Raw genomic sequence first — 57,671 nt, 5'->3', positions numbered from 1 at the left:
CGGGCCGTCGCCGACAGCACCATCCGGGTGGACGTCGACCTGCTCGACGAGCTGATGCTGCTGGTCGGTGAGCTGGTGCTCACCCGCAACCAGATCGTCCAGTACGTCGGGCGCTCCAACGACACCGACCTGGTGCGCGCCTCGCAGCGGCTCAACCTCATCGCCAGCGAGCTGCAGGAGGGCGTCATGAAGACGCGCATGCAGCCGATCGACCACATCTGGTCGAAGCTGCCGCGCGTCGTCCGGGACCTGGGCCTGCAGCTGCAGAAGAACATCCGCCTGGAGATGGAGGGCCGCGACACCGAGCTGGACAAGACCCTGCTCGAGGCGGTCAAGGACCCGCTGACCCACCTGGTCCGCAACTCCGTCGACCACGGCATCGAGGACGCCGACGCGCGGATCCGGGTCGGCAAGCCGACCGAGGGCGTGCTCACCCTGCGCGCGCGGCACGAGAGCGGCCAGGTCGTCGTCGAGGTCGCCGACGACGGTGCCGGGATCGACCCGGTCCGGCTCGGCGCCAAGGCCGTCGAGCGCGGGCTGGTCACCCCCGAGGCCCTCAACCGCATGGGCCCGCAGGACGTCCTGCAGATGATCTTCCTGCCCGGGTTCTCCACCGCCGCGCAGGTCACCAACGTCTCCGGTCGCGGCGTCGGCATGGACGTCGTCAAGACCAACATCGAGTCCATCGGCGGCACCATCGAGATCGAGTCCGCCCCCGGCAAGGGCACCTGCACGAGGCTGCGCATCCCGCTGACCCTGGCCATCGTCCCGGCGCTGACCGTCGAGTGCGCCGGCGACCGCTACGCCATCCCGCAGATCAGCCTGCAGGAGCTGGTCTCGCTCGACGCCGAGAAGGCGGCCAACGCCGTCGAGGAGGTCGGCGGTGCGCCGGTCTACCGGCTGCGCGGCGAACTGCTCCCGCTGGTCCGGCTGACCGACGTCCTGGGCCTGACCTCCGACCGGCACGACGGGCACGTGGTCATCGCGGTGCTGCGCTCGGAGGGCCGCCGCTTCGGGTTGGTCGTCGACCGGGTCATCAACACCGAGGAGATCGTGGTCAAGGCCGTCGGCGGCCAGCTCAAGGCGATCGGCCTCTACTCGGGCGCGACCGTCCTCGGCGACGGCACCGTGGCCCTGATCCTCGACGTGCAGGCCCTGGCGCGCAGGGCGCTGCGCACCGAGAGCAGCGACCGCCAGGAGTCCCGCGCGGCGGCGCTGCAGTCCGCGGCGACCGACGCCGAGCGGCAGCGGATGCTGCTGGCCGCCATCGGCGGGGGGCGCCGGGTCGCCATCCCGCTGGACACCGTCACCCGCCTCGAGCAGGTGCGCACCGAGTCGGTCGAGAAGGTCGGCAACCGGGAGGTCGTGCAGTACCGCGGCGCGATCCTGCCGATCGTCCGGCTGGACCGGCACCTGGGCGCCTACGGCGACAGCGAGCGCGAGGTGCTCGAGGTGATCGTCTACTCCGACCACGGCCGCAGCGTGGCCATCGTGGTGGAGGAGATCCTCGACATCGTCGACGGCGAGGCCGCCGTCCGCAGCGACATCGACGACATGGGGCTGCTGGGCTCGGCCGTGCTCGGCGACAAGGTCACCGAGCTGCTCGACGTCCGCGCCGCGATCCTCGCCGCCGACCCGGCGTTCTACTCGGCGCACCCCACCACCCCCGGCTCCCTGTCCGCGGCGCCGCACGGCGCCTCCCTCCTGGAGGTCTCCCTGTGACCACTGCCGAGGCCCCCGCCATCGGCGGCCAGCTGGCCACCTTCTGGCTCGACGGCGACCTCTACGGCGTCGAGGTGGCGCACGTGCAGGAGGTGCTCAAGAGCCAGGGCCTGACCCGGGTGCCGCTGGCACCCACCGCCGTCGCCGGGCTGATCAACCTGCGCGGCCAGGTGGTGACCGCGATCGAGCTGCGCGAGCGGCTCGGCCGGCCGCCGCGTCCCGAGGGCACCGACGCCGTCGTCATCGTCGTCCGGCTGCACGGTGAGGCGGTCAGCCTGCTCGTGGACGCCATCGCCGACGTCGTGGACGTCGACCCGGCCGACTTCGAGGCGCCGCCGGACACGCTGGACGGCGCGGGCCGCGACCTGATCCGCGGCGCGTTCAAGCTCGACGGGCAGCTGCTGCTGGCGCTGGACGTGCAGAAGGCCGTCAGCGCTTAGCAGTCCGGCTCCGTCCAGAGGCTCACCGCTGGCCCCGTCCAGAGGCTCGTCCCGAGCTTGCGAGGGATGAGGAGGACGGGGTCCTTCCACGGTGAGGAGGACGGGGTCCTCCGATCGGGCGTGGCCGGACTTCCCCGGCGGCCACGCTCCTCCCCCCGACCCCCGGTCGGGCGGCCCCTCTCTCCGGAGGGTCGCCCGCCGGGGGTCGCGGCACTCCGGGGCAGGACGCCGCTCACGCTGGGTGATCGACGCAACACAGTGCAGCGCGGCGCACGACGACCCACCCGATGGGGGTCCGGCCATCGAGTGACGCCGACGTGGCGCGCAGTGTCGATCACGGTCAGTCTGGACCGACCTCACCTCGGGGGACGTCGACTGGGAGGCCTGCCGTGCCCTACTCGCTGGTCAGTGCCGCCACGCTCGGCTTCGACCTGGTCCGGCTGCCGGCCGGCCGCGCAGTCGCCGACGCCCTGCTCGCCGGGCTCGCCGCCGACGCCCCGGCGCTGGAGCAGCTGGCCGCGGTCCACCCGGCCGCGGGTCGCGACCGCGAGCAGCGCGCCGCGCTCGCCGTCCGTGCGCGCAAGGCCCGCGAGCTGGCCGCCGCCGTCCCGCACCTGCGCACCGCCGCCGACGGCCTCCCCGGTGCCGACCGGGCCGCCGTCCTGGTCGCCCAGCTCGAGCGCAGCACCATCGGGGACGCCGCCGCGGTCGAGCGGGTGCTCCGCGAGGACGTCCTCGGTCCCGAGCACCCCGCCGTCGGGCTGGTCGACGAGGCGGTCCGCGCCGCCGCCGCCGACGTCCTCGCCGACGCGGCCGTGGGCGCCTGGGCCGCCGCGGTGCTGCCGCCGCTGGTCGCCCGCCGGCTCACCGGCCCCTTCGCCGTCGCCACCGCCACCGGCGTGCCCACCACCCCCGAGCTCGACCTCGGACCCGCCACCGGCGAGCTCTCGGAGCTGCTGACCGGCCTGCGCGCGCTGGACGACGCCGGCCGGGGCCGCTGGATGGCCGCCGTCGACGCCTCCCGCGCCGAGCGCCGTCCGTGGGCGACCGCGATGCACGAGGCGTCCTGGGGCGCGCACGTCTCCGGCCGCACCCGCACGCTCGCCACCGCGCAGCTGCTCGCCGTCCGGGCCTTCCTCGACGCCGGCTTCGACACCGCGGCCGCCGCGTCCGGTGCCTGGAACGCCGTCGCCGGCTGCGTGCAGGGCATCGTCATGGGCGACCTGCTCGGCAGCGACGCCCTGGCGGTGCTGCGTTCACCCCGGCCCTCCGGGTCGCACCGCGGCCAGGAGCCGTCCGCCTCCTAGGGCGAGCCCGCCCGGGCGAGCGCCGACCCGGCCAGCCGCCGACCGTTGATCATGGGGTCGTCGCAGGCGACACGCGCCGACACGCCGCGAGAGGCCGCGCCGGCCCCGTGATCAACGGAGGGGGGACGGCTCAGCCCTGGTCCTCCCCGGGATCGGGGAAGCGGCCGCCGGCGGGGATCTCGGTGCCGGCCTCGACCTCGGCCCGGCGGCCGACCAGCGTGACCTCCCCGTCGCCACCGACCGCGGCGCGCTCGCCGACCACCACGCCGTCGTCGAGCACCGCCCGGGTCACCGTGGCGCCGGCCCGCACCCGCGCCCCGGGCAGCAGCACCGAGTCGACGACGGTCGCGCCGGCCTCCACGACGACACCGGGGGACAGGACCGACCCGTGGACGTTGCCGAGCACCCGGGTGCCGCCGGAGATGAGGCTGTTGTCCACCGCCGAGTCCAGCAGCACCCTCGCCGCGCTGTGCCGGCCGCCGCGGGTGTGCACCGGCCAGCGCTCGTCGTCGAGGTCCAGCGGCGGATCGGCGGACAGGAACTCCTGGTGGGACCGCCAGTAGGACTCCACGGTGCCCACGTCGCGCCAGTAGCCGTCGAACGGGTGCGCGCGGGCCAGGCCGTCGCGGGTCTGCGTCGGCAGCAGGTGGGTGCCGAGGTCCTCGAGCCCCTCCTCGCCGTGCTCCGCGGCGAGGGCCTCCAGCCGGTCCAGCGTGGGGCCGGGGGAGAAGACGAAGACCTCGTTGGTCGCCGTGGTGGTGCGCGGCCGGTCGGGCTTGTAGGCGTAGTCGGCCACCTTCCCGCCGCTGCCGACCTCGACGATGCCGTAGCGCGGTGCGTCGTCCTCGGCGACCTCGGTGGTGACCATGGTGACCTCCGCGCCCGAGCCGAGGTGCCCGTCGACGACGTCGCGGTAGTCCAGCTTGTAGACGGCGTCGGCGCTGAGCACCACGAGCGCGTCGGGGGCGACGTCGCGGACCAGCGGGGCGTAGCGCCACAGCGAGTTCGCCGTCCCGGACACCCAGCCGGCGCGGTCGGTGCCCTGGTAGGGCGGCAGCACGAGCAGCCCGCCGTCGGTGCGGTCGAGGTCCCACGGCCGGCCGTTGGCCAGGTGCTGCGACAGCGACGTGGGGTGGAACTGCACCGAGACCCAGACGTCGGACAGGTGCGAGTGCTGGCAGTTGCTCAACGGGAAGTCGATCAGCCGGTAGACGCCGGCGAAGGGGACGGCCGGCTTGGCGCGCTGCTCGGTCAGCAGTTCCAGGCGCCCGCCGGCGCCGCCGGCCAGGACGAGGACGAGGACCCGGGGGAGAGGCATGGCCCCCGGCTACCCGCGGTGACGCCGTTCACCCGCGGCAGCACCCCCTGACGCTGCTGCGCGGGGCCGCTGGACGACCGCGGCCGGGACCCGACGTCGCCCCGGACCGTGGTCGCCTCCCGCTGTCCGGGGACGTGTCGACACGTGCCGGGAGATCGTCGGCGGGAGCACCGGGATCGACGGGAGATGTCCTGCACGATCCGTGCGGATCGGCTCAAGGAGTGCAGGCGAGCGGCCGACAACACCCCTGACAGGCACCGACAGCGGACGGCCGCCGGGACCCGGCGGACCGCCGGCTGCACCCCGATCCCGGCCCCCGGGCGGGTGCCGACCCACAACGCCAGCTGGCCCTGGCCGGCACCCCGCACGGGGAGACGGAGGACGCATGGACCCGATCCGGGTGTTGGTCGTCGACGACTCGGTGGTCGTCCGCAAGATCGTCACCGACGTCCTCTCGGAGGACCCGGCGATCGACGTCGTCGGCACCGCCGTGAACGGCCGCATCGCCGTCGGCAAGGTGGAGCAGCTCAAGCCCGACCTGGTCACGATGGACATCGAGATGCCGGAGATGAACGGCATCGAGGCGGTCCGCGCCATCCGCGCCCTGCGCAGCCGCGTGCCGATCATCATGTTCAGCACGCTCACCGAGCGCGGTGCCTCGGCGACCCTCGACGCCCTCTCCGCCGGCGCGAACGACTACGTCACCAAGCCGGCCAACGTCGGCAGCGTGGCGCAGTCCATGGAGAGCGTCCGCCAGCAGCTGATCCCCAAGATCAAGGCGCTCACCGGGCGCCCGGTCACCACCGGCCCCGTCCGGGCCGCCGCACCCGCGCCGGCCCCGGTCCGGCCGCCGGCCCCCCGCGTCGGTGCGGTCAAGCAGCCCGCCGTCCTGGTCATCGGCTCGTCCACCGGTGGCCCGGAGGCCCTGGCGAAGGTGCTGCCGGCCCTGCCGGCGTCGCTGCCGGTCCCGGTGCTGCTCGTGCAGCACATGCCCCCGGTCTTCACCCGCCAGTTCGCCCAGCGGCTGGACCGCCTCTGCGCGCTCACCGTGGTCGAGGCCGTCGACGGCGCCCCGCTGGCGCCGGGCACCGTTCACCTCGCCCCGGGCGACCACCACCTGACCGTCCGCCGGACCGGCCGCGGCCTGTCCACCGGGCTCGACCAGGCGCCCCCGGAGAACTTCTGCCGCCCCGCCGTCGACCCGCTGTTCCGCTCCGCGGTCGAGGCGTTCGACGGTGCCGTGCTGGGTGTCGTGCTCACCGGCATGGGCTCCGACGGGCGCATCGGCGCCGGCCGCATCCGCGAGACCGGAGGGGCTGTCGTCGTCCAGGACCAGGCGACGTCGGTGGTCTGGGGGATGCCGGGCGCCGTCGCCACCGCCGGGTTCGCCGACGAGGTGCTGCCGCTCGACCGGGTCGCCGAGGCGATCGGCCGGCGGCTCGCCGGCCCGCGCGCCGCCACCGCCGGCCCGACCACGCCAGCCGCCGTCGGAGGACGACGATGACCCTCACCACGACCAGCTTCGACTGGGTCCGCCAGCTGGTGCACCGGGAGAGCGCGATCGTGCTCGCCCCGGGCAAGGAGTACCTGGTCGAGGCGCGGCTGCTGCCGATCGCCCGGTCCATGGGGCTGCCCGACGTCGGCCAGCTGGTCGACTCGGTCCGCACCCGGCCCAGCCCCGAGTCCACCCGCAGGATCGTCGAGGCCCTCACCACGAACGAGACCTCCTGGTTCCGGGACGGCGACCCGTTCACCGCCCTCACCTCGACGGTGCTGCCCTCGCTGCTGTCGGGCCGCGGGCCGGCCGAGCGGCTGCAGATCTGGTCGGCGGCCTGCTCCAGCGGGCAGGAGCCCTACACGATCGCCATGCTGCTCGAGGACGCGATGCCCAACGCCTCGACCCGCGTGGCCATCACCGCGACCGACCTCTCCCGCGAGATGGTCGAGCGCACCCGGGCCGGCAGGTTCAGCCAGCTCGAGGTCAACCGGGGGCTGCCCGCCGCGATGCTGGTGCGGCACTTCACCCGCGCGGGCACCGAGTGGCAGGTCTCCCCGTCGCTGCGCCGCATGGTGACCGCGAGCGAGTGCAACCTGGCCGCTCCGCTGCCGCGCATGGGCCCGTTCGACGTGGTCTACCTGCGCAACGTCCTCATCTACTTCGACCTGCCCACCAAGCAGGCGATCCTCCGCCGGGTGCGTGCGCTCATGCGCCCCGACGGCTGGCTCTTCCTCGGCGCCGCGGAGACCACCCTCGGCGTCGACGACTCCTGGGAGCGGGTCGTCATCGGCCGCAGCTCCGCCTACCGCCCGCTGAAGGGGAACTGACGTGCGTGCACTGGTGATCGACGACTCCCGCGCCATGCGGCGGATCGTGAGCTCGGCGCTGGAGGGTTTCGGCTACGAGACCCGTCAGGCCGGTCACGGGCGGGAGGCGCTCGACGTGCTGCAGGAGGGCTACGCGCCCGACCTGTGCACGATCGACTGGAACATGCCGGTGATGGACGGGCTGCAGTTCGTCTCCGCCGTCCGGGCCAACCCGGCGTGGCGCGCCCTCACGCTGATGATGGTGACCTCGGAGAGCGAGCAGGGGCAGATCGTCCGGGCGCTCGCCGCCGGCGCGCACGAGTACGTGATCAAGCCGTTCACCGCCGACGCGCTCCGCGACAAGCTCGCGCTGCTCGGCATGCTCCCCGAGGAGGCCGTCCTGTGACGCTCGCACCCGATGTCGCCGGGCGCCTGGCCATCCCCTCGCTCATCGACGAGGCCACCGTCGAGGCGATCGCCGGCGAGGCGTGGATCGCCCTCGTCGGGGAGGACGAGGTGCTCGTCCCGCTCCCCGGCGACCTGCCCGAGGACACGCTGTCCGCGTGGGTCGACGTCGTCGGGCCGTGGACCGGCAGCGTCGTCCTCACCACCGGCCGGCAGACCGCTGCCGAGCTGACCCGGGCGCTGCTCGCCGAGGCGGCGCCCGAGCTCCTCGACCACGAGGACGTCGCCGACGCGTTCGGCGAGATCGCCAACGTCGTCGGCGGCAACGTCAAGGCCGCGCTCCCCGGCCCCTCGACCCTCGGTCTCCCCGAGGTCGGCCCGGCGCCCGCCGTCCGCAACCCCGAGGACGTCTGCCGCATCGAGGTCCTCTGGCGCGGCCAGCCCCTGGTCGTGTCCGTCCAGGGCGCACTGCCCTCCCTGCCCGTCCCGCACGACCAGCACCAGCACCCGCACCAGAACGGAGCGTCACAGTGAAGATCCTCGTCGCCGACGACAGCCGCGTGATGCGGCAGATCGTCATCCGCACCCTGCGCCAGGCCGGCTACGACGACCACGACATCGTCGAGGCCGAGGACGGCCGCGACGCCTACGACAAGGTCCACGCCGAGAACCCGGACCTGGTCCTGTCCGACTGGAACATGCCGAACATGAGCGGGCTCGAGTGCCTGCAGGCCCTGCGCTCGGCGGGATCGGCCGTGCCGTTCGGCTTCGTCACCTCCGAGGGCTCCGCGGAGATGCGGGACAAGGCGAGCGCCGCGGGCGCGCTGTTCCTCATCGCCAAGCCGTTCACCGAGGAGACCTTCCGCGAGAACCTGGACGGGGTGATCGCGTGAGCGCGCCGCTGACCGTCGTCCTGCCGGACGCCAAGGCCGTCAAGGACATGCTCGCCGGCCTGGTCGGCAAGCCCGTCGGCGTCATGCCGGGCGCGCCGGTGACCCCGACGCCGAAGTCACCGGTCTCGGTGGCCGTCTACGTGGACCCGTCGATGGACGTCAACGCGCTGTGCGTGATGGACCTCGGCGCGTCCGCCTACACCGGCGCCGCCCTCGCGCTGCTGCCCCCCGGCGGCGCGCAGGACGCCGTCGAGGAGGACGGCGAGCTGACCGCGATGCTCACCGAGGCGCTGCACGAGGTGGTCAACGTGCTCTCGGCGCTGTTCAACGTGCCGGGTGCCCCGCACTCGAAGCTCTACAAGCTCTACGCCCCCGGTGACGACCTGCCCGGTGACATCGCCTGCTCGCTGGCCGACTTCAACCGGCTCGACCTCGCGATCGACGTCCCCGGCTACGGCAAGGGCGGGCTCTCCCTGGTGATCCCCTCCAGGGCCTGACCGCGCCCGCCCTGACCCCCGCCGACACACCAGACGCCCCGGGACGGCGCCGGAGACCACCCTCCCGCCGTCCCGGGCGCACGACGACGACAGCCCCGGGGCTCACCGCCCTGGGGCTGTCGTGTTCCACGCCCCCTGCGGGCGGGAGGACCCCGTCCTCCTCATCCCTCGCGGGCTCGGGACGAGCCTCTGGACGGGGCCGGCGGCGAGCCTCGGGACGGGGCCGGCGGAGGGCGGGGTCCTCTCTCAGGACAGCGCGGGCGCGCGGTCGTCGGTGCTCGTGGGCAGGCAGGCCCAGACGTGCTTGCACCCCTCGTCGACGTACCAGCCGTGGGCCACCGACAGCCGGGCGACCAGGTAGAGCCCCATCCCGCCGTGCGCGGGGTCGCGGTCGACCGCCGGGCTGGGCATGGTGTCGGGGTCGCGGTCGCTGACGTCGAGCAGCCAGCCGCCGCTGCCGGCGATGACCGTGGCGACGACGGGACACAGCCCGTGCCGCAGCGCGTTGGACGCCAGCTCGTCGAAGGCGAGGATCAGCCGCTCGGCGGCGGTGTCCTCGTCGTCCCGGGGGAAGCCCACCCCGTCCAGGCGGGCACGCAGCACGGCACGGGCCGCCGGCAGCTCCGCGACGGCCTGCAGGTCCCAGCGCCACACCTCGCCCCGGCCGTCCGGTAGCGGGCGCAACGGCCACGCGAGTCGACCCACTGCCCTCTCCCCGTCCGTCGCCTTCTCCGACGCTGTTCGGGGTTCCCACCCGGCTCTGCCCGTAACCGTGCCGCCGGGGTTTCCGACCCCTCGGGGTGATGCGCCTCTCGCCGTCGCCGGTCAGTCGGCAGGGTGCACGCAGATCGCCACCAGGGCGACGTCGTCCTGGGGCGTCGCGGGCAGCATCCGGGCCAGCAGCGCGTCGGCCAGCTCCTCCAGCGGCAGGCCGGTCAGGGCGGCCAGGTGCCGGCGCAGCCGGGCCACCCCCGTGTCGACGTCGCAGTCCCGCCGCTCCACCAGCCCGTCGGTGTACAGCAGCACCACCGCGCCCGGTCGCAGCGGCACCGTGGACTCCCGCCGCACCGCCGTCGCGTCCACGCCCAGCAGCAGGTCGCCGAGCCCGTCGGCGAGCACGGTGACCGTTCCGTCGGGGTCGGCGACCAGCGGCGGCGGGTGCCCGGCGCTGGCCCAGCGCAGCAGCGTGCCACCGTGCTCGAGCCGGGCGATGGCCGCGGTGGCCAGCGTGCCCGTGTGCATGGCGTCCATCGCGGCGTCCAGGCCGCGCAGCACCTCGGCCGGCCCGGCGCCGCTGTAGTGCGCGATGCCCCGCAGCAGCCCGCGCAGCTGGCCCATCTCGGCCGCCGCGGCGGTGTCGTGCCCGGCGACGTCCCCGATCACCACGACCGGGTCGCCCTCCGGGTGCAGGAAGGCGTCGTACCAGTCGCCGCCGACGCGGGCCGCCTCCGCCGCGGGCACGTAGCGGGTCGCCACCTGCGCGCCCGCGATGGTCGGCGGGTCGGTGAGCAGGCTGCGCTGCAGCTCCTCGGCGAGCTTGGCCTGCTGGCTCTGCCGGTGCACCCGGTCGACGGTGCGCCCGGCCTGCGCGGCCACCTCCCGGGCGGTGCGCAGGTCGTCGTCGTCCAGCGTGCGGCCGGGGTCGAGGTACAGGGTGAGGACCCCGACCGCGCGGCCGTCGGCGGTCAGCGGCAGGACGAGGGCGGTGGCCGGGCCGAGGACCTCCAGCAGGTCGCGAGCGGGACCGGGCGGCATCAGCGCGAGGACGGCGGCCACCGGCTCCTGCGCCTCGCTGCCGGACCGCAGCGCACGGGCGACGGGGGAGGCCGGCGGCAGGGTGTCCAGGCGCACCTGGGCGTAGTGGTCGAGCAGCGGGCGCCGGGCCGGGTCGGCGTGCCAGGAGCCGACGTCGCGGGCCCGGCCCTCCCGGTCGACGACGGTGACCACGCAGCCGTCGGCGAGCGCGGGGACGACCAGCCGGGCCAGGCTGCCCAGGGCCGACGTGCTGTCCAGGGCGCTGGAGAGCTCCCCGGCCACCGCCGCGAGCAGTGCCGTCCGGGCGCCGGCCCGCTCGGCGGCGCGGCGGGCCGACTCGGCTTCGTCCTGGGCGAGCCGGCGTGCGGTCACGTCGACGAAGACGAAGGCGGCGCCGTCGGCCGTCGGCCAGGCGTGCAGCGCCGACCAGCCCGCGCCGCCGCCGGGTTCGAGGACCTCCAGGGAGACCGGCGCGCCGGAGGTCAGGGCCGCGTGGCAGGCGGAGGTGACGGCGGCGGCGGTGCCGGCGGCGAGGACGTCGGTCACCGGCCGGCCGAGCACGTCGGGGGCAGGGCGGTCCAGCAGCAGCTCGAGCTTGGTGTTCACCAGCACGACCCGTCCGGCGGGGTCCAGGCAGCCCAGCGGGGCGGGCATCGCGGCCAGCACGCCGTCGGCGACGCCGGCAACCCGGTCGAACGGCCGGGGCTGCGGCCGGGGCTGCGGCAACGATCCCGGGGTCACCACGGTGAGCACCCCTCTCGGCGGGCTGACCCCGGCCCCGACCTCGGAGCCCGACCCCCCGCCGCACCGCGGGCGGGGAGGCCGCTCGGATCGTGGCAGCGCGCGGGCGCGCTGCCAAGGCGCACCGGTGTGGCGCGCTCGGGTCCGCGTCCGCCCGCGGGAGCTCGGTCCTCCACGGGCACAGCGTCGGGCCCGGACCGCCTCGCCGGCAGAGCCCGACTGCCCGGGTGTGCGCCTAGCTGCGCGCGGCGGCCTCGCGGACGGTGGCCGCGATCGCCTCGACGCCCTGCGAGGCCCACAGGATCGAGTAGTGGTTGGTGTCGGGGACCTCGCGCGCGGTGATGCCGCTGCGCTCCAGGCCCAGCCCGGCCAGCCGCTCCTCGTCGTAGAGGCCCGGCGTCTGGTCGAGCAGCCCGCGGGTGGCCCACAGCAGGGTGGCCGGCACCGGCAGGTCGCCGGTGGCCTCGAGCAGCCGCTCGTTGAGCAGCACGTCGCCGCCGTCCACCCGGACCGCCTCCGGCACGCACGCGCTGCGCAGCGCCGGCGGCTCGCCGACCAGGTCGCGCGCCAGGTAGGCCGCCACCGAGGGGACGTCGACCCAGGGGCCGACCGCCGGGTGCTGCGCCCAGAACGCCCGCACCGCGGCGAGGTCGGGGAAGGTCATCGACAGCCGGTCCAGGGACGGACCGAGGACGGCGGAGAGGATGGCGTCGAGGTCGGCGCCCGGCGGCGTCGGGAACGACAGGCCGCCGTCGACCAGCACCACGCCGTGCACCCGGTCGCGGGCCGTCCCGGCGGCGGCGAGGGCGGAGACGAAGGCGCCCATCGAGTGCCCGACGAGCACCGCGGCGTCGGCTCCGGCGTCGTCGTCCGCCCCGAGGGAGTCCAGGAGGGCGGCGACGTCGGCCGCGTGCGCCTCGATGCCGTACGGGCCCGGCAGGCCGGCCGACCCGGCCCGGCCGCGCAGGTCCGGGGCGACCACCTCGAACTCGCCGGCCAGCGCGCCGGCCACCCGCGCCCAGGCCATCGCGTTGGCGGTGATGCCGTGGACCAGGACGGCGATGGGGGCCCCGGGGGCGCCGGCGGCCCAGTGCAGCGCGGCGAGCTCACCACCCTCCACCGGGACGGAGATCAGTTCGGGGTCGCGGACGGCGTCGCTCACGCCGTCCACCCTGCCCGGACGGGGCGCGGGTCGCAGCCCGTGCCACGGTTGCCCCTGCCGGGTGCTGCGGGGTCGTGGCGATCAGCCGTCGACCACCACGAGATCGCCGCACCCGACGGGACCGAGGGCCGTTCCCCGACGGGAGCCGGCCGTCCTACCGTCGGCGTGCGCGGGGGACGGCACCGGAGGGGACCCGTGTCCGGGACGACGCAGACGCTGCAGCACCACACCGCGACCCTCCCCGGGGGACTGCGGGTGCACACGGTCGAGCAGGGGGACCCCGGCGGGCCCGCGGTCGTGCTGGTGCACGGCTGGCCGGACTCCTGGTTCTCCTGGAGCCGGGTCCTCGCCGACCTGGACCCGCGGCTGCGCGCCGTCGCCTACAGCCAGCGCGGGTTCGGCGAGTCCGACCACCCGGCCGGCGGGTACGCCCTCGACCGGTTCGCCGACGACCTCCTGGGCCTGTGCGACGCGCTCGGGCTGGAACGGGCGCACCTGGTGGGCCACTCCTTCGGCAGCTTCGTCGTCCGCCGGGTGGCCGAGGAGCACCCCGACCGGGTGGACCGGATGGTGCTCATCGGTTCGGCCGACCGGATGGGCGACGTCCTGGTCGAGGAGGTGCGGGCGGCGATCGCCGACCTGCCCGAGCAGGTCCCCGACGACTTCGCGCGGGAGTTCGCCGCCAGCACGGTGCACCGCGAGGTGGCGCCGGACTTCTTCGACGCGCTCGTCGCCGAGAGTCGCAAGGCACCCGGGTCGGTCTACCGGGGGTCCTGGGAGGGGCTGGTCCGCGTCGACGACCGCGACCGGCTCCGGGCGGTCACCGCGCCCACGCTGCTGCTGTGGGGCGACTCCGACGCGCTGTTCGACCGCGGCCAGCAGGACCGCCTCCTGGCCGCGCTCCCCGACGCCCGGCTGCGGGTCTACGAGGACACCGGGCACTGCCCGAACTGGGAGCGCCCGGAGGACGTCGCGGCCGACCTGAACGCCTTCCTCCTGCCCGCCTGAACCCGGCCCCTCCCGGGCACGCGGCCCCCTCCCGGGCACCGCCCCGAGCCCGCCAGGGGTGGGGAGGAGGGGGTCCTCCTCCGAAGGGCGCGCAGGACGGGGGTCCTCGTTCAGTCGGGGTGGCTGAGCAGGTAGCGGCCGAAGTGCGGGACGGTGAAGGCGATCTGGCCGCGCTCGGCGGAGTAGACGAGCCCCTTCTTGATCAGCGAGTCCCGCGCGGGGGACAGGGACGCCGGCCTGCGGCCGAGCGAGACGGCGACCTCCGAGGTCGACACGGCCGCGCCTGCCGGTCCGCCCAGCTCGGCCATCGCGTGCATGTACTCCCGCTCCGCCGGGGTGGCCCGGTCGTAGCGCGACCCGAAGAAGCCGACCGCGAGCTCGGCCTCGGCGACCGGCGCGGCCATCGCGACGTCCGCGGCGGTGATGGGGGAGGCGGCGGCGACGTCCCAGGTGACCTTGCCGTACGCCTGCACGAAGTACGGGTAGCCGTCGGCCGCCGCGTACAGCGCGTCGAGCGCCTCGGGCTCGAAGCTGACCTCCTCCCGCTCGGCCGGCGCGAGCAGCGCCCGGTCGGCGGCGGGGCGGTCCAGCCGGTCGATCCGCAGGTAGCGGAACAGCCGCTCGGAGTAGCTCTTCGACGCCGACAGCACCGCCGGCAGGTGCGGCAGCCCCGCGCCGACGACGATGAGCGGCGCCCCCTGCTGCGACAGCTCGTGGCAGGCGGCGCAGATGGCCGAGACGTCGTCGCTCTGCACGTCCTGCATCTCGTCGATGAACAGCGCCACGCCCTTGCCGACGTCGGCGGCCAGCCCGGCGGCGTCACTGAGCAGCTCGACCAGGTCGATCTCCATGTCGCCGGAGTCGGCCCGGCCGCTGGTGACCGGAACGTCGATGCCCGGCTGCCAACGGTCGCGCACCTTCGCGTCGGCCGTCTGCCGCAGCGCGAACGCCTTGAGCACCCCGAGGACGGCGTCCATCGACTCCTGGTCGGGGTGGCGCAGTTCGCGCAGCGCCATGTGCAGCGCGGAGGACACCGGCCGGCGCAGCGACTGGTCCGGCCGCGCCTCGATCTTGCCGGTGCCCCAGCCGCGGCTGATCGCTGCCGAGCGCAGCTGGTTGAGCAGCACCGTCTTCCCCACGCCGCGCAGCCCGGTGAGTACCAGCGACCGCTCCGGGCGACCGTGCGCGATCCGCTCCAGGACGACGTCGAAGGCCGACAGCTCGCCGTCACGCCCGGCCAGCTCGGGCGGGCGCTGTCCGGCGCCGGGGGCGTACGGGTTCCGCACGGGGTCCATGTCGAGCACCGTATGGCCTCGTCTAGCGCCCGGTGTTAGACGTCGGTAGAAGCGCCTAGGGCGTGTCGCCCAGCGCGGCCAGGTGCGCGGCGAGCACCTCCCGGGTCCGGGCGGGCGGCAGCGCCGACGGACGGGTCACGGCGTGCACGGCCAGCCCGTCCACGACGGCGTGCAGCCGCTCGCCCTCCAGGTCGACGTCGAGGTCGGCGCGCGCGACCCCCTCGTCGACGAGGGCGCGCACCACCTGGGTGCAGAACGCGTGCAGCTCGGCGGCCGACCGGTCGCGCAGCTCGGCCAGGGCCGGGTCGACCAGGGCCCGCGCGGTGAGGGCCAGCCACACCTCGGTCTCGGCCCGCCGCTCCTCGTCCAGCGGGAGCGTCTCCTCGAGCACCCGCAGCAGCCGGGCGGCGGGCGGGCCGCCGGCCGCGGCAGCCGCCTGGCCGCGAGCCCGCGCACGCTCCACCACGAGGGTCATCGCGAAGTGCAGCAGCTCGTCCTGGGTGGCGAACCAGTGCCGCAGTGCACCCATCGACGTGCCGGCCTCGCGAGCCACGGCGCGGACGGACGCCGCCGCGACGCCGTCCCGGCGGATGACCCGCCAGACGGCCTCGGCCAGCTCCCGGCGCCGCCGCTCGGCGTCCACCAGCTTGGGCACGGAGGGTTTGTAGCACAGGCGTGCTACTTTGGCGTTCGGCAGCACACTCGTGCTGCCAGCACCCGGGGAGGTGCCGTGGAGCCCGCTCTGCTGCTGTCGCTGGCCGCGCTGGCGCTGGTCGACAGCACGAGCATCGGCACGCTGGTCCTGCCGCTGTGGCTGATGCTGGCGCCCGGCCGGGTCCGGGTGGACCGGGTGCTGCTCTTCCTCGGCTCGGTCGCCGGCGCCTACCTGCTGCTGGGGGCAGCGCTCGCCCTGGGCGCCGCACAGCTGCTCGACCCGGTGTCGGCCGCCCTGGAGAGCGCCGCCGGCCGGATCGTGCCGCTGGTCGCCGGGGTGGTGCTGGTCGTCCTCGGCGTCACCGTGGAGCCCTGGACCCAGGCGGGCAAGGAGCGGCGCCGGGCGGCCCGTGCCGCCCGCGGTCCCGGGCGGCTGGCGCGCTGGCGGGACCGGGTGCGCGGGGACGCGGACGGCGGCGGCGGAGCGGTCGTGGGCCTGGCGGTCGTCGCCGTGGGGGTCGAGGCCGCGTCGATGGTCCCCTACCTCGCCGCCATCGCCCTGCTGGCGACGTCCGGGCTCGGCCCGGTGCCGACGGTCGCCGTGCTGGCCGGCTACTGCCTGGTCATGGTCCTGCCCGCGCTGGTGCTGCTCGCGCTGCGTGCGGCGCTGCACGACCGGCTCACCCCCGCTCTGGCGCGGGTGGAGGCGTGGCTGTCCCGCACCTCCGGCGAGGCCGTGGCCTGGGTGCTGTTCCTGCTCGGCCTGTACCTGGTCGCCGGCGCCTTCCCGCTCAGCTGATCCCGGGTCAGGCGGCGGGTGGCCCGTCGTCCGCGCGGGAGGGGAGCGCACAGGCGGCAGTCCCGCCGGGCAGCCGCATCCGGTTGGCCGCCACCAGCCGGTAGACCCGGTCGGCCGGCCCGCGGACCACGGGCAGCTCCAGCAGCCGGCCGAGCACTGCCCACCCGGCGCCGGCCGCGCGAAGAGCGGCGGCGACCGCGCGGGCCCCGCCGACGACGTCCCCCGTGCGGGGCACCCACAGCACCTCCTGCTGTGCGCGCTCGGCGGTGGTGCCGACGGCGGCGAGGTCGGCGCCCTGCCAGGGGACGACGGCGCAGCCGGCGGGCAGCACCCGCCGGGCGACGGCGGCCGATCGGGTGCAGAACCCGCAGTCGCCGTCGTAGACCAGGGCCGGTCGCTGCACGGTTCCACCTCTCGTCCCGGGACGCGTCCTGCGTCGATCATGGGCTCGTTCCCGGGAACACGCGCCGACGCGCCGGGACCGGCGGCAACGACCCCATGACCACGGCCGACAGGGCCTGGTCGAGGTCCGTCCCGACGTGTCCGCCCCCGCGCCTGCAGAACGGGGGAGCCGCCGGCGCACAGGGTCCTCGCAGCCGCCGTCGCTAGCGTGGGCCCGGTGTTGAGGTTCCTGGTCAAGGTCGTCCTCCTGGCCGGCGTCTTCTACGGCGTCGCCTACCTGCTGAACGGCATCGAGGTGATCCCGAACCCGAACGGGCCGCTCGGCGAGCCCGGCACCTACCTGTGGATCGCGCTGGTCTTCGCGGTGGTCAACGCGGTCGTCGGGCCGGTCCTGCGGCTGCTGTCGTTCCCGTTCGTGCTGGTCACCCTGGGGTTGTTCCTGCTCGTCGTGAACGCCGCGCTGCTCGGCATCACCGCCGCGATCACCGACCGGCTGCAGGTCGACGGCTTCGGCACCGCGATCGTCGGCGGGCTGCTGCTGGCCATCGGCGGCTGGATCGCCGACCAGCTCACCGAGCGGCGCTGACCGGCGGCCGCGTCGCTGTGACGGGAGGCACCCGGCCGGGCTAGCGTCAGCGGATGACCCGCACCACCGGCACGGTTCCGGAGATCCCGGGCCCGGCCTCCGCGGACGACGGCACGCCCGCCGCCGCGACCGAGCTCGCCGCCCTCGAGGCGGCCACCCACGACAAGCACCTGCTGCTCGAGCGAGCGGCCCGCGCCGCTCTCGAGCGCGACGCCGGTCTGCCCCCCGGCTGCGGCGCCGACGACGTCCCCGCGCTGCTGCGCCGCTACTACTGGAGCGAGCCGGCCGCCGAGGTCCTCGACCAGGACCCGGCCGACCTCGCCGCGCTGGTGCTGCGCCACCTGCGGCTGGCCGAGGTGCGTCCCCAGGGGGCGGCCACCGTCGACGTCCAGGAGCTGCCCGCCCGCGGCGGCGCCGGTCGCCGGTCGCTGGTCCTGGTGGTCACCGACGACATGCCCTTCCTCGTGGACTCGGTCACCGCCGAGGTGGTCCGGCAGGGCTTCCGCATCGACCACGTCGTCCACCCGGTGCTGGTGGTCCGCCGCGACGTGACCGGCCGGATCCGCGCCTTCTGCGACAGCGCCGAGCCCGGCGCGTGCGGCGCCGACGCGCTGGCCGAGTCCTGGATGGCCGTCGTCCTCGACGGGCCGCTGGACGACGAGGCGACCGGCGACCTGGTCGCCGGTCTGCGCACCGTCCTGGCCGACGTCCGGGCCGTCGACGAGGACGCCGCCCGGATGCGGACCCGCGCCCTGGATCTCGCCGACCGGCTCGACCGGGCGCCCGCGAGCGGGTCCGCGGACCCGGCCGACGACCCCGCGGAGGCGGCGGCGCTGCTGCGCTGGCTCACCGACGGCAACTTCGTGCTCCTGGGCGCGAGGGACGTCGACCTGGTGCGCGCCCGCGGTCGCACGACGGCCCGCCCGGTCGCCGGCAGCGGGCTGGGCGTGCTGCGCAGCGACGCCGACACCGCCAGCACCCCCGAGGGCACCCCGGGCTCGACGCTGCTCGCGGTGACCAAGGCCGACGCCCGCTCGACCGTGCACCGCCGCACCTGGCTGGACCAGGTGACGGTCACCCTGCCCGGCGCGGACGGCGACTCGGCCCGCCAGCACCGGCTGGTCGGCCTGTTCCCGTCGGCCGCCGCCGCGCACACCGTCCGCGAGGTCCCGTTGGTGCGCCGCCGGGCGGCCGAGGTGGTGGAGCGCTCGGGGGTCCCCGCCGACAGCCACACCGGCAAGGAGCTGCTCGACGTCCTGGAGACCTACCCCCGCGACGAGCTGTTCCAGGTCGGCACCGACGAGCTGCTGCCGGTCGCGCTGGCCGTGCTGCACCTGCAGGAGCGCCGGCAGACCCGGCTGTTCCTGCGCCGGGACCCCGGCGACCGGTTCTGGTCGGCGATCGTCTACCTGCCCCGCGACCGGTACACCACCGAGGTCCGGCTGGCCGTGCAGCAGCTGCTGCTGGAGCGCCTGGGCGGCACCAGCATCCAGTACTCCGCGCGGGTCACCGAGTCGGTGCTGGCGCGGCTGCACTTCGTCGTCCGCCCGCCGGTGGCGCGGGGCGGGCGGGCCACGCTGCCCGAGGTCGACGTGCCGGCGCTGCAGGACGCGCTGGCCGCCGTCGTGCGGAGCTGGACCGACGAGCTGGCCGACGCGCTCAAGGCGCGGTACGGCGCGGACGCCGAGCGCCGGTTCGCCCGGGTCGCCGACGCCTTCCCCGCCGTCTACCAGGAGGACTTCCCGGCCACGACCGCCGTCGAGGACCTCGAGCGGCTCGACGGGCTCACCGAGGGCGAGCTCGGCCTGGTGCTGCGCCGGCCGAGCGGGGCGTCGGCGTCCGAGCCGCGCCTGGCGGTCTACCGGGTGGGGGAGCGGCTGCTGCTCTCCGACGTGCTGCCGATGCTGCAGCACCTCGGCGTCGACGTCGTCGACGAGCGGCCCTACGAGATCGACCGGATCGGCGCCCCGCTGGCCTGGATCTACGACTTCGGGCTGACCGCACCGGCCGGCGACCTGCCCTTCCCCGGCTCGCTGCCCGAGCGGTTCACCGAGGCGCTGTCGGCCGTCTGGCGCGGCGACGCCGAGGACGACGGCCTCGGCGCGCTGGTGCTGCTGGCGGGGCTGAACTGGCGTCAGGTGACCGTCGTCCGCGCCTACGTGCAGTGGCTGCGGCAGGCCGGGCTGCCCTTCGGCCAGCGGTACGTGGAGACGACGCTGGCCGCCCACCCCGACGTCGTCGCCCGGCTGGTGGCGCTGTTCGAGACCCGCTTCTCCCCGGGGCGGGACGGCGGGCGGGCCCGGCGCACCGACGAGCTGGTCACCTCGCTGCGGCAGGCGATCGGCGCGGTGGAGTCGCTGGACGCCGACCGGGTGCTGACCGCGATGCTCGCCGCCGTCCTGGCCACCCAGCGGACGACGTACTACGCGGGCGGTCCGCTGGCGCTGAAGCTGCACCCGGCCGAGGTGCCCGACGTCCCCGAGCCGCGCCCGGCCCGCGAGGTGTGGGTCAGCTCGCCGCGGGTCATGGGCGTGCACCTGCGCTTCGGGGCGGTCGCGCGCGGCGGGCTGCGCTGGTCCGACCGGCACGAGGACCTGCGCACCGAGGTGCTCGGCCTGGTCAAGGCGCAGATGGTGAAGAACACCGTCATCGTGCCGACCGGCGCCAAGGGCGGGTTCGTCGTCCGGAAGCCGCCACCGGAGAGCGCGGGCCGCGACGCGTGGCTCGCCGAGGGGCAGGCCTGCTACCGGCTGTTCATCGGCGCGCTGCTGTCCCTGACGGACAACCTGGCCGACGGCCAGGTCTTGCCGCCCGAGCGGGTGGTCCGGCACGACGGCGACGACACCTACCTCGTCGTCGCCGCCGACAAGGGGACGGCGACCTTCTCCGACCTGGCCAACGCGGTGGCCCTGGAGCGCGGCTTCTGGCTGGGCGACGCCTTCGCCTCCGGCGGGTCGGTCGGCTACGACCACAAGGCCATGGGCATCACCGCCCGCGGCGCCTGGGAGTCGGTGACCCGGCACTTCCGCGAGCTGGACCTGGACGTGCAGAGCCAGGACTTCACCGTGGTCGGCGTCGGTGACATGTCCGGCGACGTCTTCGGCAACGGGATGCTGCTGTCCGAGCACATCCGGCTGGTGGCCGCCTTCGACCACCGGCACGTCTTCGTCGACCCCACACCGGACGCGGCCACCTCCTTCGCCGAGCGGCGCCGGCTGTTCGACCTGCCGCGCTCCTCGTGGGCCGACTACGACCCCGCGCTGATCAGCCCGGGCGGCGGGGTGTGGCCGCGGACGGCGAAGGCCATCCCGGTCAGCGAGCCGATGCGCACCGCCCTCGGCCTGGCCGGCGACGTGGACTCGCTCTCCCCGGTCGAGCTCATCCGCGCCGTGCTGCTGGCGCCGGTGGACCTGCTGTTCAACGGCGGCATCGGGACCTACGTCAAGGCCTCCACCGAGAGCGCGCTGGACGTGGGGGACAAGGCCAACGACGCCGTCCGGGTCGACGGCCGCGACCTGCGGGTGCGTGTGGTGGGGGAGGGCGGCAACCTCGGCCTCACCCAGCGCGGGCGGGTGGAGTACGCGCTGACCGGCGGGCGGGTGAACACCGACGCCATCGACAACTCCGCCGGCGTGGACACCTCCGACCACGAGGTCAACATCAAGATCGCGCTGGACCGGGTGGTCGAGGCCGGCGAGCTGGACGCCGAGGGGCGCGCGGCGCTGCTCGGCGAGATGACCGACGAGGTCGCCGCGGCCGTCCTCAACGACAACCACGCGCAGAACGCGACGCTGGCCGTCGAGACGACGTCCGCGCGCAGTCTGCTCGACGCGCACCAGCGCTTCCTGCGGGCGCTGGAGCGCTCCGGCCGGCTGGTGCGCAGCGTCGAGTTCCTCCCCGACGACCGCCAGCTGGCCGAGCGGCGGCGCGACGGGCAGGCGCTGACGGGCCCGGAGCTGTCGGTGCTGCTCGCCTACGCCAAGCTGGGGACCGGGGACGCCGTGCTGGCCTCCGGCCTGCCCGACGACCCGGCGCTGGAGGGGCTGCTCGTCGGCTACTTCCCCGCCGAGCTGCGCCGTCGCTTCCCCGCGGCGGTCAGCGGGCACCCGCTGCGGCGGGAGATCGTCGCCACCGCGCTGACCAACCGCGCGGTCAACGTCGCCGGCGTGACCGGGCTGTTCCGGCTGGCCGAGGAGACCGGCGTGCCGCTGGCCGGGGTGGTGCGGGCGCACGCGGTGGCCCGGGCGGTGTTCGAGGTGGACCGGCTCTGGGACGCCGTCCGCCCGCTGGACAACCGCGTACCGGCGACCACCCAGGTGGAGCTGCGGACCGAGGCCACCCGGCTGGCCGAGCGGGCCGCGCGCTGGCTGCTGCGGCTCCCCGAGCTGGCCGCGGAGGAGGCCGCACCGCTGGGCGACGTGACCGACCGGTTCGCCGCGCCGGTCGCCGCGGTGCGCGCCGGGCTGCCGTCGTGGCTGCTGGGCGCCGAGGCGGCCGCCCACGCCGACCGCACCGACCGGCTGCGGCGCGCGGGGGTGCCCGAGACGCTGGCCGCGGAGGTGGCCGCCGCACCCCTGCTGCCGGCCGCGCTGGACCTGGCGCTCGTCGCCGAGCGCACCGGCGCGCCCATCGAGCTGGCCGGCCGGGTGCACCAGGCGGTGGCCGAGCGGCTGGCGCTGGTGCCGCTGCGCGAGCTCGTGGTGGCGCTGCCCCGCGACCGCCGCTGGCCGGCGATGGCCCGCGCCTCGCTGCGCGACGACCTGACCGGCGAGCAGGCCGCGCTCACCGCCGAGGTGCTCAGCGGACGGACGGGCGCCTCCGGGGACGCCGGGGAGCTCGTGGAGCGCTGGGTGGCCGGCTGGGACGGCACGCAGCAGCGGGCGGCGGCCCAGCTGGTCGACATCGCCGCGGGGGACCGGCAGGAGCTGGCCGAGCTGCTGGTCGCCGTCCGGACCCTGCGCGGCCTGCGCCGCCCCGGCTGAGCGGAGGACCCTCCTGCAGAGGCCCACCCCTCGCTGTCGCTCGGGGCGGGCCCCTGCAGGGGGGCCGGCTCCGCCGGGACCGATGAGTTCGCGGGTTGGCGGCGGTCGGCCCTGCGTGACGGACGGATGGCAGGCGGTCGCTGCGGAGCGGGCAGCGTTGGTGGCGGACCTGGAGTGGATCGGCGTGGGCGCCTGGCGGACGCCGTCGCTGTGTGACGGGCTCAGCGTCGAGGAGGTCGTCGCGCACCTGACCGCGGGGGCGAGCTCGGGCTCGATCCGCTGGCTGGCCGGCCTCGCCCGGTGCCGGTTCGACGTCGACCGGATGGTCGACGTGCGGCTGCGCGAGCAGCTCGGCGGCACGCCCGACGAGACGCTCCGGCGGTTCCGGGGAGTCGTCGACAGCAGGACGGCACCGAGCGGGCACGTCGACGCGTGGCTGGGGGAGGTCGTCGTGCACGGCGAGGACGTCCGCCGTCCGCTGGGCATCTCACACGCGTACGCGCCGGCGGCCCTGGAGCGCGTGGCGCGCTTCTTCGCCGCCCGCGACTTCACGGTCCCGTCGAAGCGGCGGTCGGCCGGTCTGCGGCTCGAGGCATCCGACGGGCCCTTCGCCGTGGGGGAGGGGCCGCTGGTGCGGGGGCGGACAGTGGACCTGGTGCTCGCCATGGCCGGCCGGCCCGTCGCACTCGACCACCTCGAGGGTCCGGGGCTACCGACGTTCGCGGCCCGGGTGGTGGACCCGTCGGGTCGAGCGCCGACTACGGCTGTCTAGCGTCGGTCCGAGAGAACCGCAGACGCCGGTCGAGACCGGGTCGATCGCGGCATCTGCCATTCTCTAGCCGGAGCTCTAGACAGGGTGAGACGGCGTCAGAGTGGCGGACGGCGCTCGCCGAAGCGGGTCGCCTGCTCGAAGGCGTGCCCGACCTCCAGCACCCGCCGGTCGGCCCGCGGCGGGGCGACCACCTGCAGGCCCACCGGCAGCCCGTCCGGGGTGAACCCGCCCGGCACCGAGAGCGCGGGGCAGCCGGTCGGCGTGATGAGCGTGCAGGAGCGCATCCAGGCCAGGTAGTCCGCCAGCGGCTCCCCGTCGATCTCGGTGGGGTACTCGGCCTCCACCGGGAAGGGCAGGACCTGTGTCGTCGGCGCCAGCAGGACGTCGTAGCGGTCGAAGAAGGCCACGACGCGTTCGTAGAGGGCCGTGTGGGCCATCTCTGCGCGGGCGAGGTCGGCGCCGGTGAGCTCCGCGCCCAGCGCGGCGTTCCAGCGGATCGACTCTTTGAGCCGGTCCGGGTGCCGCCGGGCCAGGTCGCTGAAGGTCGTGTCGAACACCCAGGCCCGCAACGTGCCGAAGACGTCGTCGGCGCCGGCGAGGTCGGGGCAGTCGGCCTCGACGGTGGCGCCGAGCTCCTCGAACACCGCCACGCTCTCCGCCAGCACCGCCGTGACGGCCGGGTCCACCCGCACCCGCCCGCCCAGGTCCGGCGCCCAGGCCACGCGCAGCCCGTCGAGGCGCTCGGGCAGCGGCGCGGCGAAGGGGGCGCCGGGGTCGTCGAGGGAGATCGGCACGCGACGGTCCGGCCCGGCGATCGCCGAGAGCACCAGCGCGACGTCGGCCACCGTGCGTCCCATCGGGCCCTGCACCGACAGCTGCGACCAGGCCATCGCGGCCGGCCAGGTCGGCACCCGCCCCGGCGTGGGCCGCAGCCCGACGACGTTGCAGAACGCCGCCGGGTTGCGCAGCGAGCCGCCGAAGTCGCTGCCCTCGGCCACCGGCACGAGACCTGCGGCCAGCGCCGCGGCCGCGCCCCCGCTCGACCCGCCGGCCGACAGCCCGTGCCGGTACGGGTTGTGGGTGACGCCGAACAGCGGGTTGAAGGTGTGCGAGCCGGCCGCGAACTCCGGCACGTTGGTCTTGCCGATGCGCACCGTCCCGGCCGCGCGCAGCCGGGCGACCACCAGCTCGTCGTCCGCCGGCACCGTGTCGGCGAGCGGTGAGCCCCAGGTGGTGCGCATGCCGCCGGTGGCGTGGGTGTCCTTGTGCGCCACCGGCAGCCCGTGGAGGGGGCCGACCTCCTCGCCGGCGGCCAGCGCGGCGTCGGCGGCGTCGGCGGCGGCGCGGGCGCCCTCGGCGTCCAGCGTGACCACCGCGTTGACCTGGCCGTCGAGCCGCTCGATGCGCTCCAGGCAGGCGTCGGTCAGCTCACGGGCGGACAGCTGCCGGGAGCGGATCAGCGCCGCCAGCTCGGTCGCCGGTCGCAGGCACAGCTCGTCGGTGGAAGTCGTCACCCGGGAACTCTGTCATGCATCGCGGGTCCTCCTCGTGCTGTGCGTGGCCTGCAGGACCCGCGGAGCACGAGGAGCGCCGGCGATCCGGCCGGGAGATCAGGCCGGTTCCGGCGGGACGACGTCCGGGACCTCGTTGGGGCCGGCCTCGACCGGGCGCGGGCGGTCCTGGCGGTGCAGGCGGACGGCGACCAGCGCGACGTCGTCCTCGGGCCGGCCGTCGACCAGCCGTTCGAGCACCTCGTCCAGCAGCTGCTGGAGCGGCAGGTGGGACACCTCGGCCAGCGCATCCCGCAGCCGCACCAGTCCGGCGTCCAGGTCGGCGTCGCGCCGCTCGACGAGCCCGTCGGTGAACAGCAGGACGGTGGACCCGCGGTCGAGGGTCACCACCGACTCCTGGCGCTCGACCTCGTGGTCGACACCCAGCAGCAGGTCGCCCCTCCAGGCGGCCAGCTCGGCCACGCTGCCGTCGGGGTTGATGACCAGCGGCGGCAGGTGCCCGGCGTTCGCCCAGCGCATCCGGGTGATGCCGCGCCGGCGCTCGTCGTCGGTCTGCTCGAAGCGGGCCACCGCAGCCGTGGCCAGCACGTGGGTCTGCAGCACCGCCATCGAGGCGTCCAGCCCGCGGAGCACCTCGACCGGCGACGCATCGCTGTAGGTGGCGATGCCGCGCAGCAGGCCGCGCAGCTGCCCCATGGCCGCGGCAGCCTCGGTGTCGTGCCCGACGACGTCGCCGATGACCAGCATCGTCGATCCGCTGGGCTGCAGGAACGCGTCGTACCAGTCGCCGCCGACCCGAGCCGCCTCGACGGCGGGCAGGTAGCGGACGGCGATCTCGGCGTGATCGGGCTCCGGCGGCTCGGTGAGCAGGCTGCGCTGCAGTCCCTCGGCCAGCTGCTGCTGCTGCGCGTAGAGCCGGGTGTTGTCCAGGGCCAGGCCGGCGCGGTCGGCGACGTCCTGCGCGGTGGCGAGGTCCTCCCGCGACAGCATGTCGCCGCGACCGAAGTAGAGGGTCAGCACGCCCAGGGTGCGTCCCCGCCCGCGCAGCGGCAGGCAGACCGCCGCGCCCGGTGCCAGGGCCGTCAGCAGGTCCCGCGCCTCGCCGTCGTTCAGCAGGGCGACCACGTCGTCGGCGTTCGCCCGCACCGCCTCACCGGCCAGGAGCGCCCGCGTCACGGGCGAGGTGGCCGGCATCGCGTCCAGCCGGACGGCGGCGTAGCGCTCGACCAGCGCGCGCGATGACGGCTCCGCGTGCCACCAGCCGACGTCGCGCGGGCGTCCGTCGGCGTCGACCACGGTGACGATGCCCCACTGCGCCAGTCCGGGGACCACCAGCCGGGGGAGGCGGCTGGTGGCGGCCTGCGCGTCCAGGGTCCCGGCCAGCTCGGCGCTGACCTGCGCGAGCACCGCCAGCCGCTGCGCCGAGCGCTCGGCGTGCTCGCGCGCCAGCTTCCGCTCGGTCACCTCGATGAAGTAGACCGACAGGCCCTCGGGGGTCGGCCAGACGCGCAGCTCGTACCAGCCGTTCAGCGGCGCCGGGTAGTGCGCGTCGAAGTTGACCGGCTGCCCGGTCCGGACCGCGCCGCGGTAGTTGTCCTCGAACTCGCTGTTCACCGTCGCCGGGAACGCCGTCCAGATGACCTCGCCGAGCAGCTCCTCGCGGCTGCGGCCGAGCAGCCGCTCGGCCTCGGCGTTGACGTGCGTGAAGCGCCACTCGTGGTCGAGCGAGTAGAAGCCGGCCGGCATCGCCTCGAGCACCCGCGTCACCCGGACGTCGCCGGTGCGGTCCTCGGTGGTGTCGTACGCGGCGCCGAGCACGCGGACGGTGGTCCCGTCCGGGCCGGCCAGCGCGCGACCGCGGGCCTGCACCCAGCGGGTCCCGCCGTCCGGGCGGACGACGCGGTACTCCGCCTCGAAGTCGCCCACGAGGTCGATGCAGGCGCGCAGCGCCTCGCTGACGCGGGGCAGGTCGTCGGGGTGCAGGCGCCGGTTGAAGGCGGTCATGGTGCCGTCGAAGTCCGCGGCGGTGTACCCGAACATCGTCATCAGCGGGTCGTCCCACACCAGCTCGCCGGACCGCAGGTCCAGGTCGAAGGTGCCCACCCCGCCGGCGTCCATCGCCAGCCGCCACCGCAGGTGCTGGCGCTCGTACTCGCCGGTCAGCGCGGCGTACTCCAGCTCGGTCACCACCGAGGCGGCGAGCTGCTGCAGCGTCGCGGCGTCGGTCTCCGACCACTCCCGCGGCAGCGGGTCGAACACGCACAGCGTCCCGACGACGTGGCCGTCCCCGTCGGTCAGCGGGGCGCCGAGGTAGGCGACGACCTGCCCGCCGGTCACCTGCGGCAGCCGGCCGACCCGCTCGTCGGCCCGGGCGTCGGGGATGGCGAGCACGTCGGTGCCGGCCGCGGCCAGCGTGCAGGGCGTGTCGGCGAGGTCGGTCTCCCGCGTGGCGGCACCCGGTGGCAGCCCCGCGACGCCGGCGACCGACTGCACGTCGCCGAGCAGCGAGATCTGGCCGGCCTGCGCGCCGAGCAGCCGCGCGGCCAGCTCCACCAGCCGGTCGACGGCCGGCGAGCCGTTCTGCGCGCTGCGGAGGCGACGGGCGGCGCGGGTGCGCACCGGGTCGCCGCGCAGCACCTCGGCCGCCGACTCGAGGTCTGACGTGCGCACGGCGCCACCCAGCCGCGGGGATCCCTCCACCGGTACCTCTCCGTTGTCGACGCCCCGTGCCGGGGTGGTCAGAACCCGCCGGCGGCCACGACTGCTCGAGCTGCGCGCGTCCCCGCAGTTATGCCACGTGCTGTCCGTTGGGCGCAACGATCCTGACGCAGATCACCTCGGCGGCGACGGTGCGTGCCGGGTCGGGCCGGCATGCTCCCCGGGGACGACGAGGGTCAGCGCGGTGCCGCCGGGGTGTTCCACGTGGAACCCGGCCTGGCGCAGCAGTGCCCGCAGCCGGACGACGTCCCCCGGCTCTCCGGTCGTGGTGGCGAGCAGCCGTGCGACGCGGCCCTTGTGCGCCTTGTTGGAGTGGCTGACCACCGCCCGCGTGCCGTCCGGGCGCTCGCTCAGCACCTCGAGGGTCACCGCGCCGGGCACCGGTGCGAGCGCAGTGTAGGCGCCGCTGCGCAGGTCGACCACCAGCTCGTCGACGGCCGCCAGCAGCGGTCCCAGCGTCGGGCGCCACAGGGCGCGCAGCGTCGGCCGGCCGGGCAGGGCGGAGCCGGCCGACAGCCGGTAGGCCGGGATCCGGTCGGTGCCGCGCACCACGCCGAACAGCGCGGACCCGACCGCCAGCCGCCGGTCGGCCCGGGCGCGCTGGGCACGGGTCAGCGAGCGCACGTCGAGGGCGTCGTAGAGGACCCCGGTGTAGCGCTCCAGGGCCGGCATCGTCGGGGCGCCGAGCAGCTCGGCGTTGCGCGCCACCTCGTCGTCCTGCGCCGGCGACAGGCCCAGTGCGGCCCGCGCGGCGGGGAGGTCCCCGGCGAGCTCGACCAGCGCCTCGGCCAGGCCGGCGCGGACGCCGGTCAGCTCGGGCCAGCAGAGCGCGGCGAGGTCCAGCGGGCCGCCGTCCCCACCGGGGGCCTTGGTCTCCGACGGCGGCAGCAGGACGAGCACGACGGGCCACGGTACGTGTCCACAGGCGGCGTGTCGGGTCCCGGTCGCGCACTTCGCCGGGCCGCACCGGGGGTGGCGGGGACCAGACTCTGATCCCTGCCGCCTCCGAGCCCCGGAGGACCGTCGCGGACAGGGACCGGCCACCGGGGCGCCCGGGCGGCGGGCACCCCGGCCGGCACAGAGGCGTGCCGGCGCCGACGAGAGGATCGTCCGTGGCAGGCAACAAGGCAGTCATGTACATGGGGCCCGGCAAGGTCGAGGTCGCGGACCTGGACTACCCCGGGTTGGAACTCAAGGAGGGTCCGGGGGTCAACCCGGCCAACGTCGGCCGCAAGACCCCGCACGGGGTCATCCTGAAGACGGTCAGCACCAACATCTGCGGCAGCGACCAGCACATGGTCCGCGGGCGGACGACCGCGCCCGAGGGCCTGGTCCTCGGCCACGAGATCACCGGCGAGATCATCGAGAAGGGCGCCGACGTCGAGTTCCTCGAGGTCGGCGACATCGTCAGCGTGCCCTTCAACATCGCCTGCGGCCGCTGTCGCAACTGCAAGGAGGGCAAGACCGGCATCTGCCTGAACGTCAACCCCGACCGCCCCGGCTCGGCCTACGGCTACGTCGACATGGGCGGTTGGACCGGCGGCCAGGCCGAGTACGTGATGGTCCCGTACGCGGACTGGAACTGCCTCAGGTTCCCGGACCGGGACCAGGCGCTGGAGAAGATCCGCGACCTGACGATGCTGTCGGACATCTTCCCGACCGGCTACCACGGCTGCGTCACCGCCGGGGTGGGCACCGGCTCGACGGTCTACATCGCCGGGGCCGGCCCGGTGGGGCTGGCGGCCGCGGCCTCGGCGCAGCTGCTCGGCGCCGCCGTCGTCATCGTCGGTGACCTCAACGCCGACCGGCTGGCCCAGGCCCGCAGCTTCGGCTGCGAGACCGTCGACGTCTCCCAGGGCGACCCCAAGGACCAGATCGAGCAGATCCTCGGCGAGCCCGAGGTCGACTGCGGCGTCGACGCGGTCGGCTTCGAGGCCCGCGGCCACGGGAAGGACGCCGAGCGGGAGGCGCCGGCCACGGTGCTCAACTCGCTGATGGACATCACCCGGGCCGGCGGCGCGCTCGGCATCCCGGGCCTCTACGTGACCGGGGACCCGGGCGCGGCCGACGAGGCGGCGAAGACGGGGTCGCTGTCCATCCGGCTGGGCCTGGGCTGGGCGAAGTCGCACGCGTTCACCACCGGTCAGTGCCCGGTCATGCGCTACAACCGCCAGCTGATGATGGCGATCCTCCACGACCGGGTGCAGATCGCGAAGGCGGTGAACGCCGAGGTGATCCCGCTGGAGGACGCGCCGCGGGGATACCAGGAATTCGACCAGGGCGCGGCGAAGAAGTACATCCTCGACCCGAACGGGATGATCCCCGCCGCCTGAGGGACCCCGTCCTCCTCACCGTGGGAGGACCCCGTCCTCCCCACCCTCCGCGAGCTCAGGGCGGGACCCGGGACGGGGCCGCGGTGAGCCTCGGGACGGGGCCACGTCGAGCGGCGCCTCAGGTCCAGTACAGGAGCTGGGCCTGGGGCAGCCGCTCGGCCAGTGCGGCCTCGAACCAGCCGCGCAGCTCGGCCATCGTCTCCCTCCGGTAGACGTGCTTGACCGAGCCGTACTTCCCGCGCTTGGTGGTGCGGCGGGCCTCGTCCATGTCGAGCTTCGTGCGCGGGTACCAGTCCAGCAGCGTCTCCTTGCTGCCGGGCGTGAACCGGTGCGTGATGCACTCGACGGTGAGGTCGGCGCCGGCCGGCAGCGCGGCGGCCACGGCGTCGAGCAGGGCGCCGTACTCCTCCCGCCACCCCCCGACCGGCATGATCGGCGCGATGGTCAGGCCGACCGGGTAGCCGGCGGCGGCGACGGCGGCCGCGGCGGCGACCCGCCCCGGCACGGGGGACGTCGCCCCCTCGAACCGGCGGGCCACCGAGGCCGCGTTGACCGAGAACCGCAGCCGGGTGCGCCCACCGTGCGGCAGGTCCAGCAGGCCGGTGACGTCGTCGAACTTGGTGGTGGCCCGCAGCTGCACCGGCCCGGGCCAGTCGTGCGTGCCGAAGTGCGTGATGGCCGCGGCCAGTCCGCCGGTGAGGTGCTCGATCGCCAGCGGGTCGGTGTAGCAGGAGGCCTCGAACGTCGTCCCCTCGCCGCCGCGCTCCAGCGTGCCGGAGGTGACCGTGCCGCGGCCGACGTGACCGTCCAGGCCGGTGAGCACCTCGTCGAGGTCGGCGAACACGCGGGTGATCGGCGGGCCGGACAGCGAGCCCGCGAGGTAGCAGTACTGGCAGTGCGCGGGGCAGCCCTCGGCCAGGTCGACGCGCCAGTCGGCGGACGGCGGGATGGGCTGCAGCCTGCGCTTGGACGGCGGCGGGACGACGACGGCGAGGGTGTCCTTGGCGCGCATGAACGCCGCGCGGTCGCCGTCCCCGCGCAGGTTGGGCAGCCGGTCGCCGGGCAGCAGCTCGACGTCGGACACCCCGGCGGCCTCGAGCCGGGCCAGGATGCGCTGTCCGTGCGGCCGCTCCGCGGCCGAGCGGGTGACCAGGACGCGCGACGGCGTCCAGAGGCGGGTGGGCGGGGGAGTGGACCGGGTGGGCGAGGGAGCGCCGGGGGCGAGGGGTGCGAGCTGCGCGGTCATCGCCGGGTACAACACCGGCGGCGGCCCGCTGATGCCCTCGTCAGCGGCTCGTCGCGGTCCCCTCGTCGCCGTCCGCGGAGGTGTCGGCCGGGTTCGGGAGGTGCCCGCTCGCTGTCCCCACGTCCCCACCCGAGGCCCTGCGGTGGCCCGCCCGGGCCGGGCCGCTGACCGTGGGCGCAGGCTGGGTGCCCTCGCTGGGATCCGCGGCGGCCGCGCCGTTCGGGGCCCGGAGTGCGCGCACCGCCGCGTCGTCGCCGGGCTGTCGGGGGAGCCACGGCCGTGGTCGACGGCGTGCTCGGCGGCTGACGCTCGAGAGTCAGTCGCGGAGCTCGACCACCACGGGGGCGTGGTCGCTGGCGCCCTTGCCCTTGCGTTCCTGCCGGTCTATCAGGGCATTCGTCACCCGGGCGGCCAGCGCGGGGGAACCGAGGACGAAGTCGATCCGCATGCCCTCACGGCGGGCGAAGCGCAGCTGCGTGTAGTCCCAGTAGGTGTAGACCCCCGGGCCGGGGGTGTGCGGCCGGACGACGTCGGCGTACCCGGCGTCGACGATCGCGCGGAAGGCCGCGCGCTCGGGCTCGGAGACGTGCGTGGAGTGCGCGAAGACCCGCACGTCCCACACGTCGTCGTCCTGCGGGGCGATGTTCCAGTCGCCGACGAGGGCGACCTGCGCGCCGGCGTCCGCGGCCAGCCAGCCGCCGGCCGCCGTCCGCAGCGCCTCGAGCCACCGCAGCTTGTACTCGTAGTGCGGGTCGGTGAGCGTGCGCCCGTTGGGGACGTACAGGCTCCACACCCGCACCCCGGCGCAGGTGGCGCCCAGGGCGCGGGCCTCGACCGCCGGCTCGGGGCTGCCGAAGCCGGGCTGGCCGGGGAAGCCCACCTCGACGTCCTCGAGGCCGACGCGGGACAGCAGCGCCACCCCGTTCCACTGCGAGTGGCCCACGTGCGCGACCTGGTACCCGAGGTCGGTGAACCGGGACTCGGGGAACTGGTCGTCCCGGCACTTCGTCTCCTGGAGAGCCAGGACGTCGACGTCGGAGCGCTGCAGCCACGCGACGACGCGGTCGGCACGGGTGCGGATCGAGTTGACGTTCCAGGTGGCGATGCGCACGGGGACCGACCATACGGAGGTCCTCCGCGGGCGGCGTCCCGGCTCCGGGTACCCGGTGGGGGTGGGCCCGCCCACCGGCGGGGTACCCGGATGGGTGTTCGCACAGGTGGTCGGCCGGAACGCCGCAACGCCGGAACGCCGGTACGCCGGCGCGGTCGGTGGGATCATGGGCCGCGGGTCGGTCGAGGACAGCGAGGAGACCACGTGAGCGAGCACGAGTGGGACGTGACGCGTCCCATCGGCCCGTCGCGGCCCCTGCCCCCGCCGCCGGAGGGCCCGCGGTCCCGGGCCCGCGGACGCGGCTTCACCGCGACGCTGGGCCTGACCGTGCTGAACGCCGTCCTCCCGGGGACGGCGTTCCTCGCGGCCGGGCGACACCGGCTCGGCGGCCTGGTCCTCGTGGCCTTCCTCGCACTCGTCGGCGGGGCCGCCTGGCTGGCCACCGTGGGACAGCGGACCGCGGCGCGGGTCGCGGTCGACCCGACCGCGCTGACCTGGGTCCTCGGCGGTGTCCTCGTCCTCGGGTTGCTCTGGATCGCCGTCGTCGTGGCGGGCTACCGGGTGCTGCTGCCACCCCGGACCTCCCGCGGCAAGCACCTGCTCGGCGGCCTCCTCGTCGCCGCGCTGGTCGCCGGCATCGCGTACCCGGTGGTCACCATCGGCCAGGTGGCGTTGGCCCAGCAGGGGCTCATCGACGGCCTCTTCGCCGACCGCGAGTCGGCGACGGTGGACGACGGCGACCACCCCGACCCCTTCGGCGACCAGGAGCGGGTCAACGTGCTCCTGCTCGGTGGGGACGGCGGGGAGGGGCGCGAGGGCGTGCGCACCGACACGGTCATCGTGGCCAGCATCGACACCGAGACCGGCGACACAACCTTGTTCAGCCTGCCGCGCAACCTGCAGGACCTGCCCTTCCCCTCGGACAGCCCGCTGGCCGAGGTCTACCCGGACGGCTTCGAGGGCGCCAACGAGGCCGACAGCCTGCTCAACGCCGTCTACCGCACCGGGCCGGCCTGGTACCCCGACATCCTCGGGCGCACCGACGACCCGGGCGCGGACTTCCTCAAGCTCGGCGTCGGCGAGGCGCTGGGCCTGGACATCGACTACTTCGTGCTGGTCAACCTCGACGGCTTCGCCCGGTTGGTCGACGCCCTCGGCGGCATCACCGTGAACGTCAACTACTACGTGCCGATCAACGGCATCTCCGGCCAGGAACTGCCGGACGACTACATCGAGCCGGGACCGGCCCAGCACATGGACGGCTGGACGGCGCTGCAGTTCGCCCGCGGCCGCTACGGGCTGACCGACTACGACCGGATGGACCGACAGCGCTGCACGATCGGCGCGATCATCGACGCCGCCGACCCGGTCACCCTGCTGCGGCGCTACCAGGAGCTCGCCACGACCACGCAGGACATCGTGAGCACCGACATCCCGCGCTCGGCCCTCGACGACTTCGTCGATCTCGGGTTCCTGGTCAAGGACGCCGAGGTGCGCAGCGTCGTCTTCGACAACACCGTGATCGACCCGGCGTACCCCGACTACGACCGGATGCGCGCGATCGTCGACGACGCCATCACCCCCGCCCCGGCGGGCGACGACGCCGCGGAGGGCACCCCCACGCCGACCCCCACCCCGACTCCCGGCTCGGCGACGCCGGCGCCCGGCGAACCCGCGGACGACCCCGTGGCGGCGACCGACGTGGCCGACGCCTGCGCCTACGACCCCGTCCGGGCCGCCGAGGCGCGCGCCGCCGGCGAGCCGCCGAACCGGGCCGACTGAAGGAGGACCACCCTTCCCCCCACGCCTCGCAGGCCCGGCGCGGGCCCCTGGAGGGTGGCCGTTCCAGCACGTCAGCCGGCTCGGGGCGGGCCCGGGACGGGGTCGCCTAGGGTCGGCCGCATGACCTCACCCGCGGGGGACCGCCGCGAGCGTCTCGTCGCCCTGCTCGTGGCCGGCGTCGCCGTCGTCCTGCTGGTGTCGTCGGTGACGTGGTTCGCCGGCGACCGGACCGTCGTCGGGGTCGCCCAGGTGTTCCTCGGCGCGGTCCTCGCGGCGGTGGCGGCCTTCCTGTACCGGCGCGCGCGGCACCGCTGACCAGCGCGCCCGAGCCCGACCGCGGGCCCTCCCGTTGCGCGCCCGGGTGGCCCGCACCACGCTGGAGCACTCCTGGAGGCGGACCGAGCGGAGGTCGGGCGTGAAGCTGGACAAGCAGGAACTGCTGCGAGTGCTGCACACCGAGGGCGACAACGACACTGCCGACAGGGTCGCTGCCCAGCTGCCCGACGAGATCGACACCGACCGGGACGGCGACGCGCTGGAGGCCGCGGGCCTGGACCGCACGCAGCTGATGGCCAAGCTCGCCGGCGGCGGCTTCGGCGGGACGATCGCCCCCTGACGTCGTCCCGGCCGCTCAGCGGCCGCGGAGCCCGGCGCCCAGTTCGACGGCGTGGTCGAGGAACGTCGCGACGACGGCGACGTCGACCTCCTCGGGAGCGCTGAGGTCGAGCGTGCGCACCTGCTTGCCGGTGCCGGACAACCGGCCCTCGGGATCGGGCAGCCGGGCGCCGTGCTCGAACACCAGCTGCACCCGGTCCGCCGTCGGGAAGACCGCGCAGACGAAACCGGCCACCGGGTCGCGGTAGTTGATCGAGTGCCAACCGCGACGCACCCGCTCCTCCAGCTGCGGGTGCGCCTCGAGCAGCGCGGTGCGCAGCCGCTGGGCGGTGGCCGCGACCGCCTCGGGGTGCTCGCTCAGCAGGTCGTCGGCCTCGGGGTCCGTGGGCACGCGGTCAGCCTGGCACCGGGCACCGACATCCCGCTGCGGGTGCCGGTGCCCGGGGGCCGGGGTCCTCCCTCAGCCGACGAACGGGCGCTCGCGCGCCAGTTCCTCCTTGGCGACCCCGCGGATGTGCACCGCGTCCGGGCCGTCGACGATCCGCAGCGTGCGGGCGCTGGCGTAGAAGCGCGCCAGCACGGTGTCGTTGCTGACCCCGGCGCCTCCGTGCAGCTGGATCGCGCGGTCGATGACGGCGAGCGCCACCCGCGGCGCGGCCACCTTGATCGCGGAGATCTCGGTCTTGGCGCCCTTGGCGCCGTACCTGTCGATCAGGTCGGCCGTCTGGAGCACGTAGAGCCGCGCCTGGTCGATCTCCATCCGGGAGAGCGCGATGCTCTCGCGCACCGTCCCCTGCTCGGCCAGCGGGCGGCCGAAGGCCACGCGTGCCTTGGCCCGTTCGACCATCAGCGCGAGCGCCCGCTCCGCCATGCCGATCGCGCGCATGCAGTGGTGGATGCGGCCGGGGCCGAGCCGGGCCTGGGCGATCATGAAGCCGTCACCCTCGCCGGCCAGGATGTTCGACGCCGGCACGCGCACGTCGGTGAACCGCAGCTCGGAGTGGCCGTGCTGGTCCTGGTAGCCGAAGACCGGCAGGTGCCGGACGATCTCGAAGCCCGGGGTGTCCCGGGGGACGAGCACCATCGACTGCTGGCGGTGCGGCGGCCCGTCCGGGTCGGTCTTGCCCATCACGATGAAGATCTGGCAGCGCTCGTCGGCGGTGCCGGTGATCCACCACTTGCGCCCGTTGATGACGTACTCGTCGCCGTCGCGGACGATCGAGGTCTGGACGTTCCGGGCGTCGGACGACGCCACGTCGGGCTCGGTCATCGCGAAGCCCGACCGGATCTCGCCGTCGAGCAGCGGGTCCAGCCAGCGCTCCTTCTGCTCGGGCGTGCCGAACAGCATGAGGGTCTCCATGTTGCCGGTGTCCGGGGCCCCGCAGTTGGTGACCTCGGGCGCGATCACCGGCGACCAGCCCATGATCTCGGCGACGGAGGCGTACTCCAGGTTGGTCATCCCGCCCAGCTCGTGGTGGAAGAGGTTCCACAGGCCGCGCTTGCGCGCCTCGACCTTCAGGTCCTCCAGCACCGGCGGGTGCTCGTGGTTGTCGTGACCGCGTTCGGCGCGCCACGCGTCGTAGACCGGCTCGGCGGGGAAGACCTGCTCACGCATGAAGTCCCACATCCGGCCGCAGACGTCCTCGGCTCGGGCGGAGAGGGCGAAGTCCATGAGCGCAACGTAGAGCCTGGCGGGACGACCGTCTCGTCAGGGGTCGGCTCCCCGGCCGGCCGACCAGGACGGCGGGTCGTCGTCCTGCCCGTCCGCGGTGGACGGCAGGCAGTGGCTGATCACGATCGGGCAGCCGAGCAGCACCACCAGGGCCATCACGCCGAAGGCGGCCGGGCCGACCAGGAAGGGCACGGCCACCGCCACCAGCGCACCGAGCACCAGGACCCAGAGCGCCCCGTGGCCGGGGCGCTGGGTGCGCACACCGGGGCCGGCGGTGAGCCGGGCGGCCAGGTCGGGGTCGGTCCGGGCGAGGTCCTCGCCCAGGGCGCGCAGCACGGCGTCGTCGTCCACGGCACGGCCTCCGGTTGCGGCACGTGCGGCGCCCCGGGGCTCGGGCGCGGCCGGGGCGCGGTCGGCGTCGTCCCCCGGACGCGCCCCGCGACCAGCCTCCGCCGTCGGCGGCCGTGCCGCCAGCCCCTCGGGCGCGCATCCGGTCCGGACGCGCCGGAGGCCGGGCCCCGTGCGGGACCCGGCCTCGGGCGACGTGCTGGAACGGCCCCGCAGGGTCTACGCCGGCCCCGTCCGGAGGCTCGTCCCGAGCGTGCGAGGGATGAGGACGGGAGCAAGGACCCCCTTGCCCCCCACCGCTCGCAAGCTCGCGGCGGGACCCTGCAAGGGGGCCGTCTCAGACGCGCGTACCGCGGTGGGTGACGGCGTTGCGCACCGGGCCCAGCGCGATGGCCAGACCCACGATCGCGGTGAGGAGGTGCAGGACGTTGTCAGCGGCGTTGATGCTGAGGAAGTCCCACGGCTCGCCGATCGCGATCAGCCCGTAGACGAACGCGGCGCCGTAGCCGACGGCCAGCAGCCAGCCGTACGTGCGGGCGCCGGCCAGGGTGCGAGCCAACAGCAGGCCGGCCACACCGATGACGATGTGGACGACGTTGTGCATGCCGTTGATCTCGAAGCCCAGCAGCGTCTGGTTGGTGTCGTGGGCGAAGAAGTCCCCGAATCCCGTGACGAAGAAGCCCACGACTCCGACCAGGAGGTAGATCGCGCCGAAGGCGAGCCCCAGCATCTGGGGCCAGGTCATGGCTCCGCGGCCGGTGCCGGTGTTGCCGGATGTTGCGGACATGGGGGTCCTCCCGATGTGCCTTGCGTGGTCCGCCCTGTCTTGGACGGTCCGGGTCCGGATTACCCCTGGCGGACGGCCGGTAACGGTCGTCCCCTGATCGGGGGACGACCGTTGCCCGACCGTTACCTGCGGGGGCGTGGGCCCGTCACCAGGGAGTTCGCCGGACGGCGGCCGCGCGGTCCACCCCCGCCGGGTCGTCCACCCTGGAGGGTGGTCGAGGGCCGCCGGACCCCGGGTCAGCGCGGGGTGGGCCTCGGCCGGCGGACGACGAACGGGCCGATGGCGAGCAGGTCCACCGGCGCCGACCCGAAGCACTCGAGCGCGTCGCGCGGGTCGTCGACCATCGGCCGCCCGGCGGTGTTCAGGCTGGTGTTGACCACCACCGGGATGCCGGTGCGCCGCTCGAAGGCCGAGATCATGCTGTGCACCAGCGGCTCGGTCCCGCGGTCGATGGTCTGGATGCGCGCCGTCCCGTCGACGTGGGTGACCGTCGGGATGCGGTCCTTCCACTCGGGGGCGACGTCGTGCACGAAGAGCATGTACGGCGAGGGGATCGGACCCCGGCTGAAGATCTCGGGGGCCCGCTCCAGCAGCACCATCGGCGCCACCGGGCGGAACTGCTCCCGGCCCTTGACGTCGTTCATCCGCTCCAGGTTGGCCTCGAACCCGGGGTGGGCCAGCAGCGAGCGGTGGCCCAGCGCGCGCGGGCCGAACTCCGACCGGCCCTGGAACCAGGCGACGATGCCGTTGTCGGCCAGCACCTCGGCCACGGCCTCGGCGACGTCGTCCGGACGCTCGTAGTCGATCGCCGCCGTCTCCAGCCACCGCTCGATCTCGTCGTCGCTCCAGCCCCGGCCGAGCGCGGCGCCGGGCATCGGCTCGGTGCGCTCGCCCAGCTCCGCGGCCACGTGCAGGGCCGCGCCCAGCGCCGTCCCGGCGTCCCCGGCGGCGGGCTGCACCCAGACCTCCTCGAACGGGCTCTCGGCGAGGATCCGCGTGTTGGCCACGCAGTTGAGCGCCGTGCCGCCGGCCATGGTGAGCGTCTTCTCGCCGGTCTGCTCGTGCACCCAGCGGGCGAGGTCGACGAGCACCTCCTCCAGCCGGGTCTGCACGCTGGCGGCGAGGTCGGCGTGGGCCTCGGTCCAGGGCTCGTCCTTGCCCAGCCGCGGGGCGAACTCGGTGAAGTCGATCCTCTCGGTGCGGAACCCGCCGTCGTCCGTGGCCCGGATCAGCTCCGACAGCTCGCCGAGGAACCGCGGCTTGCCGTAGGAGGCCATCGCCATGACCTTGAACTCGTCGGAGCTGCGCAGGAAGCCCAGGTGGTCGGTGAGCTCCTCGTACACCAGGCCCAGCGAGTGCGGCAGCGCCTGGCCGGCGAGCACCTCCAGCTGGCCGTCGACGTACCGGCCGGCCAGGTGGCTGTGCGCCTCGCCGCGGCCGTCGAGGACGAGGACGGCGTTGTCCCGCTGTGGCGCGGCCTTGCCGGCCGATGCGGCGTGCGCGACGTGGTGCTTGACGAAGTGGACCGTGGCCGGGTCGAGCCCCGGCAGCGCGTGCGCCAGGAAGCCCGGGGCCATCTCGGCGTACCTCTTGCGCATGGTGTCGCCGTCGTCGAACAGGCCGGACTCCTCCGGGGTGCCCATCAGCGCGGGGTCGAAGGAGTAGGCGACCGCGTCCAGTTCCTCGGGCCGGATCCCGGCCTCCCTCAGGCACCAGGCCGCCGACAGCTCGGGCAGCTCCCAGGCGCTCCACGGCAGGGGGCGCTTGCCGTGCTTGCGCCGGCTGAACCGCTCCTCCTCGGCCGCGGCCACGACCCTGCCGTCGACGACCAGGGCCGCCGACGGGTCGTGGTAGATGGCGTTGATGCCCAGGACCTTCACCCGTGTACTCCTTCCGCCGGGCACGCGGGTCGCCCGGTCTCCGTGGTGATCATCGAGCCGGTGCCTGCTCTTCGCAGGGCGAAGGGGTCCCGGGTCGCCGGACCGGGGGTCAGTCGCGGCGCTCGAGCAGGTCGTTGTCCAGGACGGCGGCCAGCGCCAGCGTCTTGTAGCCGACCTCCTCGAACAGGACGACGACCCGGTCGTCCTCGACCCGCATGACCACGCCGGGGCCCCACTCGGTGTGCTGCACCGGGGTCTGCGGGGGGAACGGCGTCTCGTCGCCGTCGGGCTGCTCCTGGGACAGGCCGGCGTCGCAGTTGTCGCAGTTCCCGCACGGCTGCTCCAGCTGCTCGCCGAAGTAGCCGAGCAGGAACTGCCGCCGGCACGCGGTGGTGTCGGCGTAGCCGCGCATCATCTCCACCCGGCTCTGGTCGACCTGCTCGTGGTGCTCGGCCAGCTCGCGGGCGGCGGCCGCGGCGTCGCCGGGGCTCGGTGCGCCCTCCACGGGGTGGACGGCGCCCTCCTCGTCGAGCACGACCGCCGACACCTGTTCCAGCAGGTTGAGGTCGCGGGCCAGCGGGGTGGCGGGCCGGCCGGTCTGCTCGCGCAGCTGCCGCACGTCGACGCCGTCCTCGATGCCGGCGGCCTCTGCGGCGGCGACCAGGCCGGCGACCTGCTGCAGCTCCTGCTCCGGCGGGATGCCGGCGGCGAAGAACCTGCGCAGGCCCAGGTCCTCCTGGCGGTACACGAGCAGGGCGAGCGCGGGCTGACCGTCACGGCCGGCGCGGCCGATCTCCTGGTAGTAGCTGTCGACGGAGTCGGCGGGTTCGGCGTGGACGACGAAGCGGGTGTCGGGCTTGTCGATGCCCATGCCGAAGGCGGTCGTGGCGACGACGACGTCCAGCTCGTCGTCCATGAACGCGCGCTGGGTGTCCTCGCGCTCGGACTTCTTCAGCCCGGCGTGGTAGGGGCGCACCCGCAGCCCGCGCTCGGCGAGCTCGGCGGCGATGCCCTCGGTGCCCTTGCGGGTGGCGCTGTAGACGATCCCGGGGAGCCGCCCCTCGCCGACCAGGCCGGTGACCCGGTCCAGCACGGCCTGGTCCTTGCCGTGGGCGTCGGCGTGCTGCTCGACCTCCAGCCGGATCTCCGGCCGGTCGAACCCGGCCACGACGACCCGGGCGTCGCGCATGCCCAGGCGCTCGAGGATCTCCGCGCGCACCGGGGGCGCGGCGGTGGCGGTGAGGGCGAGCACCGTCGGGTGGCCGAGCTGCTCGATGACCCCGCCGAGGCGCAGGTAGTCGGGGCGGAAGTCGTGACCCCAGGCGGAGACGCAGTGGGCCTCGTCGACGACGAACAGCGCGGGGTGCGCCTTCGCGATGGCCTCCACGACCTCGGGCTTGGTCAACTGCTCGGGAGCGAGGAAGAGGTGGCGGACCGTCCCGTCCGCGAGTCCTCCGAGCGCGGCGCGCTGGTCGCCGGCCGAGAGCGCGGAGTTCAGCTGAGCGGCCCGGCCGTCGAGTCCGTCGAGCTCGTCGAGCCGGCCGACCTGGTCGCGCTGCAGCGCGATGAGGGGGGAGACGACGAGCACCGGACCGTCGACCAGCTGCCCGGCGATCTGGTAGACGGCGGACTTCCCGGCGCCCGAGGGCAGCACCGCCAGGGTGTCCCGGCCGCTGACCACGGACTCCATCGCCTCCTCCTGACCCGGCCGGAAGTCCTCGTAGCCGAGCAGCTCGCGCGCGGTCTCCCGGATGCGGCGGGTGCGGACGGAGGGGGACGCCCCTGCGGGGTCCTGCTTCTTGCGGAGCACCGGCACCGGCTGCCCGAGGTCGCCGATCGGCAAACGGGACGCTGGTGGCACGGCACCCCGAGCGACCCGTCCCGGGGGTGGGCGGTGTGCGACCACGCACGAGGCGGTGGCGGTCACCTCGGCCGGCTGAGCCAGTCCCGCTCGATCTGCTGCGCGGTCGCCGGGTTGCCCAGGAGGAAGCCCTGGACCTGGGGGCACCCCAGCTCCCGGAGGCGCTGGAGCTGCTCCTCCGTCTCCACGCCCTCGGCGGTGACGGTGGCGCCCAGGTGCTGGGCGAGCGCGAGCACGGCAGAGACGATCGCGTCGGTCGGGCGGTCGTCGGGCAGCCGCGCGATGAAGGAGCGGTCGAGTTTGAACGCCTGTGGCGTCCGCTCGCGCAGCGCCGCGAAGCTGGAGTAGCCGGTGCCGAAGTCGTCCACGGCCAGCATGACGCCCGCGGCGGTGAAGCGTTCCAGGGCTGCCCGCGCCCCGGGCTCCACCGCGCAGGACTCCGTCATCTCCAGCTCGAGGGCGTCCGCGGGCAGCCCGACGCGGTCGAGCAGCGCGAGCACGCGGGGGGCGAAGTCCGCGGGGAGCAGCTGACGGGTCGAGACGTTGACCGCCACGCGGGGGGTCGGGCCCGGGCCGAAGACCCGTCGCCACTGCACGGCCTGGGTGCAGGCCTGCTCGAGCACCTGCATGCCGAGGTCGTGGATCAGCCCGGTCTCCTCGGCCAGGGCGATGAACTCCGTCGCCGGCACGTCCCCGCGCTCGGCGTCGTGCCACCGGGCGAGCGTCTCCACGGCCACGAGCCGGCCGTCGGTCACCCGCACGATCGGCTGGTAGGCGACGGTCACCGCTCCGGCTGCGACCGCGCGGCGCAGCGCGGCGCGCAGCCCCAGCCGGTCCCGGGTGTGCTGGCGCAGGGGTTCGTTGAACACCTCGTAGCGGTGGCCTCCGGTCGCCTTGGCCCGCTGCAGGGCCAGGTCCGCCGCCCGGAGGACCTCCTCGGCGTGCCCGCTCTCCTCCGACCCGGTCAGGCCCTCCCGCTCCGCGCGCAGCCGCGGCCGGGCCAGCCCCTCGGCGTCGGCGACCGCGACCCCGACGCTGACCGTGACGACGACCTCCCGGCCGTCGACGGCGTACGGCTCGGCCAGCGCGGCGAGCAGCCGCTCGGCGACCCCGGCTGCCTCCTCGACGCCGGTCACGCCGTCGAGCAGGACGGCCATCTCGTCCCCGCCGAGCCGGCTGACCAGGTCGCCCGGCCGCACGGCCCTCTCCAGCCGGCGCGCGACCGCCACGAGCAGCTCGTCGCCGGCGTCGTGCCCGAGCTGGTCGTTGACCGCCTTGAAGCCGTCCAGGTCGCAGTAGAGGACCGCGAACCTGGCGTCCGGTCTGCGCTCGGCCCGGTGCGCCGCGGCGTCCAGGCGGTCCATGAGCAGGACCCGGTTGGCCAGCCCGGTGAGCGAGTCGTGCACCGCCGCGTGCTCGGCGGCCGCGATGCTGGCCTGCCGGCCGGTGACCAGCGCGCCGAGGGTCAACCCGGCCAGGGTGAGGGTCACCAGGCCGAGCTGCAGCCGCAGCGGGCTCTCCACGACGTCCCGACCGACCAGTGCCACGGCGAGGGTGTTGGCGACGAGGACGGCGAACGCCACCCGGGGCAGCCCACCACGGACGGCGATCCAGATGAGCGGCACGTACACGAGGTAGGCCAGGTCCAGCCCGCCGACCGCCGGCTCGCCGTAGGCCAGGTACACGGTGGCGAGCAGCAGGACGGTCTGCCCGACGAGCTCCAGCGGCTGGTCCAGCACGCGGTCGGCGAGCCGGCCCAGCCACCGCGGCCGGACCCGGCCCGGCCAGGACGGGCGCTCGTCCCCCCGTCCGACCGGGACCGGGTCGGTGAGCGCCGGCCGGTCGCGCCAGAGCGCGGGCACCCGCCGGCTGGCCACGAGCAGCGCGGGCGTCAGCACCCCGACGCCCGTGGCCCGGCCGGACCAGAAGCCGAGGACGCCGCGGAACAACTCGTCCCAGGTCAGCAGCCCGGTGACGATGTACTGCAGGACCTGGGCGACCGCGACGACCAGCGGCCCGGCGACGGCGGCCAGCCCCAGCAGCCAGACGACGTCACGCTGACCCGGGAGGCGGGGGTCGATCCGCAGCCGCCGGAGCAGGAGCCAGGCCACGGCCGTGTAGACGGCGGTGCTGACCACGCCCCCGAGCCAGACGCTGACCCAGCTGACGTCCGGACCGCTGACCACCAGTCCGTGCAGGGGGTCGGTCAGCACGAGGAGCGGGGCGTAGCGCAGCCCGAACACGAGCAGCAGGACGAAGCTCAGCCCGGTCGGGGGGTACCACAGCGACACCTCCTGGCGTGCCTGGAAGACGCTGGCGATGACGTCCAGCCCCAACCAGAGCCCCAGGTACACCACCGAGACGATCAGCGGGCCCCACCACCGGCGCATCCGGCCCTCCTCTCCCGACGGGCGGTCGGGCGCCGGCTGCACTCCCACCTCGTCCCAGGTCCGGGTGTCCTACCCCGCTGCAGCCGGTCCACCGGCGGCCGAGGGGCCTGATCGCGGCGTGGTCCCCGAGCACGCGAGGGATCCGGGGGGGAGTCCTCCAGCCCCGCGTGCCGGAGGTGCGGGGGACGGCGGCCTCCCTGCAGGGTCCCGCCGCGAGCCTGGTGACGTGCTGGAACGGCGGCCCTCCTGCAGGGTCCCGCCGTGAGCCTGCGAGCGGTGGGGGCAGGGGTGGCCCCGTCCCGGGTCCCGCCCTGAGCCTGCGAAGGGTGGGGAGGACGGGGTCCTTTCTCTAGCCTGCTCCGGTGACGACCGCCTACCGGATCGCCGAGGCCGCAATTCTGCTCGGCGTCAGCGACGACACGGTGCGCCGCTGGATCGACAGCGGCCGGCTGCCCGCCTCCCGCGACGGGGGCGGCCCTGCGCACGTCGACGGTGCCGACCTGGCCCGGCTGGCCACGCAGCTGCACGAGGCCCCCGAGCCCGGCACCACCCGCGGCTCCTCGGCCCGCAACCGGCTGACCGGCATCGTCACCCGCGTCGTCCGCGACACCGTGATGGCGCAGGTGGAGATCCAGGCCGGGCCGTTCCGGCTGGTCTCGCTGATGTCGCGCGAGGCAGCCGACGAGCTCGGCCTGGACGTCGGCGTGCGGGCGGTGGCCACGGTCAAGGCCACCCAGGTCAGCGTCGACGTCCCCTGACGGCGGCCCCCTCCCAGGGCCCGCCCCGACCGGAGCGAGGGGGTGGGGGGCGAGGGGGCCCTCCTCCAGTCCTCGACAGCGAGCACCACCTCGGTCGACCTCACCGGGACGACGACCGCCGAGCCCGGTGACAGCCCGAGGTCCTCCACCGCCTCCTCGGTGACCGACGCGGTCTTCTCCTGACCGCCGACGGCGACCTCGACCGTCGCCGTCACCGACCCGGGCGTGACCGCGGTGACCGTGCCGGACGGCTGGTTGCGGTGGGCGGGCGCGTCGAGGCCCTCGGGTCGGCGACGAGAGGCCGACCGTACGACTGCGCGGACCCCCCACGCACCGTGGACGCCGCGGATCCGGAGCCATCTCGGTTATGGTCCCGCAGGCGCGGATCGGCTGGTCCGCCCGGCAGGGAGGAGTCCCGATGCGGATCCGGAGCTCGGTGGTGCTGGTGGCGGTGGCCGTGGGCGCGTTGAGCGCCTGCGGCGGAGGGGACGACGGCGTGGCCGCGACCACCACGACGGCGACGTCCGACGACGGCGGGCTCGGCGGCACGCTGACCGTCTTCGCCGCCGCCTCGCTCACCGACGTCTTCACCGACCTCGGTGAGCGGCTCGAGGCCGACCACCCCGGCCTGGACGTGCGGTTCACCTTCGCCGGCAGCTCGGCGCTGGCCGCCCAGGTCACCCAGGGCGCCCCGGCCGACGTCTTCGCCAGCGCCAACCGGTCGCAGATGGCCGTGGTCACCGACGCCGGGCTGGCTGACGGCGAGCCGCAGGTCTTCGCCGCCAACGTGCTGCAGATCGCCGTCCCGGCGGGCAACCCGGCCGGTGTCACGGGGCTCGCCGACCTCGCCCGGGAGGAGCTCGCGCTCGCGGTCTGCGCTCCGCAGGTGCCGTGCGGCGCGGCTGCCGAGGACGTCTTCGCCGCGGCCGGCGTGGAGGCGGCGCCCGACACGCTCGAGGAGGACGTGCGGGCCGCGCTGACCAAGGTCGAGCTCGGCGAGGTCGACGCCGCGCTGGTCTACACGACCGACGTCACCGCGGCCGGGGACGCCGTCGAGGGCATCGACGTCCCGGAGGCCGAGCGGGCGGTCAACGACTACCCGATCGCGGTGCTGACCGAGGCCCCCAACCCGCAGGCGGGCGCCGCCTTCGTCGACCTGGTGCGTTCGGAGGAGGGACGGCAGGCGCTGGCCGACGCCGGCTTCCGGACCCCGTGAGGCGCACGCGAGAGCCCGGCGTCCCCGTTCCGCTGCTCGTCCCGGCGGTCCTCGCCGTCGCCTTCCTGGTCCTGCCCCTGGCCGGCCTCGTCCTCCGCGCGCCCTGGGGTGAGCTGGGCCCGCAGCTGGCCGGCCCGGCGGTCGGCCAGGCGCTGCGCCTGAGCCTGGTCTCCGCCTCGGCCGCGACCGCGCTGTCCCTGGTGCTCGGCGTCCCGCTGGCCTGGGTGCTCGCCCGGTCCCGCGCCCGCGGCCGGTCGGTGCTGCGCGCGCTGGTCACCGTGCCGCTGGTGCTGCCCCCGGTCGTCGGCGGTGTCGCGCTGTTCCTCGTGCTGGGCCGGCAGGGCATCGTCGGCCGCTGGCTGGACCAGGCCCTCGACGTGACGATCCCGTTCACCACCACCGCGGTCGTCATCGCCGAGACCTTCGTGGCCATGCCGTTCCTCGTGATCAGCGTCGAGGGCGCGCTGCGCGCCGCCGACGCCCGCTTCGAGGACGCCGCCGCCACCCTGGGCGCCGACCGGTGGACGACGTTCCGCCGGGTCACCCTGCCGATGGTCGCGCCCGGGATCGCCGCCGGTGCGGTGCTGTGCTGGGCCCGCGCGCTCGGCGAGTTCGGCGCCACCATCACCTTCGCGGGCAACTTCCCGGGGACGACGCAGACGATGCCGCTCGCGGTCTACCTGGCGCTCCAGCAGGACCCGGACGCGGCGATCGTGCTCTCCCTCGTGCTGCTCGCCGTCTCCGTCGCGACGCTGCTCCTCCTGCGCGACCGTTGGCTGTCCCGACCAGGAGCCGCGGCGTGAGGTCCGCGGTGGGCACGTGGACTGCTCGTGACCGCTGGCTCACCCGGGCGGTCCGGTGAGCCTGACCGCCGACGTGCGGGTCGACCGCGGCCCGATGACCGTCGAGCTCGACCTCGAGGTGGCCGACGGCGAGGTGCTCGCCGTCCTCGGCCCGAACGGCGCCGGCAAGTCCACGCTGCTGCGCGTGCTCGCCGGGCTGCTCCCGCCCGACAGCGGTCGGGTCGCCGTCGGCCCCGAGACGTGGGACGACGTCCTCGCCGGCGTGCACGTCCCCGCGCACGAGCGCCGCCTCGGCATGGTCTTCCAGGACCACCTGCTCTTCCCGCACCTGTCGGTCACTGACAACGTCGCCTTCGGCCTGCGCACCCGCGGCCTCGGCAAGTCCGCCGCCCGCGCCGCGGCCCGCGACTGGCTCGCCCGGGTCGGGATCGCCGAGCTCGGCGACCGGCGGCCCGGCCGGCTCTCCGGCGGGCAGGCGCAGCGGGCGGCGCTGGCGCGCGCCCTGGTGGGCGAGCCGGCGCTGCTGCTGCTCGACGAGCCGCTCTCGGCGCTGGACGCCCGCACCCGGCTCACCGTCCGCGCGGAGCTGCGCCGCCACCTCGGCGAGTTCCCCGGCAGCACGGTGCTCGTCACCCACGACCCGGTCGACGCGATGGCGCTGGCCGACCGGGTCGTCGTCGTGGAGGAGGGCCGGGTCGTGCAGGCCGGGACGCCGTCCGACGTGAGCCGCCACCCGCGGACCGACTACGTCGCCCGGCTGGTCGGCCTGGCGCTGCTGCCCGGCACCGGCGCGGGGACGACGGTGCGGCTGGACGGCGGCGGCCGCGTGGCGGTGGCCGAGGAGACGGCGGGACCGGTGTTCGTCGCGGTCCGGCCGGAGTCGGTGGCGCTGTGGCCGGCGCGGCCGGAGGGCAGCCCGCGCAACGTGTGGCCGGCCCGGCTGGTGTCGGCCACGCCGCACGGGTCCACGGTGCGCTGCGAGCTCGACGGCGAGGTGCCGCTGGTCGCCGACGTCACCGCGACCGCCTTCGCCGAGCTCGGTCTGGCCCCCGGCACGCCGGTGTGGGCGTCGGTCAAGGCCTCCGACGTCGCCGTCTACGCGCGCTGAGACGTCCGCGCACGCCGGGACGTCGACGCCGCGACGATCAGCCGGGATCACCGTGGCGGGTCCTGGCTCACCACCGGTCGTGAGCCAGGACCCGCGACGATCAGCGCAGCCGGTCATCGGGGAAGGTGGCGGGATGAGCACGGTCGCGGGGCTGGTCCTCGCCGCGGGCGGCGGGCGCCGCTACGGCATGCCCAAGGCGCTGGTCGAGTACGGGGGCAGCCTGCTGGTGGAGCGGGCGGTGCGGACGGCGCGGGCGGTGTGCGACCCGGTGCTCGTCGTCCTCGGGGCGCAGGCGGTCGACGTCTGGCGGACGGCGGACCTCGACGGCGCCACCGTGCTGGCCAACCGCGACTGGGAGACCGGCATGGCGTCCTCGCTGCGCACCGGCCTCGACGGGCTCCGCGGCTGGCCCGGTCGCGTCGACGCCGTGCTGGTCACGCTGGTCGACATGCCGGGGATGACGCCGGAGGCGCTGCGCGCCCTCGCCGCGCACGCCGCCCCCGACGCGCTGGCGATCGCCACCTACGGCGGCGTCCGCGGGCACCCGGTGCTGCTCGGCCGGGAGCACTGGGCCGGCGTGGCCGCGAGCGCGACCGGCGACGAGGGCGCCCGCCGGTACCTCGCCGGCGCCGACGTCACCGAGGTCGACTGCACCGGCCTGGCCGATCCGACCGACCTCGACGTGCCGCCCGGCGGGGTACCGTCGGCGCCGTGATCGCCCGGGTCGTCGACGCACCCCTGTCCGTCGCCGAGCACGAGGACGCCGTCGCCGACAAGGCGGCCGGCGCGGTCGTCTCCTTCGCCGGCGTGGTCCGCGACCACGACGGCGGCCGGTCGGTGACCGAGCTGGAGTACGTCGGCCACCCGACGGCCGAGCAGGTCATCGTCGAGCTGGCGCAGGAGTTCGCCGCGCGGCCCGACGTGCACGCCGTCGCCGTCTCCCACCGGGTCGGCATGCTCGGCATCGGCGACGTCGCGCTGGCCTGCGCGGTCAGCTCCTCGCACCGCGGTGAGGCCTTCGCCGCCTGCGCCGAGCTCGTCGACCTGGTGAAGGAGCGGCTGCCGATCTGGAAGCGGCAGGTCTTCACCGACGGCGACGAGGAGTGGGTGGCCTGCCCCTAGCGCGCGGGCACCAGCTGCGCCTCGACGATCTTCGTGGCGCCGGCGGCCCGGGCGGCCACCTCGCCGCTGCGCTGCCGCACCCGGTCGAGCATCTCGGTGTCGTTCAGCGGCATCGTGGCGACGAGTCGCTCGGCCCGTCCCACCGCCGGGTCCGCGAGCACCGCGTCGACCAGGCGGGCGCCGGTACCCAGCGGCAGGTGACCGGACTCCACGTGCATCGCGGAGGCGACCACGCCGGGCACCTCGGTCCGGCGGATCTGGGCCTCGGCGAGCACGCGGCCCTCGGCCTGCACTCGGACGACGGACAGGACGGCAAGGGGCATGGTCGACGTCTCCACGACTCGGCGGGTGGGGCCGGCCCGGCGGCCGGCGGGGCTGCCCCAGGCGGGGGGGCCGGACGGCGCGGGACCGCGCCGTCCGGGACAGCCTCTCCCGCGCTCCGCGCGCCGGGGTAGGGACTTCCGTCCCGACCTGGCGGGGTGCCCGCCACCGGTGGCGCCGGGCCAGGCCGGTCAGGCGCGGGTGGCCGGCTCCGGCGGCTCGCCCGGCGTGATGCCGGCGGCGATGAGCGTGCTCAGCAGGCGTGCCACCGCCTCGACCAGGGGCAGGTCACGCGCGGCACTGCGCGGCCGGGCTCGGAACCCCCAGGCGCACAGCGTGCCGAACAGCTCCCCGTCCGGGCTGACGAGCGGAACGCCGATGTAGGCGGCGATCCGCGCGGTCGGCCCGGCCATGCGCTTGGCGAAGGCCGGGACGGCGGCGGTGACCGTGGCGGCCCGTGGGGCCTCCCCGGCGACCATGGCACGGCAGAAGGTGTCCGCCCACGGCAGCCAGGTCCCGGGGCGGACCACGTCGGGCGGGTGGGCGTGCAGCACGACCTGCCGGTCGTCCACGACCTGGGTCACCACCCACACGTCCCAGCCCAGGCGCTCGTGCAGTGCCTCGATCGCTCCGCAGGCCGCGGCCGGGAAGTCGCGCCAGGGGGCGACGTCCAGGATGGCGGGAACGGCCATGCCCACGATCGTCCTCGCTCCGCGGGCATTCCGGTACGGGATCGTGCGCAGGTCAGCGGACGGGGGCTGCGCCGTCGTCCGGGTCCCGCCGCACGGCCTCGTCGCGCAGCGCGGCCTCCTCCTCGGCCTCGCCCTCCAGCCGGTGGGCCTCTCCGTGCAGCTGCGCGGCGGCGTCCCCGTGGGACTCGCCGTACACCTCCTCGGCGCGGCCGACGAGTTCCTCGACCCTGGCCTTGGCCCTGTCCCAGATGCTCATGGGCCCATTCTCCGACGGAGGTGAGCAGGACGGGCGGCCCCCGTGCAAGGTCCCGCCGCCGGCCCCGTCCCGAGGCTCGCGCCGAGCGTGCGAGGCGTGAGGAGGACGGGGTCCTCCTTCAGCCCCCGGCGAAGGGCGGCAGCACGTCGACGACCGCGCCCGGCGCCAGCGCCACCGACCGGTCCCGGGTCTGGGTGCCGTCGACGAGGAACGAGCAGGCGGTGAGCACCTTCTGCAGCCGCTCCCCGTGCGTCTCGACGATCTGGCCGACGAGCTCGTCGAGCGTGCCGGCGTCCCGGGTCTCGGTCTCCACGCCGGCGGCGGCACGAGCCCCGGCGAAGTATCGGACGGTGACGTTCGAGGTCACGGTCAGCCCCCGATCGCCGACATGGGCCGCGCGGGCTGCAGGAAGCTCGGGTCGTCGATGCCGTGCCCGGGCAGCTTGCCGAGGGTGGCGATCCGCCAGCGGTCGGCCAGCTCGGCGTCGCTGGCGCCGTCGCGCAGCGCCGTCCGCAGGTCGGACTCCTCACGGGCGAACAGGCAGTTGCGGACCTGCCCGTCGGCGGTCAGCCGGGTGCGGTCGCAGCTGCCGCAGAAGGAGCGGGTCACCGAGGCGATGACGCCGACGGTCGCCGGGCCGCCGTCGACCAGCCAGCGCTCGGCCGGGGCCGAGCCGCGCTCCTCGGTGTCCGGGGTCAGGGTGTGCGCCGCCGACAGCCGCTCGAGGATGTCCTCGGCAGTGACCATCTCGCCCCGGGTCCAGGCGTGGTGGGCGTCCAGCGGCATCTGCTCGATGAAGCGCAGCTGGTAGCCGTGCTCGAGGCAGAAGTCCAGCAGCGGGACGGCGTCCTCCTCGTTCATCCCGCGCAGCAGGACGGCGTTGACCTTGACCGGGGTGAGCCCGGCGGCCTGGGCGGCGGCCAGCCCGGCGAGGACGTCGTCGAGCCGGTCGCGGTGGGTGAGCTGCTTGAACCGGTCCCGGTCGACGGTGTCGAGGCTGCAGTTGATCCGGTCCAGCCCGGCGGCGGCCAGCGCCGGAGCGACCCGGGCCAGGCCGATCGCGTTGGTGGTCAGGCTGACCTCGGGGCGGGGCTCGAGCGCGGTGGCGGCGGCGACGATGCCGACCAGGCCGGGACGCAGCAGCGGCTCACCGCCGGTGAAGCGGACCTCGCGGATGCCCAGCTGCTCGACGCCGATGCGGACCAGCCGGGCGACCTCCTCGTCGGTGAGCACCTCGACCTTGGGCAGCCAGTCCAGGCCCTCGGGCGGCATGCAGTACGTGCAGCGCAGGTTGCACCGGTCGGTCAGCGACACCCGCAGGTCGGTCGCCACCCGGCCGTGCCGGTCCACCAGCCCACCGGTGCCGGGGGCGGGATCCGGACGGCGGACCACCGGGTCCGGGAGCGGGCTGGTCGAGGTCACGCCTGCGAATGTAGTGCGGGAGGACGACGCCGTGCCGCTCCCCGAACGGGCGGTGGGGGGCGACCGGAGCTCCGGTCGCCCCCCACCCGGGGAGTGCGGAGGTCAGCCGATCGGGGTCGGCGACACCGGCTCCGGCGGCACCGGCACCGAACCCCGGATCCGGTTGCGGGCCTGGCAGTCGCTGGTGCAGTCGGTGGCGCCGGCGGACAGCTCGATCGCGTCCTCGCCGAGCACGCCGCCCATCCGGCCGCCCGAGGCGACCGACCAGCGGGTCGTCGTCCCGTCCTGGGCGAGCTTGGTGGCCACCTGCGGGCTGTCCTTGCCGAGCAGCATCTGGTGCGTCGTGTCGCCGGGGACGCCGTTCCCGAAGTTGACCTTCCCGGTGTACTCGTTGACGAAGTAGAAGAGCGTCGGGCCCAGCGTGTGCACGTACTCGACCGGGCCGCCGAACTCCTGCTCCATCTGGAAGATGCCGCCCTGCGGGGCGTCCTTGGCCTGCACCTTGAGCTTGCCGGCGGCGGTGGTGAACTCCGCGACGAGGACGCCGTCGCGCAGCCGCAGCTCGCCGATCCGCACGCTCCGCAGCTGGGCCGCGGTCAGCTGCGGCACCTTCGAGGCGAAGACGACGGTCGGGGCGGTCACCATCCGCTGCGGGTCCGGCGCGCCGGTCAGCGTGTAGTCGTGCACGCCGAGCGTCGCGGGGTCGATCGTGAACCCGACGTGCCGTCCGCGGACGGCGATCGGGCCGGTCGGGGTCACGTCGCGCAACCGGGCCTCCTGACCGGCGGCCGGGTTCGTCACGCGGCCGTTGACGGTGACGGCGAAGTCACCGGCCGTGGCGGTGGTCGTCGTCGCGCCGTCCTCGGCGGAGGCGACCGGGTCGTCGCCGCCCTTGGCAGCGGCGGTCCCCGGGGCGAGCAGGACGGCGAGACCGAGGACGACGGCTGGCAGCAGGCGCGGGCGGGAGGTCGCGGACACGGGACTCCTTCGGCAGGGGTGCGGTGCGTGTGCGACCGCTCACACAGAGTGCATGAACCGTCAAGCAGCTCTCCGACGGCACGCCGAGCCGTGGATTCTCGGCGGCGGGTCGCCGGGGCGCGTTGCTACCGTCGCGGGGCCACCCGAGAGACCGGCGGGCAGCCCCGCACTCGCCCGTGGCCAGGAAGCGCGAGACGTCCCGTGTCACCCCGCACCGTGTTCAGTCCCTACGCCCGACTGTTCGCCGTCCCCGGCTCGGTGGCGTTCTCCTTCGCCGGGTGGGTCGCCCGGCTGCCCATCCCCATGCTCGGCCTGGGCGCCGTGCTGCTCGTCGCCGGTGAGACCGGCAGCTACGGCCTGGCCGGCGCCGTGTCGGGCACGCTCGCGCTGAGCTTCTCCGTCGCCAGCCCGCAGTGGGCGCGCGCCATGGACCGCCGCGGGCAGGGCGCCGTCCTGCGCTGGGCGATGACCGGCTACGTGCTCACCGGCTACGGCTTCGTGGCCGCGGTGACCCTCGGCGCGCCCCGGTGGAGCTGGTTCGTGCTGGCGGCGCTCTGCGGCGCCAGCGGGCCCAACATCGGGTCGCTGGTGCGGGCGCGCTGGGCGGAGGCGCTGGCCGAGCCGGGCCGCCGGCAGACCGCCTTCGCGCTGGAGGCCGTCGTCGACGAGGTCGTCTTCGTGGTCGGTCCGCCGCTGGTGACGCTGCTGGCCACGCTCGTCGCGCCGCCCGTCGGCTTCCTCACCGGGATCACGCTCGGTGCGGTCGGCGGGCTCTGGCTCGCCCGCCAGCGGGCCACCGAGCCCGCCGTCCAGCCCGTCGACCCCGGCGCGCCGCCCCGCCGGTGGGCCGCGCTCAACGCGACGGTGCTGGTCGTCGCCGTCACCTACGCCGCCGTCGGCACGGTCTTCGGCGCGATGGACGTCGTCGTGGTGGGGTTCGCCGACGAGGAGGGTGCCCCCGCCCTCGCCGGGCTCGCGCTGGCCGTCTACGCGTTCGGCAGCCTCGTGGCCGGCCTGCTCTACGGCGTGGCCCGGCTGCCCGGGACGCTGGCCGCGCGCTTCCTGGTCACCGCCCTCGCCTTCGGCCTGGCCGCGCAGCTGCTGTGGGGGGTGGGCTCCCTGCCGGTGCTGGTGGCGGCGGGCTTCCTCGCCGGCACGGCGATCGCGCCGGTGCTGGTCTCGGGGACCTCGCTGGTCGAGTCGCGGGTGCCGCGCACCGCCCTGACCGAGGCCCTGTCGTGGACCACCACCGGGCTCACCCTGGGTGTCACCGCCGGGTCCGCGCTGGCCGGCGCCGCCGTCGACGCCTGGGGAGCGGAGTCCGCGTTCGCCGTCCCGGCGGGAGCCGCGGCGGTCGCCGCGCTCATCGCGCTGGCCGGCGCGCCGCTGCTGCGCCCCCGGACCGCGCCGGCCGCGCCGGACCTGGCCCGGGACGCCGCGTGAGCCTCACCGTGCGGCCGCTGGCCGACGACGAGCTGCCCGCCGCCTGGGAGCTGGGCCGGCTGGCCTTCGGCGGCCCGGTGGCGGCGCCGGCGCGGGCGCTGCGAGCGGTCGACGGCGTGCTGCGGCTGGGCGCGTTCGACGGGCGCGGCCGGCTGGTCGGCAAGGCCACCGACACCGGCCACGAGCAGTGGTGGGGCGGCCGGGCGCTTGCCACGGCCGACGTCGGTGGCGTCGCCGTCCTGCCCGAGTACCGCAGCGCCGGGGTGGCCCGTGCGCTGCTCACCGGCCTGCTGGCCCGCGGGCGGGAGCGGGGCGCGGCGGTCAGCGCGCTCCACCCGACCGTGTCGGCGGTGTACCGGCGGCTCGGGTGGGAGGTCGTGGGCGCGCTGCAGCGGGCCGACCTGGACACCGCCGCGCTGCCGTCGGCGCCGGTGCCCGGCGTCTCCGTGCGCCCGGGGGAGCCGGCCGACCTGGCCGTCGTCGACGCGCTCTACGGGACGCTCGCCCGGCCCCGCGCCGGGCTGCTCACCCGCCGCGGCGGCGCCTTCGACCTGCCGCACGAGGGCCGGTGGCCCGACGGGGTGGACGGTCTCACCGTCGCCGAGCAGGACGGCGTCCCCACCGGCGTCCTGGTGTACGAGCGCGGCACCGGCTACGGGCCCGAGGCGCGGCTGACGGTGCACGACCTGCTCGCGGTCACCGACCAGGCCGCGCGGGCGCTGGTCGGGGTGCTGGCCGGCTGGCGCACCGTGACCCGCACCGTGCGGCTGCCGCTGCTGGCCGGCGACGCGGTGTCCGGCGTGCTGCCGCTCGAGCGCTCACCGGAGGGTCCGAGGGCGGCGTTCATGCACCGACCGGTCGACGTGGTGCGCGCCGTCGCCGACCGCGGCTGGCCGGGGCACGTGCGCGGGCGGGTGGCGTTCACGCTGCTCGACCCGGTCGTGACGGAGAATACCGGGCCGTGGGAGCTGGAGCTCGCCGACGGCGCCGGGGAGCTGCGCCGCCCCCGCCGCGAGCCCGGGCTGACCCTCGACGTCCGCGGGTTCGCGCAGCTCTACTGCGGGATCACCACCGGACGGGCGGCGGCGCTGGCCGGGCTGGTCTCCGGCCCGGACGACCCGGCCGCGCTGGACCTCCTCGCCTCCGGCCCGCCGGTCCAGCTGCTCGACTACTTCTGACGACGGGTTGAGGGCCGGGTGACCGGGTAGGCGGTCGGTAGGCAGGCCGCGCGCCCCGTGCGTGCGCGGCGCCCCCATCCGCCAGCGAGAGGAGCCCTCGTGGCCACCGTGCCCACGATCCGACTCAACAACGGCGTCGAGATCCCCCAGCTGGGGTTCGGCGTCTACCAGGTCCCGCCGGAGGACACCGCCGACGCCGTCTCCACGGCCCTGGAGATCGGTTACCGGCACATCGACACCGCTGAGATGTACGGCAACGAGAAGGGTGTCGGTGAGGCCGTCGCCAACTCGGGCATCGACCGCGGCGAGGTCTTCGTGACCAGCAAGCTGAACAACGGCTTCCACCGCCGCGACGACGCGCTGCGCGCCTTCGACCAGTCGCTGGCCGACCTCGGCCTCGAGTACCTCGACCTCTTCCTCGTCCACTGGCCGCTGCCCGGGATCGACGTGGACTACATCGAGACCTGGAAGGCGATGGAGGAGATCTACGCCAGCGGCCGCTGCCGCGCGATCGGCGTCTCCAACTTCCAGACCCACCACCTGCGCCGGCTGTTCAGCGAGACCCAGGTGCGCCCCGCGGTCAACCAGATCGAGGTGCACCCCTACCTCACGCAGGAGGAGCTGCGGGCCTTCGACGCCGACCACGAGATCGTCACCGAGGCCTGGTCGCCGATCGCCCAGGGCAAGGTGCTCGACGACCCGGCGATCGTGGCCATCGCCGAGCGGCTGGACCGCACCCCCGCCCAGGTCGTGCTGCGGTGGCACGTGCAGCGCGGGGACGTCGTCTTCCCGAAGTCGGTCTCCCGCCAGCGCATGCAGGAGAACTTCGAGCTGTTCGACTTCCAGCTCGGCACCGGGGACATGGCCACGCTCACCGGTCTGGACCGCGGCGAGCGCACCGGTCCCGACCCGGACACCTTCAACTACATCCCGGGCTGACGGAGGACCCCCCGCCCCGCACCGCTCGTGCGCCCGCCCGCAGGGGCCTGCGACGGTGGGGGCCGGGGTCCGCCCTCAGTCCGTCGTCACGAAGTCGATGAGCTCCTCGACCCGGCCGATCAGCGCCGGCTCCAGGTCGGTCCAGGTGCGCACCCGGGCGAGGATCCGCTGCGCCCAGACGTAGCCGGTGTCGTCCTCCCAGCCCAGCCGACGGCAGACGCCGTCCTTCCAGGACTCGCCCTTGGGCACGACCGGCCACGCCCTGATGCCGACGACCGACGGCTTGACGGCCTGCCAGATGTCGATGAACGGGTGGCCGACCACCAGGGCGTGGTCCCCGGTCACCTGGGCGGCGATGCGGGACTCCTTGGAGCCGGTCACCAGGTGGTCGACCAGCACCCCGAGCCGCCGTCCGGACGCCGGGCGGAAGTCGTGCACGATGCCGGGCAGGTCGTCGACGCCGTGCAGCGGCTCCACGACGACGCCCTCGATGCGCAGGTCGTGGCCCCAGACCTTCTCGACGAGCTCGGCGTCGTGCTTGCCCTCGACGTAGATCCGGCCCTCGCGGGCGACCCGGGCCCGGGCGCCGGCGACGTAGGTCGAGCCCGACGCGCTGCGGGTCGGGGCCACCGGCGCCTGCGGCCTCGGGCGGACGAGGACGACCGGGCGGCCGTCGACCCAGAACCCGGGGCCGAGCGGGTAGGCGCGCACCTTCCCGAAGCGGTCCTCGAGGTGGACGACGTCCTTCTCGCAGCGCACCACGGCGCCCACGAACCCGGAGCTCGGGTCCTCGACGACCAGGTCGCGCTCGGCCTCGACCTGGGGGCTGGGCTTCTTGACGGTGCGCGGGTGCACCAGGTTGTCGTACGGCGAGCGGGGGGGCACGCCCTCCAGGATGAGCAGGCGGGGGCCGGACGGCGGAGGCGACGCGCCGGTGCGGATCGTCTGCGACACGCCCGAGCGGTCGATCGTGACCCGAGGTCACCCTTCGCCACCCCACCGCAGGAGCAGGCGACACCCCGTTGCATGCGCGCTGAGCAGGGGATATGGGACACCGGTCGGTCCCCTGACCGGGTCGCACGCCGATGTCCAGTCCACCTGGGCGTGTCGGGTGGACCGATGCCGTTTCGTGATCCGCTCGGCGGACACCCCTCTGTCCGACCGGAACACCCCTGCTCAGACGGGAGCGACAGCCACGATGATCGGCACTGAAGCCATCAGCCGCGTGATCGGCAAGGACGTCTACGACCAGAGCGGTGACAAGATCGGCTCGGCCTCGGAGGTCTACCTCGACGACGAGAGCGGTCAGCCGGAGTGGGTCACGGTGCGTACCGGCCTGTTCGGCACCAAGGAGTCCTTCGTCCCGATCCGGGACGCCGACCTCACCGACGACGGTCTCCGCGTACCGGTGAGCAAGAGCCAGGTCAAGGACGCCCCGAAGGTCGACACCGACGGGCACCTGTCGCCGCAGGAGGAGCAGGAGCTCTACCGCTACTACGGCATGCAGGTCGGCCAGGGGACGCAGACCGACACCACCGTGGGCCGGGTCGACCGCGACCAGCAGGCGGTCATGGACCCCTCGACGACGACGGCGACCGCGGGGACGGCCGACAGCGGCCGCGACCGCGACGTCGTCGACCCCACCACGACGACGGGGACGGCCGGCAGCGGCCGCGACCGCGACGTCGTCGACCCCTCGACGACGACCGAGACCACCGGGACGGCCGGGATGGCCGCCGGCGCCGCGGGGACGGCCGGGATGGCCGCGGGGACGTCGGGCCGCACGGACCGCGACCGGGACGGGCGAGCCGACCACACCGGCGAGGCCGGCGTCGTCGGCCGGGACGTCTCCGGCCCGACCACCGACAACGCGATGACCCGTTCGGAGGAGCGCCTCAACGTGGGCACCCGCTCCGAGGAGGTCGGCCGGGCCCGGCTGCGCAAGTACGTGGTCACCGAGAACGTGACCGAGACGGTGCCGGTCTCCCGCGAGGAGGTCCGGGTCGAGCGCGAGCCGATCACCGACGCCAACGTCGGCAACGCCCTGGACGGGCCGGCGATCTCCGAGGAGGAGCACGAGGTCACCCTGCACGCCGAGCGTCCGGTGGTGGAGAAGGAGGCCGTGCCGGTCGAGCGGGT

At 75.3% G+C, this 57,671-nt stretch carries 54 protein-coding genes and 1 pseudogene (1 of these 55 running past the window's edge); 28 read left to right on the top strand and 27 right to left on the bottom strand.

The features are described 5' to 3' along the window. From BMW27_RS16210 to BMW27_RS16200, 3 genes are all read left to right on the top strand, one after another. On the top strand, positions 1-1,722 hold the 3' portion of the coding sequence (locus BMW27_RS16210) for a chemotaxis protein CheW (protein ID WP_091445911.1). The gene continues 669 nt to the left of window position 1, outside the view; 1,722 of the gene's 2,391 nt are visible here — the last part of the coding sequence; its start codon lies beyond the left edge, outside the window; its stop codon occupies positions 1,720-1,722. Beyond that, positions 1,719-2,162, top strand: coding sequence for a chemotaxis protein CheW (locus tag BMW27_RS16205; protein WP_012950957.1), 444 nt, complete (start codon positions 1,719-1,721; stop codon positions 2,160-2,162). Before BMW27_RS16210 ends, BMW27_RS16205 begins: the two co-directional genes overlap by 4 nt. A 389-nt stretch (positions 2,163-2,551) precedes the next feature. Further along, positions 2,552-3,469, top strand: a complete 918-nt coding sequence (locus BMW27_RS16200; RefSeq protein WP_091445910.1) for a hypothetical protein — start codon at positions 2,552-2,554, stop codon at positions 3,467-3,469. A gap of 130 nt (positions 3,470-3,599) precedes the next feature. On the opposite strand, the gene BMW27_RS16195 is transcribed toward BMW27_RS16200, so the two are convergent. Beyond that, positions 3,600-4,787 carry a glucose-1-phosphate adenylyltransferase family protein gene (locus tag BMW27_RS16195; RefSeq protein ID WP_091445908.1) on the bottom strand — a complete coding sequence of 396 codons (1,188 nt, stop codon included), beginning with the start codon at positions 4,785-4,787 and terminating at the stop codon, positions 3,600-3,602. Positions 4,788-5,172: 385 nt separating this feature from the next. Here BMW27_RS16195 and BMW27_RS16190 point away from each other — a divergent pair, with 385 nt between their 5' ends. From BMW27_RS16190 to BMW27_RS16165, 6 genes are read left to right on the top strand one after another with little or no spacing between them, the layout of a single operon-like run. Next, on the top strand, positions 5,173-6,291 hold the full coding sequence (locus BMW27_RS16190; protein WP_091445905.1) for a protein-glutamate methylesterase/protein-glutamine glutaminase: 1,119 nt from the start codon (positions 5,173-5,175) through the stop codon (positions 6,289-6,291). Next, positions 6,288-7,112 (top strand): CheR family methyltransferase, encoded by an 825-nt coding sequence (locus tag BMW27_RS16185; RefSeq protein WP_091445903.1) that lies wholly within the window; start codon positions 6,288-6,290, stop codon positions 7,110-7,112. Before BMW27_RS16190 ends, BMW27_RS16185 begins: the two co-directional genes overlap by 4 nt. A 1-nt stretch (position 7,113) precedes the next feature. Beyond that, on the top strand, positions 7,114-7,497 hold the full coding sequence (locus BMW27_RS16180; protein WP_091445901.1) for a response regulator: 384 nt from the start codon (positions 7,114-7,116) through the stop codon (positions 7,495-7,497). Next, positions 7,494-8,030, top strand: coding sequence for a chemotaxis protein CheX (locus BMW27_RS16175; RefSeq protein WP_091445899.1), 537 nt, complete (start codon positions 7,494-7,496; stop codon positions 8,028-8,030). Before BMW27_RS16180 ends, BMW27_RS16175 begins: the two co-directional genes overlap by 4 nt. Beyond that, on the top strand, positions 8,027-8,389 hold the full coding sequence (locus BMW27_RS16170) for a response regulator (protein WP_072920763.1): 363 nt from the start codon (positions 8,027-8,029) through the stop codon (positions 8,387-8,389). Before BMW27_RS16175 ends, BMW27_RS16170 begins: the two co-directional genes overlap by 4 nt. Continuing rightward, positions 8,386-8,886, top strand: coding sequence for a hypothetical protein (locus tag BMW27_RS16165; protein WP_091445897.1), 501 nt, complete (start codon positions 8,386-8,388; stop codon positions 8,884-8,886). The genes BMW27_RS16170 and BMW27_RS16165 overlap by 4 nt, the downstream gene beginning before the upstream one ends. A 246-nt stretch (positions 8,887-9,132) precedes the next feature. Here the strand turns inward: BMW27_RS16165 and BMW27_RS16160 are convergent, their stop codons facing one another. The 3 genes from BMW27_RS16160 to BMW27_RS16150 form a co-directional block, all read right to left on the bottom strand. After that, complete coding sequence (locus tag BMW27_RS16160) at positions 9,133-9,591, bottom strand: ATP-binding protein (protein ID WP_091445895.1); 459 nt, start codon at positions 9,589-9,591, stop codon at positions 9,133-9,135. A gap of 120 nt (positions 9,592-9,711) precedes the next feature. Further along, positions 9,712-11,385 (bottom strand): SpoIIE family protein phosphatase, encoded by a 1,674-nt coding sequence (locus tag BMW27_RS16155; protein ID WP_139206919.1) that lies wholly within the window; start codon positions 11,383-11,385, stop codon positions 9,712-9,714. A 232-nt stretch (positions 11,386-11,617) separates the two neighbouring features. Then, positions 11,618-12,544 carry an alpha/beta fold hydrolase gene (locus tag BMW27_RS16150; protein WP_091445891.1) on the bottom strand — a complete coding sequence of 309 codons (927 nt, stop codon included), beginning with the start codon at positions 12,542-12,544 and terminating at the stop codon, positions 11,618-11,620. A gap of 195 nt (positions 12,545-12,739) precedes the next feature. On the opposite strand from BMW27_RS16150, the gene BMW27_RS16145 reads away from it, so the two are divergent. Beyond that, positions 12,740-13,552: an alpha/beta fold hydrolase gene (locus BMW27_RS16145; protein ID WP_175486538.1), complete on the top strand. Its 813-nt coding sequence runs from the start codon at positions 12,740-12,742 to the stop codon at positions 13,550-13,552. Between the two features lie 110 nt (positions 13,553-13,662). On the opposite strand, the gene BMW27_RS16140 is transcribed toward BMW27_RS16145, so the two are convergent. Then, a complete protein-coding gene (locus tag BMW27_RS16140) occupies positions 13,663-14,847 on the bottom strand; it encodes an ATP-binding protein (RefSeq protein WP_091446348.1) in 1,185 nt (394 codons plus the stop codon). Positions 14,848-14,902: 55 nt separating this feature from the next. Continuing rightward, positions 14,903-15,502, bottom strand: a complete 600-nt coding sequence (locus BMW27_RS16135; protein WP_091445889.1) for a TetR family transcriptional regulator C-terminal domain-containing protein — start codon at positions 15,500-15,502, stop codon at positions 14,903-14,905. 75 nt (positions 15,503-15,577) lie between these two features. On the opposite strand from BMW27_RS16135, the gene BMW27_RS16130 reads away from it, so the two are divergent. Next, the gene (locus tag BMW27_RS16130) at positions 15,578-16,300 is read left to right on the top strand and encodes a GAP family protein (RefSeq protein WP_091445887.1); all 723 of its coding nucleotides are present in this window, start codon (positions 15,578-15,580) and stop codon (positions 16,298-16,300) included. 7 nt (positions 16,301-16,307) lie between these two features. Here the strand turns inward: BMW27_RS16130 and BMW27_RS16125 are convergent, their stop codons facing one another. Next, positions 16,308-16,703: a thiol-disulfide oxidoreductase DCC family protein gene (locus BMW27_RS16125; RefSeq protein WP_091445885.1), complete on the bottom strand. Its 396-nt coding sequence runs from the start codon at positions 16,701-16,703 to the stop codon at positions 16,308-16,310. A gap of 216 nt (positions 16,704-16,919) precedes the next feature. On the opposite strand from BMW27_RS16125, the gene BMW27_RS16120 reads away from it, so the two are divergent. The 3 genes from BMW27_RS16120 (at position 16,920) to BMW27_RS16110 (ending at position 23,042) form a co-directional block, all read left to right on the top strand. Then, a complete protein-coding gene (locus BMW27_RS16120) occupies positions 16,920-17,288 on the top strand; it encodes a phage holin family protein (protein WP_091446345.1) in 369 nt (122 codons plus the stop codon). Between the two features lie 53 nt (positions 17,289-17,341). Continuing rightward, a complete protein-coding gene (locus BMW27_RS16115) occupies positions 17,342-22,270 on the top strand; it encodes an NAD-glutamate dehydrogenase (protein ID WP_091445883.1) in 4,929 nt (1,642 codons plus the stop codon). A gap of 82 nt (positions 22,271-22,352) precedes the next feature. Beyond that, positions 22,353-23,042, top strand: coding sequence for a maleylpyruvate isomerase family mycothiol-dependent enzyme (locus BMW27_RS16110; RefSeq protein ID WP_091445881.1), 690 nt, complete (start codon positions 22,353-22,355; stop codon positions 23,040-23,042). A gap of 95 nt (positions 23,043-23,137) precedes the next feature. On the opposite strand, the gene BMW27_RS16105 is transcribed toward BMW27_RS16110, so the two are convergent. The 3 genes from BMW27_RS16105 to yaaA all read right to left on the bottom strand — a co-directional run bounded on the left by BMW27_RS16105 (position 23,138) and on the right by yaaA (position 28,171). Beyond that, positions 23,138-24,556, bottom strand: a complete 1,419-nt coding sequence (locus BMW27_RS16105; protein ID WP_091445879.1) for an amidase — start codon at positions 24,554-24,556, stop codon at positions 23,138-23,140. Positions 24,557-24,652: 96 nt separating this feature from the next. Beyond that, entirely contained in the window at positions 24,653-27,223 is a 2,571-nt protein-coding gene (locus BMW27_RS16100) for a SpoIIE family protein phosphatase (RefSeq protein ID WP_245743634.1), read from the bottom strand. A gap of 162 nt (positions 27,224-27,385) precedes the next feature. Further along, on the bottom strand, positions 27,386-28,171 hold the full coding sequence (yaaA, locus tag BMW27_RS16095) for a peroxide stress protein YaaA (RefSeq protein ID WP_091445875.1): 786 nt from the start codon (positions 28,169-28,171) through the stop codon (positions 27,386-27,388). 212 nt (positions 28,172-28,383) lie between these two features. Between yaaA and fdhA the strand changes: the two genes are divergently transcribed. Then, complete coding sequence (gene fdhA / locus BMW27_RS16090; RefSeq protein ID WP_091445873.1) at positions 28,384-29,604, top strand: formaldehyde dehydrogenase, glutathione-independent; 1,221 nt, start codon at positions 28,384-28,386, stop codon at positions 29,602-29,604. 118 nt (positions 29,605-29,722) lie between these two features. Here the strand turns inward: fdhA and BMW27_RS16085 are convergent, their stop codons facing one another. Together BMW27_RS16085 and BMW27_RS16075 are read right to left on the bottom strand one after the other, a co-directional pair. Continuing rightward, positions 29,723-30,850, bottom strand: coding sequence for an SPL family radical SAM protein (locus BMW27_RS16085; RefSeq protein ID WP_091446343.1), 1,128 nt, complete (start codon positions 30,848-30,850; stop codon positions 29,723-29,725). A 316-nt stretch (positions 30,851-31,166) separates the two neighbouring features. Next, entirely contained in the window at positions 31,167-31,961 is a 795-nt protein-coding gene (locus tag BMW27_RS16075) for an exodeoxyribonuclease III (RefSeq protein ID WP_091445870.1), read from the bottom strand. Between the two features lie 204 nt (positions 31,962-32,165). On the opposite strand from BMW27_RS16075, the gene BMW27_RS16065 reads away from it, so the two are divergent. The 3 genes from BMW27_RS16065 (at position 32,166) to BMW27_RS16055 (ending at position 34,359) form a co-directional block, all read left to right on the top strand. Further along, the gene (locus BMW27_RS16065) at positions 32,166-33,743 is read left to right on the top strand and encodes an LCP family protein (protein ID WP_091445866.1); all 1,578 of its coding nucleotides are present in this window, start codon (positions 32,166-32,168) and stop codon (positions 33,741-33,743) included. A 120-nt stretch (positions 33,744-33,863) separates the two neighbouring features. Next, entirely contained in the window at positions 33,864-34,058 is a 195-nt protein-coding gene (locus tag BMW27_RS16060) for a hypothetical protein (protein ID WP_091445864.1), read from the top strand. 100 nt (positions 34,059-34,158) lie between these two features. Continuing rightward, complete coding sequence (locus tag BMW27_RS16055) at positions 34,159-34,359, top strand: hypothetical protein (protein ID WP_012950932.1); 201 nt, start codon at positions 34,159-34,161, stop codon at positions 34,357-34,359. A gap of 15 nt (positions 34,360-34,374) precedes the next feature. On the opposite strand, the gene BMW27_RS16050 is transcribed toward BMW27_RS16055, so the two are convergent. From BMW27_RS16050 to BMW27_RS16020, 7 genes are all read right to left on the bottom strand, one after another. Further along, positions 34,375-34,749: a DUF1801 domain-containing protein gene (locus tag BMW27_RS16050; RefSeq protein WP_091445862.1), complete on the bottom strand. Its 375-nt coding sequence runs from the start codon at positions 34,747-34,749 to the stop codon at positions 34,375-34,377. A gap of 69 nt (positions 34,750-34,818) precedes the next feature. Then, positions 34,819-36,030 carry an acyl-CoA dehydrogenase family protein gene (locus tag BMW27_RS16045; RefSeq protein WP_091445860.1) on the bottom strand — a complete coding sequence of 404 codons (1,212 nt, stop codon included), beginning with the start codon at positions 36,028-36,030 and terminating at the stop codon, positions 34,819-34,821. 36 nt (positions 36,031-36,066) lie between these two features. Then, a complete protein-coding gene (locus BMW27_RS23470) occupies positions 36,067-36,381 on the bottom strand; it encodes a DUF3040 domain-containing protein (RefSeq protein ID WP_091445858.1) in 315 nt (104 codons plus the stop codon). 334 nt (positions 36,382-36,715) lie between these two features. Then, positions 36,716-37,165 carry a DUF4383 domain-containing protein gene (locus BMW27_RS16035; RefSeq protein WP_091445856.1) on the bottom strand — a complete coding sequence of 150 codons (450 nt, stop codon included), beginning with the start codon at positions 37,163-37,165 and terminating at the stop codon, positions 36,716-36,718. 236 nt (positions 37,166-37,401) lie between these two features. Continuing rightward, positions 37,402-39,045, bottom strand: coding sequence for a carbamoyltransferase family protein (locus tag BMW27_RS16030; RefSeq protein WP_091445855.1), 1,644 nt, complete (start codon positions 39,043-39,045; stop codon positions 37,402-37,404). 109 nt (positions 39,046-39,154) lie between these two features. After that, positions 39,155-40,888 (bottom strand): RecQ family ATP-dependent DNA helicase, encoded by a 1,734-nt coding sequence (locus BMW27_RS16025; RefSeq protein WP_245743633.1) that lies wholly within the window; start codon positions 40,886-40,888, stop codon positions 39,155-39,157. A gap of 80 nt (positions 40,889-40,968) precedes the next feature. Further along, positions 40,969-43,296: a putative bifunctional diguanylate cyclase/phosphodiesterase gene (locus BMW27_RS16020; protein WP_091445853.1), complete on the bottom strand. Its 2,328-nt coding sequence runs from the start codon at positions 43,294-43,296 to the stop codon at positions 40,969-40,971. A 362-nt stretch (positions 43,297-43,658) separates the two neighbouring features. On the opposite strand from BMW27_RS16020, the gene BMW27_RS16015 reads away from it, so the two are divergent. After that, entirely contained in the window at positions 43,659-44,054 is a 396-nt protein-coding gene (locus BMW27_RS16015) for a TOBE domain-containing protein (RefSeq protein WP_091445851.1), read from the top strand. A gap of 98 nt (positions 44,055-44,152) precedes the next feature. On the opposite strand, the pseudogene BMW27_RS24635 reads toward BMW27_RS16015, so the two are convergent. After that, a pseudogene (locus tag BMW27_RS24635) lies at positions 44,153-44,404 on the bottom strand (TOBE domain-containing protein); the annotation flags it as partial. Positions 44,405-44,472: 68 nt separating this feature from the next. Here BMW27_RS24635 and modA point away from each other — a divergent pair. From modA to BMW27_RS15985, 5 genes are all read left to right on the top strand, one after another. Next, a complete protein-coding gene (gene modA, locus BMW27_RS16005; RefSeq protein ID WP_091445849.1) occupies positions 44,473-45,270 on the top strand; it encodes a molybdate ABC transporter substrate-binding protein in 798 nt (265 codons plus the stop codon). Next, on the top strand, positions 45,267-46,073 hold the full coding sequence (gene modB / locus BMW27_RS16000) for a molybdate ABC transporter permease subunit (RefSeq protein WP_091445847.1): 807 nt from the start codon (positions 45,267-45,269) through the stop codon (positions 46,071-46,073). The genes modA and modB overlap by 4 nt, the downstream gene beginning before the upstream one ends. A gap of 55 nt (positions 46,074-46,128) precedes the next feature. Further along, complete coding sequence (locus BMW27_RS15995) at positions 46,129-47,181, top strand: ABC transporter ATP-binding protein (protein WP_091445844.1); 1,053 nt, start codon at positions 46,129-46,131, stop codon at positions 47,179-47,181. A gap of 133 nt (positions 47,182-47,314) precedes the next feature. Beyond that, positions 47,315-47,896, top strand: a complete 582-nt coding sequence (locus BMW27_RS15990; protein ID WP_091445842.1) for a nucleotidyltransferase family protein — start codon at positions 47,315-47,317, stop codon at positions 47,894-47,896. Beyond that, positions 47,893-48,303 (top strand): molybdenum cofactor biosynthesis protein MoaE, encoded by a 411-nt coding sequence (locus BMW27_RS15985; protein ID WP_091445841.1) that lies wholly within the window; start codon positions 47,893-47,895, stop codon positions 48,301-48,303. Before BMW27_RS15990 ends, BMW27_RS15985 begins: the two co-directional genes overlap by 4 nt. On the opposite strand, the gene BMW27_RS15980 is transcribed toward BMW27_RS15985, so the two are convergent. The 6 genes from BMW27_RS15980 to BMW27_RS15955 form a co-directional block, all read right to left on the bottom strand. After that, on the bottom strand, positions 48,300-48,626 hold the full coding sequence (locus tag BMW27_RS15980) for a hypothetical protein (RefSeq protein ID WP_139206917.1): 327 nt from the start codon (positions 48,624-48,626) through the stop codon (positions 48,300-48,302). The genes BMW27_RS15985 and BMW27_RS15980 overlap by 4 nt on opposite strands. Before the next feature lie 189 nt (positions 48,627-48,815). Next, positions 48,816-49,316, bottom strand: a complete 501-nt coding sequence (locus BMW27_RS15975) for a GAF domain-containing protein (RefSeq protein WP_245743631.1) — start codon at positions 49,314-49,316, stop codon at positions 48,816-48,818. A gap of 52 nt (positions 49,317-49,368) precedes the next feature. After that, positions 49,369-49,572, bottom strand: coding sequence for a hypothetical protein (locus tag BMW27_RS15970; RefSeq protein WP_091445836.1), 204 nt, complete (start codon positions 49,570-49,572; stop codon positions 49,369-49,371). Between the two features lie 118 nt (positions 49,573-49,690). Beyond that, the gene (locus tag BMW27_RS15965; RefSeq protein ID WP_091445834.1) at positions 49,691-49,939 is read right to left on the bottom strand and encodes a MoaD/ThiS family protein; all 249 of its coding nucleotides are present in this window, start codon (positions 49,937-49,939) and stop codon (positions 49,691-49,693) included. A 2-nt stretch (positions 49,940-49,941) separates the two neighbouring features. Then, positions 49,942-50,994, bottom strand: coding sequence for a GTP 3',8-cyclase MoaA (gene moaA / locus BMW27_RS15960; protein WP_217638185.1), 1,053 nt, complete (start codon positions 50,992-50,994; stop codon positions 49,942-49,944). 102 nt (positions 50,995-51,096) lie between these two features. Continuing rightward, positions 51,097-51,972 (bottom strand): hypothetical protein, encoded by an 876-nt coding sequence (locus tag BMW27_RS15955; protein ID WP_091445833.1) that lies wholly within the window; start codon positions 51,970-51,972, stop codon positions 51,097-51,099. A gap of 201 nt (positions 51,973-52,173) precedes the next feature. Here BMW27_RS15955 and BMW27_RS15950 point away from each other — a divergent pair, with 201 nt between their 5' ends. From BMW27_RS15950 to BMW27_RS15940, 3 genes are all read left to right on the top strand, one after another. Then, entirely contained in the window at positions 52,174-53,415 is a 1,242-nt protein-coding gene (locus BMW27_RS15950) for an MFS transporter (protein WP_091445831.1), read from the top strand. Further along, complete coding sequence (locus BMW27_RS15945; protein ID WP_091445828.1) at positions 53,412-54,593, top strand: GNAT family N-acetyltransferase; 1,182 nt, start codon at positions 53,412-53,414, stop codon at positions 54,591-54,593. The genes BMW27_RS15950 and BMW27_RS15945 overlap by 4 nt, the downstream gene beginning before the upstream one ends. Before the next feature lie 99 nt (positions 54,594-54,692). Then, on the top strand, positions 54,693-55,532 hold the full coding sequence (locus BMW27_RS15940; protein ID WP_091445827.1) for an aldo/keto reductase: 840 nt from the start codon (positions 54,693-54,695) through the stop codon (positions 55,530-55,532). 75 nt (positions 55,533-55,607) lie between these two features. Here the strand turns inward: BMW27_RS15940 and BMW27_RS15935 are convergent, their stop codons facing one another. Next, positions 55,608-56,417: a DUF3097 domain-containing protein gene (locus BMW27_RS15935; RefSeq protein ID WP_091446337.1), complete on the bottom strand. Its 810-nt coding sequence runs from the start codon at positions 56,415-56,417 to the stop codon at positions 55,608-55,610. Between the two features lie 313 nt (positions 56,418-56,730). On the opposite strand from BMW27_RS15935, the gene BMW27_RS15930 reads away from it, so the two are divergent. Continuing rightward, a partial coding sequence (locus BMW27_RS15930; RefSeq protein ID WP_091446335.1) for a PRC and DUF2382 domain-containing protein occupies positions 56,731-57,671 on the top strand: 941 nt, incomplete at its 3' end.

The organism is Geodermatophilus poikilotrophus, from assembly GCF_900111455.1.
Taxonomy (GTDB): Bacteria; Actinomycetota; Actinomycetes; order Mycobacteriales; family Geodermatophilaceae; genus Geodermatophilus; species Geodermatophilus poikilotrophus.
The sequence above is the reverse complement of the archived record's forward strand: the minus strand, read 5'-3'. Positions and strand labels throughout refer to the sequence as shown.

Excerpts from the sequence above, each read along its gene's own strand:
- BMW27_RS16115 (WP_091445883.1), top strand. The coding sequence starts at position 17,342 with ATGACCCGCACCACCGGCACGGTTCCGGAGATCCCGGGCCCGGCCTCC.
- BMW27_RS16035 (WP_091445856.1), bottom strand. The coding sequence starts at position 37,165 with ATGTCCGCAACATCCGGCAACACCGGCACCGGCCGCGGAGCCATGACC.
- BMW27_RS15970 (WP_091445836.1), bottom strand. The coding sequence starts at position 49,572 with ATGAGCATCTGGGACAGGGCCAAGGCCAGGGTCGAGGAACTCGTCGGC.
- BMW27_RS16195 (WP_091445908.1), bottom strand. The coding sequence starts at position 4,787 with ATGCCTCTCCCCCGGGTCCTCGTCCTCGTCCTGGCCGGCGGCGCCGGC.
- BMW27_RS16190 (WP_091445905.1), top strand. The coding sequence starts at position 5,173 with ATGGACCCGATCCGGGTGTTGGTCGTCGACGACTCGGTGGTCGTCCGC.
- BMW27_RS16020 (WP_091445853.1), bottom strand. The coding sequence starts at position 43,296 with ATGCGCCGGTGGTGGGGCCCGCTGATCGTCTCGGTGGTGTACCTGGGG.
- BMW27_RS16085 (WP_091446343.1), bottom strand. The coding sequence starts at position 30,850 with ATGACCGCGCAGCTCGCACCCCTCGCCCCCGGCGCTCCCTCGCCCACC.
- BMW27_RS16110 (WP_091445881.1), top strand. The coding sequence starts at position 22,353 with ATGAGTTCGCGGGTTGGCGGCGGTCGGCCCTGCGTGACGGACGGATGG.
- modA (WP_091445849.1), top strand. The coding sequence starts at position 44,473 with ATGCGGATCCGGAGCTCGGTGGTGCTGGTGGCGGTGGCCGTGGGCGCG.
- BMW27_RS16045 (WP_091445860.1), bottom strand. The coding sequence starts at position 36,030 with ATGGACTTCGCCCTCTCCGCCCGAGCCGAGGACGTCTGCGGCCGGATG.
- BMW27_RS15980 (WP_139206917.1), bottom strand. The coding sequence starts at position 48,626 with ATGCCCCTTGCCGTCCTGTCCGTCGTCCGAGTGCAGGCCGAGGGCCGC.
- BMW27_RS16185 (WP_091445903.1), top strand. The coding sequence starts at position 6,288 with ATGACCCTCACCACGACCAGCTTCGACTGGGTCCGCCAGCTGGTGCAC.
- BMW27_RS15990 (WP_091445842.1), top strand. The coding sequence starts at position 47,315 with ATGAGCACGGTCGCGGGGCTGGTCCTCGCCGCGGGCGGCGGGCGCCGC.
- BMW27_RS16060 (WP_091445864.1), top strand. The coding sequence starts at position 33,864 with ATGACCTCACCCGCGGGGGACCGCCGCGAGCGTCTCGTCGCCCTGCTC.
- BMW27_RS16140 (WP_091446348.1), bottom strand. The coding sequence starts at position 14,847 with ATGGACCCCGTGCGGAACCCGTACGCCCCCGGCGCCGGACAGCGCCCG.
- BMW27_RS15975 (WP_245743631.1), bottom strand. The coding sequence starts at position 49,316 with ATGGCCGTTCCCGCCATCCTGGACGTCGCCCCCTGGCGCGACTTCCCG.